Below are 57,671 nucleotides of genomic sequence, written 5' to 3' on the forward strand. Positions count from 1 at the left end.
CGGTGATGTTCTGAAGGCCGAGCGCCTGGCTGCCGATCCGGGTCACGGCGGACAACGCCTCTTCCGGGGTCATGCGGAAGAGGGTGCAGGCCATGTTCATGATACCGGTGAGACTGACGCTTGGAGAGGTTCCGGGATTACAATCCGTAGCAAGTCCCATTGGAACATTGTGTTTTCGGAACAGGTCCACGGGTGGTGTGCGCGTCTCCCGGATGAAGTAGAAAGCTCCGGGGAGCAGCATGGCGACCGTGCTGGCTTTGGCGAGTTCCATGACATCGTCTTCCACGACATATTCCAGATGGTCGGTCGAAAGAGCGCCGTAGCGGGCAGCCAGGCTTGTTCCCCCACTGTTCGAGAGTTGTTCGGAATGGAGACGGACGGGAATTCTCAGATCATGTGCCGCCATGAAGAGGCGTTCGATCTGATCGGTGGTGAAAGCAATATTTTCACAAAAACCGTCAATGCTGTCGATCAGCTTTTCTTCTACTGCCTGAGGGAGAATGTCCGTGATGAGATGGGAGATATAATCGTCCTGCCGGTCCCTGAATTCCGGTGGCAGGGCATGTGCGCCGAGGAAGGTTGCGTGAACGCGTATAGGCAGGGCGTTCCCGATGGCACGGGCAACACGGAGCTGTTTGAGTTCGTCTTCCAAAGTAAGGCCGTAGCCAGACTTCATTTCGACGGTCGTTGTGCCTTCGGTAATCATGCGGCGTACGCGGCGGGCCGTTACGTCGAAGAGTTCGTTTTCAGATATGCTGCGGGTTGCGTTGACCGTCGAGAGAATACCGCCGCCCTTGCGCGCGATTTCTGCGTATGAGACGCCATTGAGACGTTCCGCAAATTCCAGACTGCGATCGCCAGCGTAAATGACATGGGTGTGGGCATCCACAAGGCCGGGCGTCATCCAGAGGCCATCTCCCGAACGGATATCACGTGCCAGAACCTGCGGAGATTCAGGAAGGTCGCGGGCGGCCCCGACCCAGCAGATCTGTCCGTTTTCAATACCGATGGCCGCGTTGTGGATGCAGCCATAACCGTCCTTTTCCGACATTAGTGCCGGATCGGCGGTTGCGACATGAATGTCTGTCCAGAGCGTATCCCACATTCGCTTTCTTCCTTGCGGCATCAAATCCGCTGTGGTGGTATATACAAGTCTTATAATTCCATTATCATCATGCAACCAATGGAAAAAGCAAAGACTTTCCGTGTGCCGAGGGAAGGAATGTTGAGGTTATGGAACTGTTTGCTGAGCAGGCGCTTCTGCCGGACGGCTGGCGCAGAAATGTAAGGATTTCTGTTTCTTCTGCCGGACGGTTTGACGCAATCGTCCCGGACGCCGATGTGCCTGACCGGGCTGTACGCAAAGCGATTGTTGTTCCGTCACAGCTGAGTCTCCACTCTCATGCGTTTCAACGCGGCATGGCAGGGTTGGCTGAAAGCCGTCAGAATCCGGCAGATACGTTCTGGACCTGGCGCCGGCTGATGTATCAGCTTGCCCATCGCATTTCGCCCGAGCAGATGCAGGATATTGCAAGCTACCTGTATATGGAAATGCTGACGGCTGGATATACGCAGGTCGCGGAGTTTCACTATCTGCATCATGCGCAGGGTGGCGCGTCCTATGGGCAGGTGGCGGAAATGTCTCTGCGGTTAGGGGAGGCGGCGCATGCGGTCGGGATTGGCCTGACGCTTTTACCGACGCTTTATGAGCGCGGCGGTTTTGATGGTCGTCCTTTGCAGGAGGCGCAGCAGCGTTTCGCGACGACGCCTGAACTCATTGAGAAGATCATCAGCGAGACCCGGTCGGCTTGGTCGGAAACGCCGCTACTCTCTGTAGGGCTGGGACTGCATTCGCTGCGTGCGGTTGATCTGAAGACGGTTGCAGATCTTCTGTCTACGCAGACAGGGCCGGTGCATATCCATGTGGCCGAGCAGCAGAAGGAAGTGGAGGAGTGCATTGCCTCCGTCGGCGCGCGGCCTGTGGAATATCTTTTGTCTCAGGCGGATGTGGGTGAGCGGTGGTGTCTGGTTCATGCGACCCATTTGTCCTCTTCCGAAGTTGTGGATATGGCGCGTTCCGGAGCTGTGGCGGGGCTCTGTCCGATTACGGAAGCCAATCTGGGAGACGGTCTGTTCCCGCTGGCATCTTATATGAATGCGGGAGGCCGTTTCGGAATCGGGAGCGACAGCAATGTGCTGATCAGCCCCTGGGAAGAGTTACGGACTCTGGAATACGGTCAGAGACTTTTTACGCAGACGCGATGCGCGGCTCTCCCGGCCGAGGCGCTGGGATCTACGGGGGGATGGCTATATCGGCAGGCGCTGGATGGCGGACGTCGTGCCTGTGGGTTGGAGTCCTGGGGGCTGGTTGTCGGAGCGCGGGCTGATCTCTGCGTGCTGGACGAGGACCTGTTGCCGCTGCCGTATCTTCAGGACGATGCCGTTCTTGATGCTGCTGTTTTTGGATCATGCCAGCCTCCCGTGAAAGATGTGCTGTGTGGTGGCCAGTGGTGCGTGCGCGATGGACGACACCTGAACCATGACGCCGTAACGGCGGCGTTCCGACGTACCGTGCGGGTTCTCCTCGATCTCTGATTCTATAAGGAAATCCTGACCATGACGGATATTTTTTCCTTTGTTCGCGGCACTATGCCAGTGCTCGTGACCCTCCCTCATTCCGGCTCTCATCTGGCCCCTGGCATGGAGCGGCGTATGACAGAGCGCGGGCGTCAGTTGCCTGATACCGACTGGTATATGGAGCATCTTTATGCAGGCGCGCTGTCGAAGGGCCTGGGCGTGTTGAGGGCCAATCATTCCCGTTATGTGGTGGATCTGAACCGGGGCGCGGATGATGCGGCACTTTATCCGGGACGCCCAAGCACGGGGCTTGTGCCAGCGCTGACATTTGACGGGCAGCCCATTTATAGGGCTGGGCAGGCACCTGACGAAAGTGAGATCGCCGAGCGCCGGGAAACGTACTGGCGCCCCTACCATGATGCTGTTGCGCAAGAGCTTGAAAGATTGCGCCAGAAATGGGGATGGGCGGTTCTGTGGGACGGGCATTCTATCAAATCCACGATTCCCCGGTTGTTTGAGGGTGCGCTTCCGGATCTAAATCTGGGGACCAATAGCGGGCAGTCCTGTGGCGGGGAACTCCAGACGCTTCTGGAAAAACGGTTGGCTGCGAATGTGGGGTACAGCCACGTCGTCAATGGCCGTTTCAAGGGCGGATACACGACGCGACATTATGGGCAGCCCGAGCATGGAATCCATGCGATCCAGCTCGAAATTGCGCAGTCCACCTATTTGCGGAGCGAAGAGGCGCCGTGGCCGATTGATCTGGAGAAAGCGGTGCGCCTGTCCCGGATGATCGACAGTCTGCTTGAAACTGCGTTGTGCTGGAGGCCGGAGACGGCACATTCGGGAAAATAAATCCCGATGTCATTTCATAAATGGATTGACAATTCCGCAGAGCAATTTGAGTATTGGTATATACAAGTTCATACAGGATGAAGCCCATGAGTGATCCCGGCAACCGCCTTTCGAATGATCGTGTCATCCACGCCCCGATTGGCCCTGAGCGTTCGGCAAAAAGCTGGCAAACAGAGGCGGCGCTCAGAATGCTGATGAACAATCTGGATCCCGAGGTCGCGGAAAAGCCATCCGAACTCGTTGTTTATGGTGGCATCGGTCGGGCTGCCCGAAACTGGGACTGCTACGACAGGATTGTCGAGGCGCTGCGCGATCTGGAAGATGACCAGACGCTTCTGGTGCAGTCCGGTAAGCCGGTTGGTGTGTTCCGGACGCATGCGGATGCCCCGCGTGTGCTGATCGCGAACTCCAATCTCGTGCCGCACTGGGCCACCTGGGAGAAGTTCAACGAACTCGATCGGGCCGGGCTCATGATGTATGGGCAGATGACGGCGGGATCGTGGATCTATATCGGCTCGCAGGGCATCGTTCAGGGAACATACGAGACTTTCGTGGAAATGGGACGCCAGTATTATGGCGGCAGCCTGAAAGGGCGTTGGATCCTGACGGGCGGTCTGGGCGGCATGAGTGGCGCGCAGCCTCTGGCAGCTGTCATGGCCGGTGCGTCCATGCTGGCGGTTGAATGTGAACCGTCCCGTATCCGCAAGCGTCTGGAGACGGGATATCTGGATCGTCAGGTCGACACGCTCGATGAGGCTCTGGCCATCATTCAGGATGCCTGCGCGAAAGGTGAGGCGGTTTCCGTGGGGCTTCTCGGAAATGCCGCGGAAGTCTTCCCCGAACTGGTGCGGCGCGGCATTCGTCCGGATGGCGTGACGGATCAGACCTCCGCCCATGATCCGCTGAATGGTTATCTGCCGGCGGGGTGGTCTCTGGAGCAGGCTGAAAAGATGCGGATTACCAATCCGGCGGCAGTCGAGAAGGCAGCGCGTGAATCCATGCGGCTTCAGGTTGAGGCCATGGTGGCATTCCACCGTCAGGGTATTCCGACCTTCGATTACGGCAACAACATTCGTCAGATGGCTTTTGATGAGGGTCTGGAAGACGCTTTCGCCTTCCCGGGTTTCGTGCCGGCCTATATCCGCCCGCTGTTCTGTCGGGGTATCGGTCCGTTCCGCTGGGCTGCGCTTTCGGGAGATCCGGAAGACATCTTCAAGACGGACCAGAAGGTCAAAGAGCTGCTGCCAGACGACAAGCATCTTCATAACTGGCTCGATATGGCCCGGGAAAAGATCCACTTTCAGGGACTGCCCTCGCGTATCTGCTGGGTTGGTCTGGGGGACCGTCACCGCCTAGGGCTGGCGTTCAACGAAATGGTTGCCAGTGGCGAACTCAAGGGCCCGATCGTGATCGGCCGTGATCATCTGGACAGTGGCTCGGTGGCAAGTCCGAACCGTGAGACCGAGAGTATGCGGGACGGATCGGATGCCGTATCCGACTGGCCGCTGCTGAATGCGCTTCTGAATACGGCATCAGGCGCGACCTGGGTGTCGCTGCACCATGGTGGTGGCGTCGGCATGGGCTTTTCCCAGCATTCCGGCATGGTGATCGTAGCGGACGGTACGCCCGATGCGGCGCGGCGTCTGGAACGGGTGTTGTGGAACGACCCGGCTACGGGGGTCATGCGACATGCGGATGCCGGTTACGATATTGCAACAGATTGCGCCCGCGAGAAGGGCCTCGACCTTCCCATGATCACGCGCGGAGCCTGAGACCATCATGACGACCAGCATTTTCACACTTACCCCCGGCAAGATCGCACTCAACAATCTGCGGGACTTCTATTTCGGGCAGATGGATGTTCGTCTTGACGATGCGACCTTCGAGGTTCTGCAACGTGCAGCGGAATCCGTGGAGCGTATCGTCGGGCGTGGCGAGCCAGTTTATGGGGTGAATACGGGTTTTGGAAAACTCGCGAAAACCCGCATTCCCGATGACCGCCTGCGGGATTTACAGCGCAATCTGGTGCTGAGCCATGCTGCGGGGATCGGCCAGCCGATGCCGGAACGTGTGGTCCGGCTCATTCTGCTGCTCAAGGCCAATGGACTGGCGCGCGGCTATTCGGGTGTGCGTCCGCAGATCGTGCAGCTTCTGCTGGACATGCTGAACCGGGGGGTTGTGCCTGTCATTCCGGAAAAAGGATCGGTCGGGGCTTCGGGCGATCTGGCTCCGCTGGCGCATATGTCGGCCGTGGTGATCGGCGAAGGTGAGGCATTTTATGAGGGGCAGCGCCTGAAGGGGGACGAGGCTCTGAAAGCTGCCGGACTTGAACCTCTGGTTCTGGGAGCCAAGGAAGGTCTGGCTCTTCTGAATGGCACGCAGGCCTCTACGGCGCTGGCAATTGCAGCGCTTCTGGATGCCGAGCGTCTGTTTCACGCGGCGCTCATTACAGGCGGCCTGACGCTTGATGCAGCGCGCGGCACGGATGCGCCGTTCGATCCGCGTTTGCATGAACTGCGCGGACAGAGGGGACAGATCGAGTGCGCCGCGGTTTATCGTTCGCTGATGCAAGGCTCTGCCATCCGCGCGTCGCATCTTGAAGATGACGAGCGCGTTCAGGACCCATACTGCCTGCGGTGTCAGCCTCAGGTCATGGGAGCGTGTCTGGACAATCTGCGTCAGGCGGCGCGGGTTCTGGTGATTGAGGCGAATGCGGTTTCGGACAATCCGATCCATTTCCCGGATACGGACGAAATGATTTCGGGTGGTAATTTCCATGCCGAGCCTGTGGCCATAGTTGCGGATCTCATGGCGATTGCCGTGTCCGAAGTGGGCGCGATTGCAGAGCGGCGTCTGGCGCTGCTGGTCGATGCGCAGATGAGTGGCCTTCCGCCATTTCTGGTGCAGGACAGCGGGTTGAATTCGGGCTTCATGATCGCACAGGTCACGGCTGCGGCTCTGGCATCCGAAAACAAGACGCTGGCGCATCCGGCGAGCGTGGACAGTCTGCCGACGTCGGCCAATCAGGAGGATCACGTCTCGATGGCGACGTTTGCCGCGCGTCGTGTCGGCGATATCGTGGATAATGTCCGGACGATCATTGCGGTTGAATATCTGGCGGCCGTACAGGGGCTTGATTTCCTGGCCCCTCTTGAAACATCTTCGCCACTGCTTGCCGTCGCGAAGACATTGCGGAAAACTGTGCCTTTCTTTGCGCAGGACCGCCTGTTTACGCCGGATATGGAAGCGGCCCGTACGCTTATTATCGACGGCGCTCTGAAAGACTGTGTCGGGTCGGGGGTCCCCCTGCCTGTTTTTGAAGACTGATCAGATCGGGAGAATAACGGGGATGAACCATCATGGCATCGCGGCGCTGCATCGTCGGGCTGATAAGGTTCTTCCCCGTATTTTTCGTGATTATGTAAATGGCGGTTCTCACTCGGAGCGTACCGTCCGCGCCAATCGTCTGGCCTTTGACCGCTGGGCGGTTGTTCCGAAATGTCTGGTTGATGTTTCAGCCTGCGATCTGTCCGCGCCTTTTCTGGGAAGCACGCACCGGCTTCCCTTCATGTTCGCACCGCTGGGGTTTGGCGGCCTCATGTGTCCGGACGGCGAACTCCGGGCTGCGCGGGTCGCGGCTTCGGCGGGTTTGCCGATGGCGGTGTCTACATTCGCCATCCAGTCGCTGGAGACGTTATCGCGTGTGCCGGGGGTAACGCTCGCGGCACAGATTTATGTCTTTCGCGACCGGGGGATTACCCGCGACATGCTGCGTCGGGCGGAGGACTGCGGCATCCGGACCATCATCCTGACGGTTGATACGCCGATCACGCCGCTCCGGCTGCGCGACGTCCGCAATGGTTTTCGCAATCTGACGCGTCCGTCCCTGCGGCATATCCTGTCCATGGCCACGCATCCGCGCTGGACAGCGGGGATGCTGAGGAACGGGATGCCGAAAATCGGCAATCTGGCGCCCTACGGCATGGGGAACACGCTGATGGAACAGGCAAGAAATGCGGCCTCCCAGATTGATCCAACCCTGACCTGGAAGGATCTGGAGTGGCTGCGGTCTGTCTGGCCGGGGCATCTTGCTGTCAAGGGAATCATGGATGCGGGCGATGCGCTGGCCTGTCAGAAAGCGGGCGCGCAGACGGTCATCATCTCCAATCATGGGGGGCGGCAGATGGACCCGGCCCCGTCATCGCTTTCCGTCCTGCCGGATGTTGCCGAAGCCCTGAAGGGCGAGACGGAGATCATTCTGGACGGAGGTGTTCGCTGGGGTGGGGATGTTGTCACCGCTTTGGCGCTGGGTGCTCAGGCCGTAGGGATCGGGCGCCCCTGGGCCTGGGCGCTGGCCGCGGGGGGCGAGAGAGGGGTTCGCAGTCTGGTGAACGGGCTGGGCGACGAGATCCGCGATGTCCTGCGTCTGGGCGGGATGGTTGATGTTGCGTCGCTTCGGTCTCGGGGCAGGGCGATGCTTCGGCCTGTCAGCTGATACCGTAGGCGATCTGACCCGGTTTCAGGATGGCCAGTTCAAACGGAGTTTCGCTAAGAAAAATGTCGCCAGGAGCGAGTGTGTCGTGCTGCTGGTGCGTCAGGACGTTCCATTCTCCCGTGACGGGGATAAAACCCCGCAGGCTCCCCGCCGGGGGATTTTCTGGTGTGATCGTGATCAGGTTCGGACCGTTTCTGTCTGCAGGGCGCATGAGGTTCAGAGCCTCGACTGGACCGTCAAGAGGCGTACCCGTCAGCGGCAGGGCTCCGTCAAACTGGATGCGGTCACCGAGTTGGCCTAAAACAAGAGGCGGGGTGTCGGACGCGGGAAGCAGACGAACGCCATTTCCTGCCAGAAGTCCCATTTGTCTGAACAGACCCGGGAAGCTGGAGAATGGCGCAGCCCGGCTTATGGTGGCGACGCTCAGTCGCCATTCAGGCCGTTCAATCAGCAGTCGGGTCGTGCCGGCGCCGTTCTTCCAGAGGGTGCCGGGGAGGCTGTTCAGACGGATGGGGCGCAAGGTCATGGGGCGTCTGCGGGAACGAGTTTTCCGGGGTTGAGAATATTCTTCGGGTCCAGAGCGGTTTTAATGGCGCGCATGACGGAGAGGGCTGCGGGGTCGTGCTCTTCTGTCATGAAGAGCTGCTTTGCGAGACCGATTCCGTGTTCGCCACTTGCGGAACCGCCGAGTGAGAGGGCGCGGCGGATGATTTTATGGTCCAGTTCGAGGGCACGTCTTTCGGCATCCGCGTCATTGGGCGGGATCAGAATAACGGTGTGGAAATTGCCGTCACCGACATGGCCGACAATGGGGGCCAGCAGGCCGGAAGCGTCGATATCGGCTCTGGCGCCTGTCATGAGTTCCGTCAGGGCGGCAATGGGGACAATGGCGTCGGTTGTGATGCCTTTGTAACCGGGGCGATACGCCATACAGGCCCAGAAAGCATCATGGCGTGCTTTCCAGAGACTGTTACGTTCTTCAGTAGCGGTGGCCCAGCGGAAAGACTGTCCGCCCTGACCCTCCACAAGATCTCGCAGCACGGCTTCCTGTTCCGCAACACTGGCGGGTGAACCTGTCAGTTCGAAGAACATGGTGGGGAGAGCCTCATAGCCCTCAAGATGGGAATACTGAATGCAGGCATCCATCTGGACGTCGTCGAGCAGTTCCATCCGTCCGACAGTCAGACCGCACTGGATGACAAGAACGGCCGTTTCCACGGCGCTGGCCAGTGTTGGAAACTGGCAGACCGCAGCGCCTACGGCTTCGGGGATGGGATGGAGTTGCGCCTGCACTTCCGTAATCACGGCCAGCGTGCCTTCCGACCCGATGAGCAGGCCGGTCAGATCATAGCCCGTGGCAGCCTTGCGGACGGCACCGCCTGTATGAAGGATGCGCCCATCGGCCAGAACGGCCGTCAGGCCCAGGACATTCGCCCGCATGGTGCCATAACGCATGGCACCGGTTCCGGAGGCCCGGGTGGCGCACATTCCACCAAAGGTTGCCTCTCCGCCGGGATCGACCGGGAAGAAGAGGCCCTGTGTCCGTAAATGGAGGTTCAGATCCTGCCGTGTCACGCCAGCCTGAACGCGACATGTTAGGTTTTCGGTCGAGACATCGAGGATGTCCGTCATCATGGAAAGATCGAGACTGATGCACTCCGGAACAGGCGTGAGTTGTCCTTCAAGAGAGGTTCCACCGCCGAAGGGAATGACAGGAACATTTTCCTCATGACAGATTTTCAGGGCGTCCGATACGTCCTGCGTGGTGCGGGCGAACAGAACATAAGCCGGCAGGAGGGTTTGATCCGGGTGACGCCACCCTTCTCCATGGGCGTGATGCTCCCGGACCGTCGCGTTGGCCGTCAGGCGATCTCCGAAAAGAGGGGTGAGACGCCGCGCGGCGCGTTCAGCGGCGGAAGAACCGATCATGGCGCTTTCCTTTTCAGGCTGCAGAGGAATGTAAGGGTTTGCGGACATGGTCGAAGGCCTGCAGGAAGGCATGACTGTCTTCAGAGCGCGCAATGCTAACCCGGATCCAGTTCTCGTAGCCTGTTTCCTTCCAAGGTTTGAGGATAATCCCGTGTTCGAGAAGACGTCCTGCCAGATCTGAAGCAGATTCGCGTGCGTCGAAGAACAGGAAGTTAGCGAAAGACTGTGCGACGAAATAGCCGCGCTTTTCCAGAGCCGATTTCAGGGCACGACCTTCGGTGAGGGTTGCATCCACCGTCCTGAGCATGTGGCCCTGATCGAGCAGGCTCAACCGGGCCATTTCCAGCGCTGCGCTATTGCTGTTGAACGGATCGCGGACCCGCGTCATGACGGCCGTAAGTCCGGGATCAGACGTGAGCGCGTAACCAACGCGCAGCCCGGCCAGACCGTAAGCCTTCGAGAAGGTTCTCAGAACCATCCATGGGCGGGACTGTTTTTCGAGAATGGACAGACTGTCGGCATAATCCTGGCTGGAGCGCGCATATTCCCAGTACGCTTCATCAATGACAATCAGCGTGTCCGCCGGGCAGGCATCGATCAGTGCCTGCATGGCGTCGCCTGTCATCATGCAGCCGACGGGATTGGAAGGGTTTGAGAACATCAGGACTTTGAGGGGAGCAGATGTCACGGCCTGATGCAGGGCAGGAAGATCGAAACGGGCCTCTGGCGTCATTGGAATCGCCTCTGCCCGGGCTCCCATCATCTGCGGCCAGATCAGATGCAGCCCGAAGGAGGGCAGAACCGTGACGAGGCGATCTGCGGGGGACAGGAAAGCTTCGCAGATCATACGGATAATCTGTTCGGATCCGTTTCCGATAACAATCCGGTTTGTGTCGATTCCGGTCTGTCGTGACAGCTCTTCCCGCAGTCCCTCCGCGGAAGCATCCGGATAGCGGAACAGGCTGGATGCAATTTCGGCCCAGTGGCCCAGAGCGGCAGGTGACGGCCCATAAGGGTTTTCGTTGCTCCCCAACTTGGTAATCTGGGAAACCCCGTATTTAGCCCTGACGGCCTCTTCCGACAGGCCGGCATTATAGACTGGGAGGTGACGGACTTCAGTCCGGGCCAAGGAGAGGGAAGATGTCCGGCAGTCAGAAGCGGCAGTCATGCGATAGCTCCACGGAAAGAAAGGGGGTATTGTCTATCTTGTAAAGACAACCATAGATTCTTTGGGATATCCAGAGCTGGAAAGGATCATAAGGCTGTTTTTCTGATCTTTTGTATAGCTTTTTCAGAGGGGTGAGGAAGTGCTGCTTCTGAAGAGGCATATGAGGATTAAAATATTGATTTAATGAGATTTAACTGGATTTTTCAGAGGGTGGTCTGAGTCGTCTGAATGGTGTCGGCTACAGTATGGGGAGTAAAAAATCGGTTCGATACCAGAATAGACATAGACAACCCTTTTTTGGAATGACATGGTCTAATCTGAAAAGGCGACATGCCTCTCAGTTCTCTTTGTGGCCTGTCAGCGGCTGATCGTGTCTCCTCAACGACTGCTTTGGGAAAGTACGGGAAGATGATGTCTAAAAATAACATTCCATTACCGGACCATGAAACCTGTTGTTTTCCCGTTTCAGGGGTGAGGCTCCAGTCGGACAAGGCACGAAAAGGAGCGTCTTCATTTCTTGTCTGGGTGCTCGCGACGACTGCATTTTCCTGTTGTTCAGCTCAGGCCGCCGTTTCCAAGACGCAGGCCCATACTGCGACCCATCATAATGCAGGCAAGACACCGCAGACGGTTCCCGCTCGCCCGAAGACGGCACGGGCCCGGCGCGTCACCGCGCGCGAGGCACTGGAAAGCGAGAATATGCAGGTGACGGCTCGGCATGTTCCTCGTGGTGCCGTTACAACGGTATCAGCGGCAGCATTGGCAGATGCTGTGCCCGGCACCAACCCACTCAAGATTCTGGCCCGTCAGCCGGGTATAATGTTCCAGTCTGATGATCCGCAGGGTGTGGATACCTGGTCTACCCAGTTTTATATGCACGGTTTTCTGCAAAATCAGATCGGCATGACGCTGGATGGCATCCCGCTGGGCGATCAGGAGTTCCATACGTTTAATGGTCTCAATGCCGTCAATGCTATTTCGGCTGAGAATGTTGGACGTCTGGATGTTTCCATGGGGGCCGGGGCTGAATCTGTCGCCAGCACAAGTAATCTGGGTGGTTCCGTCGAATATATTTCCTCCGATCCCAAGCGCAAAGCGGGTGGCCTTGCATCACAGACATTTGGTTCAAATAACGGTTTTCATACGTTCCTGAGAATGGATAGCGGCGATCTGAACAAGAGCGGAACGCGATTTTACGTCTCTTACATGCGGAACGCGCAGGACAAATGGAAAGGGGGCGGCGACCAGTTTGGACAGCAGGTTAATGCAAAATTCGTTCAACCTATTGGTGAACGGAGCAGTATTTCGTCTTTCTTCGATTACAACCTGACGCAGAGTTACCTGTATCAGGATATGTCCTTCGATATGTTGAAGAACGGCGGATACAGGATCGATAATTTCTACGGAACCCCTAATGCTTACAGGAAAGCGTATTTGTCCGCGCTTTCGGCAAATGGTCTACCGGGAGGGGCATTGCCGCCGGGTTATTCAAAGATGTCCGATCCGTGGGATGCCTCCTATTACGATGGCGCACTGGTCGAGCGTGATTATCTTGGAGGCCTGAAGGCCAATCTGGCTCTGACAGACCGTCTAAGGTGGGAAAGTGTCGTATATGGGCATGGTCAGTATTTGCGTGGAACATGGGCGAACCCGTATGTTTCTTCCCCGAATGGCGCGCCGCTGATTGATCAGGCGACCGTAACCCACTCTCAGCGTTTTGGTTTTACCTCTGCGCTTCATTATGAAATCGCACATAATGATATCAGCGGCGGCGTCTGGTACGAAAACTTTCATACCGATGTCGGGCGTTTCGCTTACGAGGAGCCATTGCTTTCGGATGTGGAATCCGGAAAGGCCAAACCTGTTAATTCGGTGGGAGAACTTCCCGATCCATACGCCACGCTATGGGGGCAGAACTTTAATTCGAACAGCTTTACGGCTTTTGTGCAGGACACTTACCATGTCCTTCCCAATCTTTCCCTGCATTTTGGTTTCAAGTCACTTCTGCAGACCGTGAGAGGCGGGCAATACGCCAATGACGAGAGTTATACGGGCGTTGGACAGATTGCCGGTGGCAGCATCACGACCGCCCGGGCGTTTCTGCCGCATTTCAGCGGGGACTGGCATTTCCTGAAACATCACGAGCTGTTTTTCGATATTGCCGAAAACGTAAAATCCTATCCTGTCCAGGCGTTCAAGGAAGGAGCCTCGCCCTTTTCCGTCTCGCAGTCTGCCTATAACCAGCTGTTGCAGCATGGGGGGCTGAAGCCTGAAACCGACTGGAATTTTGCCGTCGGGTATCGCTTCACGCACAAATATGCACTGGCGTCGGTATATGCCTATAGAACGAATTTTCACAATCGTTTGCAGCAGGTGACGTCGGGTTCGATCGTCAATCCCGTTTCCACGGTTGCAAACGTCGGCGGCGTGACCATGAACGGTTTGGATGCCGGGCTCACAGTGATGCCCGTCAAAGGACTCTCACTGTATAACAGTATCAGTTACAATCATGCGACCTATGACAATAACGTTACGGAAACCGGAACGACCTATCACATCAAAGGCCAGCAGATCGTTGCCTATCCGCGCTTCATGTATAAAGCCAGCCTAGCTTACGAGTGGCAGAATTTTTCCGCACATCTCGATACCCAGTTCCTCGGTACGCGCAATTATAGCTATACAGGGGATATGAAAATTCCTTCTTACTGGATCGAAACGCTGGGTGCCCGGTATCGCTTCGGCAATCTTGGAAAATATTCCAAAAGCCTGAATTTTGTGCAGAACCTGACGTTCGAGTTCAACGTCTATAACCTGACGAATACGAAATATATTTCTACGATGGGAGAGACAGGAATTCCGATGTCTGGTGATTATCAGTCGTTTCTCGTTGGCGCGCCGCGCCAGTATTATGGCACGCTCAAGGCTGAATTCTGATGATAACACAGGGTCGCAGGGCGGAGTTCAACCCGTCCGTCGAAGTCCATACGATCTACCGGATTCCGACGGAACACCGGCATGGACGTGTCCGCGACCTGTTTACGGTCTGGTTCAGTACGAACATGACGCTCCTGACCATCGTGACAGGGGCGTTAGGGCCAAAGATTTTTGATCTGTCCCTGATCTGGGCGATTGTGGCGGTTATAGCGGGTAATCTGGTCGGCGCGGTTTTCATGGCGCTTCATGCCGCGCAGGGGCCAGTGCTCGGTGTGCCGCAGATGGTGCAGAGCCGGGGACAGTTTGGTGTCTGGGGGGCAGTACCCATTATCGTTCTGGTCGTGCTGATGTATATCGGCTTTGCGGCCTCGAACTGTGTCGTCGGCGGCGAAGCGCTGGACGACGCACTCCCTTTGCTCGGGCGCATTCCTGCAGTTCTTCTGCTGGCGTTTATCAGTCTTGTCCCGTGTATTTTGGGATATAGTGCCATCCATGCCTGTTCGAAGGTCGTGACGTGGCTGTCCGGAATTGCGGTCATGTACTGTCTGATCGTGGGGTTCTGGCATATGCCGGTCACACTTCTGACGGAAATGCACGGCTCGATCGCTGGTTTCTTCGGCATGTTTTCGATCTCGGCGCTCTGGCAGATCGCCTATGCGCCTTATGTTTCAGACTCTTCACGGTATCTGCCTGAGGATAGCCTGTCCGTCAGGAACACATTCTGGGCGAGTTACGGGGGCACCGTCCTGGGGACGATTTTGCCGATGGTTCTCGGGGCCTTTCTGGTTCTGCAGTGGCCCGGGGAGAGCGTTGTGCAGTCCTTGGGGCATCTGGCGGGAACGTGGGGGGCTCCGGTTCTGGTCGTGCTGTCCGTATCGATCGCTCTGGCCAATGCGATGAGTGTCTATTGCGGGGCGCTGTCGAGTATCACGATCATTCAGACTTTTCTGCCCGAATGGCGCGCCGCATTAAAAAGCCGGGTGATACTGACATGCGCGCTGCTTGGATTGTCTCTTTTCTTCGCACTGGGAATGGCGGACAGCTTCATGAAGTCCTATGCTGCTTTTCTGGATATACTCATGGCCGTCATGGTGCCGTGGACTGCGATCAATCTGTATGATTACTATATTTTGCGTCATGGCGATTATGATGTTGAGTCGTTCTTTCAGAAAGACGGCGGCATCTATGGTTATGTGAACTGGGCCGCTGTTGGAAGTTATGTTCTGGGTGTTCTGGTTGAAATCCCTTTTCTCAAGAATGAATTCTTTACTGGGTTTTTGGTTCCTTATGTTCACAAGGTGGATGTTTCCTGGCTGGTCAGTCTGATTGTGACCACTCTGTTTTATGCATTCGTGTCTCGAAGGAGCAGCGTCGGTGATGTCTCCCGTACGTCTTCCTGCTGATATGTCACGAGGCGGCTGGCACCGATGGGGTCAGTTCGGTCTGCTTGTTGCCGGGGTCACTGCATGCGGACAGGGCGCGTCTGCGCAGTCCGTTCAGCGTTATTCTGATCCGAAAGATGATTTTCCGATTTCGACGGCTGTTCAGGTCCCGGCCGGATCAGCAACGGTTTATGTTTCAGGATTGGGTCCTGCGGCGGACAGGATATCCGGCACCACAACCGCTGAGCAGATGCAAAGTGCATTGGATCAGATCTCGGCGGCCCTGAAACATTACGGGATGACGCTTCAGGATATCGTGCAGATGCATGTCTATCTGGTCGCTGATCCACGGCTGGGACATATGGATTTCGACGGCATGATGCAGGCCTATCGGGCCCGGTTCCGAAGCGCTTTTCCTGCACGGACCGTCATTGAAGTTCCGCATCTGAGTAATCCTCACTGGCTTGTCGAAGTGGACGTAATTGCATCCAGAAGCGATGCAAAAGATAAAAAATTTCCCACGAAATGATGTGTCTGGCGCGATTTTAAAATGTCGCCGGATTGTGGTTTCGACTTTGAATTTTCAGGCAATCAACAGGAGTAGAGCATGAACGTAATCAAACGGACGCAGCTTTCCCGGAAGCGGATTGGCAAGGCCGTGCTGAAAAGCGGCTTTCTGCTGCTGGCTGGCGATCTGACGCTCGAGCAGGCGCTGGGTGCGCCTGAAAATCATACCATCATCCATCAGGCCGCAGCCGATCAGGCTCTGGATCTGGCTGAAAAATCCATTGCTTTGCGCTCAGTGGCAGGGCCGAGCAATCAGACGTCGGAAGTGGCCGCATTGTTCCGTAATGCGCTGATCAAGGGCGGCTTTGCGCCATCGGACATTACCATCACCCCTTACAAGGATACGGCCTATCTGATCGCACGCTGGCCCGGTCAGGACCCGTCCCTCAAGCCGCTGGTGATTTCGGGACATATGGATGTCGTCGAAGCCAAGGCCTCGGACTGGACGCATGATCCGTTCAAGCCACAGATTGAAAACGGCTATCTTCTGGGTCGTGGCTCAACGGACATGAAGCTGGATGACACGCTGGCCATTGCCGCGCTTCTGGAGCTCAAACGCGAAGGTTACAAGCCGCGACGGGATATCATCCTTGAGTTTTCCGGGGATGAGGAAACGACGATGGCGACGGGCGCCATCATTGCGGACAAGCTCTCCAATGCCGAGCTGGTTCTGAACATGGATGGCGCAAACGGGACACTCAGTGAGAAAACGGGCAAGCCGGATTATTTCACCTGGGAAGGAGCGGAAAAGAATTATGCAGATTTCCGCCTGACCGTGACCAATCCAGGGGGTCATTCTTCTGAACCGCGACCAGTCAATGCGATTGACGAACTTGCGGCAGACCTTCTGCGCATTCAGCAACATCGTTTCAAGCCAGAGGTCAATGAGCTGAGCCGCAGCTATTTTCAGAATGCCGCCCGCTGGCAGAAGCCTGAAATGGCTGCGGCTATGAAAGCTTTTGCAAAGAATCCTGCGGACGAAAAGGCTATTCTTACCCTTTCTTCGGATCCCTCTTATATCGGCCGGATCGGAACGACCTGCGTTGTGACCATGATTGATGGGGGTCATGCGCTCAATGCGTTGCCACAGAAAGTGACGGCGAATATCAACTGCCGGATTTTCCCAGGCCATCCGCGCGCTGCCATTATGGAAGAGCTGCGCAAGGCCGCGCAGGACCCGTCCATGAAGATTGAGGATGCAACGGAGGGATCGGTCCAGACTGCTGCCTCTCCCATGCGTTCGGATGTGGTCAAAGCCATCGAGCACGGGATGCAGGTTGCCTACCCGGGAGTAGCCGTCTTCCCGGCGCTGTCGTCTGGAGCGAGTGACAGCATGTGGTTCCGTTCTCACGGTGTGCCAAGTTATGGGATCAGCCCGATTTTCATCAAGAACTCGGATTCCTTCATGCATGGTCTGAATGAACGTACACCGGTGGCCAGCATTGCGCCCGCTCTGGAAGATCTTCTGGTCATAATTCCGGACCTGTCTCACTGAGAGGGGCCGGATCGTGTGAGAGGTTGAGTATTTGTTCGATCTCGTGATCCGTAACGGTCTGCTGGTTGATCCTGAAACAGGTCTGGAGCAGATCGGGGATGTAGCGGTGCGGGACGGCGTTATTCACCGTGTTGGTGCTGTTTCCGGCATGGCTAAGCGTGAAATCGATGCGACAGGGCTCGTGATGGCCCCTGGCTTCATTGATCTTCACGCCCACGGGCAATGTATTGCGTCCGATCGCATGCAGGCGTTTGACGGAGTGACGACCTCTCTGGAGCTGGAGGTCGGTATTCTGCCGGTTTCTGACTGGTATGCTCGCCAGCAGGAGCGTGGTCGGGTTCTGAATTATGGCGCGTCGGTCGCGTGGGCCTTCGCGCGGATCAGCGCAATGATCGGTCGGCCAGTAGAGCCGTCTCTTTCGTTCATGGGGAAATGTTATGACGACCCCCGATGGAGCGAGAATACGGCGAGCGTTGCGGAACTGAGGACTATTCTGTCGCTCGTCGAACAGGGGCTGGAGCAAGGCGGTCTGGGCATCGGGATCCCGCATGCCTATGTGCCCGGAGGTGGTGCAAAAGAGCTTGTGGAGCTGTGTTCGCTCGCAAAGCGGCATGAGGCTCCGACCTATACCCATATTGCCTATTCTTCGAACATTGACCCGCGCAGTTCCATCGAGGCCTATACCCGTCTGATCGGATATGCGGGCGCGACAGGTGCGCATATGCATATCTGTCACTTTAACAGCACGAGTCTGCTGGATATCCGCCGAGCGGCCGAGCTTGTTTCCACTGCACAGAAGCAGGGACTGAACATTACGGTTGAGGCCTATCCTTATGGAACAGGCTCTACCGTCATAGGATCGCCCCTGTTTGGAGAGGTCGCGTTCAGGGAGCGAACCGGCAGTGCATATACATCAATCCAGAAAGTTGATGACGGCCATCGGTTTAAAAATCGGCAGGAAATTCTGGACGTACAGCGGGAGCGGCCCGATACGCTTGTGCTCTGGCATTTTCTTGACGTGGAGAGTGACCCGGCGGCGCAGGACCTGCTGGATGTATCCGTTCTCTACCCGGGAGGCGTGATCGCATCCGATGCCATGCCCTGGACGCTGCCGGATGGCTCCGTTTATGAGGGCAAAAGCTGGCCTCTTCCGGAGGAGGCCGTATCTCATCCCCGTTCGTCAGGGACTTTTTCCCGCTTTTTGCGAGAATATCTGCGGGAGCGCCACAAGGTTTCACTCTGTGAGGCCATGCGTCGCTGTTCGCTAGGGCCAGCAAGGATTCTGGAGACGGTTTGCCCGCAAATGGTGCGGAAGGGGCGTCTACAGGAGGGATGTGATGCCGATATTGTCGTGTTCGACCTCAGGACGATAACGGATCGTGCAGATTTCGCAGCCATGAATCGCCCTTCGGAAGGCGTACATCATCTGCTGGTCAATGGTCAGAGCGTGATTTCGGAGGGCGAACTCAACCGGGACGCTTTTCCGGGGCAGCCGGTTCGTAATCATGTCGGGGTACTATGAGGCAGGGCTCTGGTCTGGAACAGGCTGCCGCAGTCCCGGTATATGTGGTCGGCGGTTTTCTGGGTGCGGGGAAAACCACTCTGCTCAATCGGCTGCTCAAAACGCAGAAACGTCGTCGTCTGGCCATTCTGGTCAATGATTTTGGGGCGATTAATATTGACGGATTACTGGTGGAGCGGCGGGATAGCGATGTTCTGACGCTGAAGAACGGCTGCATCTGCTGCTCTTTGCAGTCGGATCTGTTCTCCACGCTGAAGATGCTTCTGTCTCGCAGTCCCGTGCCTGAGGCGATTTTTATCGAATGCAGTGGGGTTTCGAAGCTTCAGGAAATGCGCAGGGCGCTGGCAGATCCTATTTTGTGGCAGTATGCGGCTCTGGAAGGCGTGATCTGTGTCGTCAATGCACTTGATGTGATTGCGCAAAGCGGGATCACAAGAGATCTTTTGTGGAAAGAGCAGATCCTTTCTTCGGACATGACCGTCCTGTCCCATACGGACAACCTTGGAAAGGATGCTATTCAGGAAGCAGAAGCAAAACTTCAGGCGCTTCATGGCGGGGCACCCGTTCTGTCTTGTGCGGACAGTCTCCTGACTCATGAGGCTCTTTTTCGTCTTCTCGAAGGGAAAACGGAAAAATCTTTTTTCCGGGCTGAGGATGACGTGAATGACGACTTCATCAGTCTTGCATGGCGGCGGAACTCTCCGGTGGACCTAACAGGCTTCCGCACTGTAATTGACCGCCATGCTGCGGTTTTGCTTCGGGCGAAAGGGATCCTGTATCTCGCTACAGCTCCGCAGCGTGCGTTGCTTTTGCAGATGACGGGAGCGCGAATTACTATTGGATTAGCGCCCGAGAAAGCTCTGTCTGATCCAGATACCCGGCTTGTCTTTATCGGTCGGCAAGGAATGTTGGACACACAAGCGCTGAAAGACGATCTTGATGCCATTTCTGCCTGAGTACAGGCGTTGGGCCAAACGCTGCATCGTCAATCTTGAAGAACAGGAGAAAAGAAATCTTCGTTTCTCCTGTGATATATTTCAGGAAATGTCAGGATATTCGTTGCAGAGAAAGTAACGCCGTTCGTCGTCTTCATCTATTTCTGGAAAACGCGCCGAGGGCTCAAGAAAGAAGTTGTCTTCATGGTCGTCACAGAGAGACGAAACCTCACCGCTGACCGTGAGACCACTTCCATCTTCGCCCCAGAACTGATGGATTGTGCGGGGAGGAATACAGACGCTCTGTCCCGGCTCGAGCCGGACGAGGTCACCCGGATTGAGCTGACGGACAATACCGTCAACATGGATGGGGAAACTTTCCTGCGCAGGCTTGTTGTCTGCGCCTGCTTTTGTGAGCTGCACTAAAATAACGCCGCCTGCACGATTGATGATGTCTTCCATTTTCGTGCGATGAAAATGTGCGGGCGAGCGTTGTCCTTCTGGGTCGAGGATCAGTTTTTCAGCATAACTCTTCGTGTAACCCGGACGGCGAAGCGAACCATTTCTGAGAGTGAACAGGGTACGGCCGATCCGGGTAAAGTCACCCTGTCCAAAATCCGTTACATCCCATCCCAGCATGCAGTCACGGATCTCATTCGCTTCATGGCCCTTTGTGGCCCAGTCCTTTGCAGACCAGTAGGCAAAGTCAGGGAGGCTGATGCTATGTTTGCGAAAGGTATCGATTGCCAGATCGATGCTCGAATTAATCTGTGAGCGTTTGAGCAGCATTGTCTTTTCCTTACAAAGAGGATGAAATAATCAGATTCAGGTAGCGGAAACACCCGGATGCGCTCCGGAGAGCTCGGGAGACCGTTGATTTTTCTGGGTAGGATGGCTTTTGAAAAAAGCCATCAGAATGGCTGCCGCCAGAATGAACGCCGACATGAAAGCGAAGCTGAGGCTGACGCTATGGGTTCGCGCCTGAATGTATCCAATGATCCAGGAACCGAGAAAGCCGCCCAACGCACCCGCGCTATTGATGACAGCCATCGCAATCCCGGCGGCTTCACGGGGGAGAATATCCGGAGCGATGGCAAAAAACGGCCCAAGTGGCGCCTGCATCGTGGCGCATCCAAGAACCATGCAGAGATAGGCAAGGGTGAAACTGTATTCGGCCAGCCAATAGCTGCCGAAGAAGCACAGCGCCGAAACAACCAGAAGCGGCCAGACAATATTTTTGCGGATCTGATAGTGGTCTGAAATATACGAGACGACGATCATCAGAACTACGGAGGCTGCATAGGGTCCGGCTGCCAGCAGACCGGTATTTCCCATGCTTGAGCCGCCACTATGGATAATATCGGGCAACCACATGATGAAACCATAAGCAGTCACGCTCCATAAAAGAAGTTGAGCGCTCAAGTTAAGCACACGTCCGTCTGTGAGGACCGACCATATGCTTGCGTGACGCTCCGGAATTTCGTGCTGTTCAATGGCGAGTTGTTGCGCAAGAGCTTCGCGCTCTTCGACTGTTAGCCATTTTGCCTGCGCTGGATGGTCAGACATCGTCAGGATCCAGACAAATGCCCAGAGAACGGAAGGAATTCCTTCAATGATGAAGACGTTCCTCCACCCATATTGCGAAATGAGATATCCGGTGATCGCGGACATCCACAGGACGGTCACCGGGTTGCCAAGAATAAGATAAGTGTTCGCACGAGAGCGTTCACTGCGGGTGAACCATTCCGTGAGCAGAATCAGCATTGCGGGAATGATCAGGCTTTCCATACTACCCAGAAGAAAGCGATCCAGAGCCAACAACCAGAAATTATTGATCAATCCGGTCAGAGACGCCAGAACGCCCCAACCCAGAATACAGAAAAAGATCATTCTTGTTGGGCTATGCCGACGCGCATAAGCCGCAGCGGGAACCTGAAATGAAAAATATCCCAGAAAGAAAAGCGATGCGAGCCAGGCCGCACGATTGGGCGAAATCTGCAAAGCCTCGTTAAGGCCTGCTGCCGCCCCGAAACCGTAATTTGTGCGATCAAGGTAAGCAAGGCTGTAGGTTACGAACACGATCGGCATGATGCGCAACCAGCGACCGGACGGACGTGTTCTGGAAAGATCAATGGGCATGAGAGACCTCGTCACACGTTTTCCTGCTCCAGCAAGCGGGTGATCACGAAGTTCTTTCCGGTTCCGAGGCAAACTTCCAATTCTATTTCACGATGAAACTGATCACAGGGCATGATCAGGAACCCATATCATGGAACTCAAACATCTCCGTTCATTCTCGACGCTTGGCGAAACGCTGCATTTTGGCCGTGCAGCGGCAAGGCTGAACATTGTCCAGCCCGCTTTGAGTGGTCATATCAAACATCTGGAAGAAGAAATCGGTGTCCAGCTTGTAGATCGGTCACGGAATCACGTTTTTATGACTCTCGCCGGGCAGAATTTTTTGACAGAGGCCCGGCGTATTCTCTCGATCCTTGATGAAGCACAGAAATCAACCAAACATATTTCTGCCGGGACTGTTGGAAGTATCCGTCTTGGCTTTGTCTCCTCCATTATTCCCATGTTTGGTGGAACGCTTTTCCGACATTTTGCGGAGCGGTACCCCTTTATCCAGTTTGATCTGATGGAAATGAATTCGGTCCGTCAGGTTGAGGCGATTGCAGAGCATCGACTGGATATCGGATTTGTACGTCTGCCTCTTCAGCATCTGGAGGTTGATATTTGCCCCATTGGGAAAGAGCAGTTTTTTGCTGTTTTGCCCTCTCACCATCCCTTGGCAAAGCGTGCCTCGTTGATTGCGTCCGACCTGAGTTCGGAAACGCTTCTGATGTTGGAGCGCGAAAATGCACCGGGTTTTCATGACGCTTTGCTCAGCAGTTTTTATCAGAACGGTCTGGTCCCGCTTGAAATCAAATATTTTCATGAGTTCACAACAGCCATTCATCTGGCATCTCTGGCAGGGCTCGGCGTTGCGATTGTTCCTGCCAATGCCACTTACACCGCGCCGTCTGAAATTGTTCGAATTCCATTGGATTTGGGAGAGACGTTTTCGGAAATCGGGATGGCCAGTCATGGGAAGAAAACCCCTCTGGCGCGCAATGTCTGCCTTCTTATTGAGCGTTTCGTGTCTGAGGCCTCGCCGTGCGGACAAGGTGGCAAGATATCACTTGGGACGTAGTGTCGTTACACAATCATCTAATATCACATAAAAATGTTTCGAATCGTCCGATATGTGGTTTCAATCCCATATTATGGGATGTATATGCGAAAGTATGACCAGATCCGATAGCAACAGCAGCAGAGTGGATATGTCTCCTGACGGAGCGTCAGAGTGGCCTGAAGGTACTCAGGCCTTGGGCCGGGGCCTGTCCCTGCTACGCGCTGTCGGTGAAGGATGCGATACGCTGAATGCGCTGGTTGATCGCCTAGGGTGTACGCGCAGCACGACACATCGGCTGGCGTCAGCGCTCGTTCAGATGCACTGGCTTTCTCAGGATCATTCGGGCGCTTATCAGCTTGGACCTAAAGTGGCTGAACTGGGCGCACTGGCCCGGCAGGAACATCCAGTTCTGGTTCTGGCGCGTCCCGTTCTTCAATCTCTCGGAGCTGCAACACAGGATACGGTCCATCTCGGGATCAGGATGGGAGACCGTGTTCTGTATCTCGATAAGGTTGACGGGCAGAGAGGGTTGGAAATGCGCTCCCGCGTCGGGCAGAGCATGCCTTTGGCGCTCACAGGAGTTGGTCGCGCCCTTATCATGGATGATGATGAGGCATCGTGGAGGCATTTGTACGATGTTTCCGGCGCTGATCCGCTTCAGTTCAAAAGCTGGCTGGATCGGATGCGGCACTACCGTGCGAACCGCTGCGTCTTTGACCTTGAGGATAATGAACTGGGTATCAACTGTGTTGCTGTCCCTGTTCGTGATGTCACGAGAGATATTGTTGCGGCCATCAGTGTGGCCAGTGCAACGCCCTATCTGCCCCTGAAACGGATGGAGGAACTGGTTCCGGTGGTGCAAAAAGCTGCCGAGACGGTGTCCCGCCATCTTGGCTGGAAGGGTGGCGTCATATGAGCGCGTCTTCTGCCGGACTTCCGGCCCTCCTTGCACTGGATTGGGGGACGTCTTCTCTCCGGGCCTGGCTGATGACGGAGAGCGGCCAGATTCTGAAGGAGTATCACAGCAAACACGGAATTCTGAATCTGCCGGAAGGCGGATTTTCCGCGGTTCTTGAAGATCTTCTGGCCTTATGGAGCCTTCCTGTTCTGCCCCCGGCAATTGCCTGCGGGATGGTTGGAAGTGCGAATGGATGGGCGGAAGCGCCCTATCTTTCCTGTCCTGTTTCTCCGGATGCACTGGCGACGTCCCTGAAGATGGTCCAGACAGGGCAAGGGGTGCTTTCGATCATTCCGGGTGTTCGGGATGATGCAGCGGTCCCCGACGTCATGCGCGGTGAGGAAACGCAGATTCTGGGTGTTCTCGCCCTTCGTCCTGGTTTGGCTGAGGACGTGACGATCGTTCTTCCCGGAACCCATTCGAAATGGGCACAGATCCATCAGGGACGGATCGTCGGGTTTCGAACATTCATGACGGGCGAACTCTATGCTGTGTTGAAGGCACACAGCATCCTCGGAAGGTTTAGCGCTCCAGAAAGACCGTCTGATGCTGAGTCCATCATGGCTTTCGAAGATGGTGTCCGGACCGGGGCGTCTGAAGACAGTGTTTCATCCCTGCTGTTTTCTGCACGGAGCCGCGTTCTGGCCGGGCGGCTCTCGCCTGCTGCCGTGCCCGATTATCTGTCGGGTCTGCTGATTGGGAACGAGGTCTATTCCGGCCCCCGTCTCAATAGGGCGTCGCACAGAACCGTACTGGTCGGTGATGATGCTCTCTGCGCGCGGTATCTCAGGGCTTTTCGTCTGCTGAGTCAGCCTGAACCCGAGGTTTTCGGGAATACCGCGCCAGCGGGGCTGATAAAAATTGCTCATCTGGCAGGACTGGTTCCGGATGGAGCCAGATCCCAGCCATTTTCAGGAGTAGGTGCATGAATATGTTCACTCATGCTTTGAAGCGCTGCCCCCTGATTGCCATCCTTCGCGGGCTCCGTCCGGAAGAGGCGCTTGGGGCAGGGCAGGCTCTGGTGGATGCGGGCTTTACCATTATTGAAGTCCCGCTCAACTCGCCTGATCCTTTTCGCAGTATTGCCCTGCTTCAGGAGACATTTGGCGATCGGGCTTTGATTGGCGCCGGGACCGTCACATCTCCGGAAGCGGTGCGGGATGTGGCGCGTCATAATGGCAGGCTGATTGTCATGCCACATGCAGACGTCGCCGTTATTCGGGAAGCCAAAGCTCATGGTCTGATCTGCACGCCGGGAGTTTGTACGCCTACGGAGGGATTTGCGGCTCTGGCTGCAGGGGCTGATGCGCTGAAAATGTTTCCTGCCGAACAGCTCGGCCCTCATGTTCTGGCCGCATGGAAAAGCGTATTCCCCGCAGGTACGGCCTTTATTCCTGTCGGTGGCATCCGGCCTGAGACGATGCAGGAATATTTCAGCGTCGGTGCGGCCGGATTTGGGCTGGGATCGGCTCTGTATCGCAAGGGCGACAGCGCGGACACAATCGCGGCCAAGGCCCGAGCATTTATTGATGCGCTTCCTGCATCGTCCAGCCACTGAATCCGTCATTTCCAAATTCACGACAGGACATCATCATGAAGATTACGGCACTCAAGACCTATATGGTTCCGCCGCGCTGGCTGTTTCTGAAAATTGAGACGGATGAAGGTATTTTTGGCTGGGGCGAGCCTGTTGTCGAAGGTCGGGCCGCGACTGTGGCGGCCATGGTCGAGGAACTGTCCGATTACCTGATCGGCAAAGACCCGTTCCTGATCGAAGACCACTGGAATGTCATGTATCGTGCGGGCTTCTATCGGGGTGGTGCGATCCATATGAGCGCCATCGCCGGAATTGATCAGGCGCTCTGGGATCTGAAAGGGCGGGCGTTCAATGTGCCGGTCTGGCAGCTTCTGGGCGGAAAGTGTCGTGACCGCATTCGTGTCTACTCATGGATTGGCGGAGACCGTCCGGCTGATACCGCACGCGCTGCCAAAGAAGTCGTGGATCGCGGTTTTACGGCTGTGAAAATGAATGGCACGGAAGAGCTCCAGTTCATCGACAGCCATAGGAAAGTGGATGAAGCGATTGCCCGGGTCGCGGCCATCCGCGAGGCAGTGGGGCCGTATGTCGGGATCGGTGTGGATTTCCACGGGCGTGTGCATAAGCCGATGGCCAAGGTTCTGGCGCGGGAACTTCAGCCCTTCGACCTGATGTTCATTGAAGAGCCTGTTCTGAGCGAGAATTTCGAGGCTCTGCCGGAAATTGCCGCCCAGACCTCCATTCCCATTGCGCTGGGTGAGCGTCTGTTTTCGCGTTGGGATTTCAAGCGCATTCTGGAACAGGGCTGCGTCGATATCATCCAGCCTGATCCCTCCCATTCCGGGGGCATTACGGAAACGCGGAAAATCGCTGCCATGGCAGAGGCTTATGACGTCGCTGTCGCTTTGCATTGTCCGCTCGGGCCGATCGCTCTGGCAGCCAATCTTCAGCTGGATGCCATCAGCTATAACGCGTTCATTCAGGAACAGAGCCTCGGTATTCATTACAACAAGAGCAATGACCTGCTGGATTACATCGTCGATCCTTCGGTGTTCTCTTATGTGGATGGACATGTCGCCATTCCTGATGGCCCCGGTCTGGGGATTGAAATCAACGAGGAGTATGTGAAGGCCAAAGCTGCTGAAGGACATCGCTGGAGAAATCCTGTCTGGCGCCATGCGGACGGCTCTGTGGCAGAGTGGTAAAATCATGATGCAGGATGCGGCTGTCATGACATTCACAGACAATCTGGCGATCTATCCCAGCCTGCGCGACCGTGCCGTCCTGATTACGGGCGGTGCGACCGGGATCGGAGCGGCCATGGTCAGGGCGTTTGCCCGGCAGGGTGCAAAGGTCGCTTTTTTCGATATTGATGACACCGCTGGTGAAGCACTGGCTGCGGAACTGGCAGGTGCGCCGTTTCCTCCCGTTTTTGTGCCATGCGATGTTACGAATGTTGAGCGGTCAAGATCAGCTTTTGCGGAAGCGCAGGAGTATGTTGGAACGGTCGATGTTCTGATTGCCAATGCTGCGAACGACCGTCGACACACGCTGGAAGAAGCGGACGAAGTCCTGTGGCAGCGCCTGACGGATATCAACATCAAGTCGCAGTTCTTTGCGGCCCAGACAGTTGCTCCTGTCATGGTGCAGAAGAGCCGGGGGTCAATCATCTGCTTCGGCTCAACGGGCTGGATGCAGAAGAACGCAGGATATCCCATCTATGCGACCTGCAAGGCCGCTGTGCATGGACTGGTCAACGCGCTGGCGCGTGAACTGGGGCCGTCGCGTATCCGCGTCAATGCTCTGGTGCCGGGATGGGTCATGACGGACAAGCAGAAGGCGCTCTGGCTGGATGCCGAAGGGGAAGCGGCGATTGACCGCAACCAGTGCATTTCTGACCGGATACAGCCAGAGGATGTTGCCAGTCTGGCGCTGTTTCTGGGCGCCGATGACAGCCGGATGTGCACGGGGCAGAAATTTGTTGTGGATGGCGGCTGGACCTGAGCCTGTTCGCATCTGCTTTTTTCGTTTTTTTGAACACACAGAATGTGCGGCCGACAGGCCGGCATGTTTCGAAAGAGGACCAATATCGTGTCTCATGAGCACATTCTGTCCCAACCCGTTTCGGCGTCCGACCAGAACGTGAGTGCGTTCCAGCTTCTGCGTCCATACTGGCGGGTCACGCTGGCGGCGTTTCTGGGCTGGTTTCTTGATGCCTTCGATCAGGTGGCGCTTTTGCTCTGCCTGCCGGATATCGGAAAGGATCTGGGTGTCAGCCTGACGGCCATGGGAATTATCATTACAGCCCAGAGTGTCGGGCGTGTGGTGGGTAATACCGGCTGGGGCTGGCTGTCGGACCGGTATGGTCGCAAGCTGACCTTTATGATCGGTGTGATCTGGTTTGCGGTCTTTTCCGGCGCGACGGCCATGACATGGACGTATCTGGCCATGCTGGTGGTTCAGTTCATGTTCGGGATCGGTTTTGGCGGCGAATGGACCGCTTCTGCAGCCCTCCTCATGGAAAGTGTGCCGCCGCGTGCGCGTTCTCTGGCGTCGTCGCTGATGATGTCGGGATATGAATGCGGCTTTTTCGCTGCTGCAGCGGCGCAGGCCATCATTCTCCCGATCTGGGGATGGAGGGCGCTGTTTCTGATCGGGGTCATACCCGCACTTCTGGCGATTTTCATTCGTCGGGGCGTGCCGGAAAGCCCGGTCTGGCTCAAGCTCCAGTCCATGCCGAAGCAACAGGTCCAGCGGCGGAAGTTTGGTTTCCGTCTTGATGGAGCAGCGCTTCAGGCTCTGATTTTCATGGCTTTTGTTCAGTTCCAGAATGCTGCGATGTACAGCTTTTATCCGACATTCCTGCGCTCAGACCGTCATATGTCTCCGGCTGATGTTTTTCCGTTCATCGCGGCGTATTGCATCGGCTCCCTGCTGGGGAAACCGCTGTGCGGAGTTCTGGCATCCCGCTTGGGAGACCGAATGGTGTTCATGCTGTATTTCGCTCTGACGGCACTTGGGATCTGGCCGTTTATTTCGGCACATAACATGACGGTCATGCTGGCTGGAGCGTTTGGCGTCGGCATGTTTGGAAACAGCATTTTCGCTCTTGTCCCGCATTATCTGTCACAGCGTTTCCCCTCCGAGACGCGGTCGCTCGGGATGGGCACAAGCTACGCAGTCGCGGCTTTGGGGCAGGGTGTGGCAGGCTTTCTGGTGCCAATGCTGGGTGTGATCTACGGGTTGCCTGCCGCCATTATCGGAAGTGTTCTGGTTGGTACGGTTCTGGTGGCGAGTATTGTGGCCTATCGGCCTGCGGTTCTTCCTGGCGCAAAGATGGAAGGCGAAGAGGAGCATGTGGTCGGATGAATACGTCACTGTTTCCGGGAGTGGTTCCCGCTCAGAAAGACTATCTCGCGCGCGTGGACTATGCGCCTGTTCTGTACGATCCGACGTTCGATTGCTTTTTGCCGAACTCTGATACGGAACGTCTTGCAACAGGAATGGCATGGGGGGAGGGGCCTGTCTGGTTTGGAGACGGGCGCTTCCTGCTGTGGAGCGATATTCCCAACAACCGTATCCTGCGATGGACGGAAGAGACCGGGCAGGTTTCGGTGTTTCGTGGCCCCTCTGGCTTTGCCAATGGCAATACCCGCGACCTTGTGGGGCGACTGATCACCTGCGAGCATGAGACCCGACGCGTCACGCGGACAGAGCATGACGGCACGATGACCGTTATCGCTGACAGATTCAGCAGGTGCCAGCTTAATTCTCCGAATGATGTGGTGGTCGCCGCAGATGGTGCTATCTGGTTCACCGACCCGGATTATGGCCTCAGATCTTCCTATGAAGGGGGAGGGCGGGGTGAACAGGAACTTCCGACATCCCTTTACCGGGTCGGGCCAAGGGGCGGAATTCAGCTCATTGAGGATGGATTTCTTAATCCCAACGGGCTGGCATTTTCTCCCGATGGCAGCATTCTCTATGTGATCGATACCGGGGCTTCTCCAAATCTGATCTGGGCGTGTCAGTTGAATGAGAGCAGGGATCGGGTGACTGATCGTCATATTCTGATCGATGCTGCGCAGGGGATGGGTGATGGCCTACGCTGCGATGACGCTGGAAATCTCTGGTGTGGGTGGGGCGGATCTGAGGGAAATGGCGTCAAGGTCTTTGGAAAGAACGGCGAAGCCCGGGCTTTTCTTCCGCTGCCCGAGCGGTGTGCCAATCTGTGTTTTGGCGGCCAGCGCCGTAACCGCCTTTTTATGGCTGCGTCGCACAGTCTTTATGCTGTGTATGTGAATATCGGGTCATTTATGAAATGCTCAATGCGGCACTGAGCAAGCCACTGATTGAGCCTTTTATCGGGAGCTTTTGGAGCATCCCAGACCTCATATTTCTGTTACCTATAACATGAAAAATTCCAATCTACAGAGAGGCATATTCCCTGATTTTCATAGAAAATTTTCAATAAAATATAGTTATATCAATATTTTATAAAAAGTTTTGGTGATGGGGGATCTAACCTCCGCAATTATCCCAATCAAAAAAGTATCACTTTTTAGGAAAAAATACCCTATACGTTGTTATATATAACATATAATCCCTGCTCTTAATCACATTTGATGTTGGAATGTGTGGCAGGAGACGGTTGGGTATGGCTCAGGCACTGGTGCTCGAAAAGAAAGGTGAACTCTCCCTGCGCGAGATTCACCTTCCATCGGAACTTGGCGCAAATGACGTCCGGATTGCCATTCATACGGTCGGTATCTGCGGCAGCGATGTGCATTACTATACACATGGCGCCATCGGCCCCTTCGTTGTTCGTGAACCCATGGTGCTGGGACATGAGGCTTCTGGGACGATAACGGAAGTCGGAAGCCATGTCAGATCGCTGAAAGTTGGTGACCGGGTATGCATGGAGCCCGGCATTCCAGACCCACAGTCCCGCGCAACGCTGATGGGCCAGTACAACGTAGATCCCGCCGTCCGCTTCTGGGCGACGCCGCCCGTTCACGGCTGTCTTACGCATTCCGTCGTGCATCCAGCCGCCTTCACCTTCAAACTGCCGGACAATGTGAGCTTCGCTGAAGGTGCGATGATCGAACCGCTTGCAGTTGGCGTACAGGCTTCGGTCAAGGCTGCCATCAAGCCTGGTGATATCTGTCTTGTGACCGGGTGTGGCCCTATCGGGATCATGACCGCATTGGCCGCACTTGCCTCCGGGGCGGGGCAGGTTTTCGTCACGGATCTGGCACCCGCCAAGCTTGCTATTGCCGGACAGTATGACGGTATCAGGCCCATCAACGTTCGTGACGAAAAGCCGCGTGATGTTGTGGATGCCATCTGTGGATCTGACTGGGGCGTGGATGTTGTTTTCGAAGCGAGCGGGTTTGCCGGCGCTTATGACGATGCTCTGGCATGTGTGCGGCCTGGCGGAAGCATTGTCTTCGTCGGTATGCCTCTGCAGAAGGTTCCGTTCGACATCGTAGCGGCGCAGGCCAAGGAAATCCGTATGGAAACGGTGTTCCGCTACGCAAATGTTTATGAGCGTGCCATTCGACTCATCAGTACGGGAAAGATCAATCTCAAACCGCTTGTGTCGGAAACATTTCCTTTCGATCAGGGGATTGCCGCGTTTGAGCGGGCTGCCGAGGCTCGACCAAGCGACGTCAAACTCCAGATTGCTCTCTGAGAAGCGGTGCCATCATGTCCGTAACACAGAAAATATCCAGACAGAGGCCGTTTGCTCCGATTTCCAGCCGTGTATCAGCGCTTGGAACGATCAGTTCCCTGACAATAAAACCGCCTGTCAGTGAAGGAAATACGCGTCCTGTTTACGAGATGATCCATGCGGACCCTAACACCAGTTTTCGCTGGCATCAGCATGACTATCCCGGCCCGCTGGCCCGTTGGAACCATCATCCGGAATACGAACTGCACCTGATCACACAGAGCGAAGGCCGTGCGATCATCGGAGACCATATCGGGAGTTTTGGACCACGCCAGCTTGTTCTGGTCGGGCCGGATCTGCCGCATGGGTGGTTCAGTCCTTTAAAGCCGGGTGAAGTGCTCACAGGACGCGATGTCGTCCTTCAGTTTAGCGCTAAATGGATTGACTGTCTGATGACGCTTTGCCCGGAACTGGGTGGACTGAGAAATCTGCTTCAGGCATCCGCTCTTGGCGTCGAGTTCACTGGCCCAGAAGCACTTGGTCTGGGAGAGAAGCTTGAGGCGATTGGCACTTTCCAAGGCGCTGGGAGGTTGGCTGCCTGTCTGGATCTTCTCGTCACATTGACGTCTACACCTTTCAGAACACTGTCGCTCAAAGGTGAGAGCAAGGGGCTCGATAGTCCGGAAATGCAACGTATGAGCGGCGTCATCACATCCCTTATGGCCATGGACCCGTCCGAAATTCGCCATGACCATCTGGCACAGAATCTGGGACTTTGTGCCTCAACATTCTCGCGCCAGTTCCGGGCCGCAACAGGAGATACGTTTATGTCTTTCCTGCATCGGTTGCGGGTGTGTCATGCGTGCCATCTGCTGGCCAGTTCCAGGCTTTCGATCACCGAAATCGGTGCGGCTTCCGGCTTTAACAACCTTTCCAATTTCAACCGTATTTTCTTGCGTCTGCGGGGCTGCACTCCACGCGAGTACCGGCGTCAGGCCCGCGAAATGACGGCCTTTTCGCCGACAGGCGCCGCAGATTTTTTGAATTGATCGACAGGGGAGAACAGACCATGCCAACACTTTCACAACGATTTTCCCTCGATGGGCGCAAAGCACTTGTCACCGGTGCGTCCCGCGGGCTTGGCGTCACGATCTGCGAGGTTCTGAGTGCTGCCGGGGCCGACATTATCGCCGTTGCACGCTCTGAAGCTGATATGGCTCAAACACGCCGGATCGTGGAAGGGCATGGTCGTCGCTGTCTTACGGTTGTTGCGGATCTTGGGGATCCGATTGCCCCTGATACCGTAGCCCAGACGGTGAGGGCTGCATGGGGTGGTGTGGATATTGTCGTCAACAATGCTGGCGTCAGTTTTCCCCGCCCTTTGGTGGACCAGACCGTCGAGGAGTGGGACACCGTGCAGGCCATCAATCTGCGTGCACCCTGGCTGCTCGCCCGTGCGTTTGCGCCAGGCATGATCGAACGCAAAAGCGGGAAGATCATCAACATCAGTTCCCAGGCCAGTTCTGTCGCGCTGATCGACCATGGTGCTTACGTCGCCTCAAAAGCCGGCTTGAATGGTCTCACCAAGGTCATGACGGCGGAGTGGGCCGCTCACAACATCCAGGCCAATGCCATCTGCCCCACAGTCGTCTGGACGCCTATGGGTGAACGCGTTTGGAGCGTCGGCAACAAGCTGGAAAAGTTGCTGGAAAAAATTCCCGCTGGTCGTGTCGCAACACCGGAAGATGTCGCGGATACAGTTCTGTACCTCGCTTCCGATGCATCGAACATGGTCAATGGACAGGAAATATTTGTCGATGGCGGATACACGGCCCTTTAGGTCGGCACATCCTCAAATAGAGACAGATAACTTTACGGCTTTGACAAGGCCCTGTGCAGGAAATGGCCAGCATCGGGCATGTAGATCAACAGGTGTAACATGAAGATCAAGACGCTTCCGCTGACCATTCTGTCTCTCGCTCTTGGCGGGACGGCCCTGTCACACCCGGCTGCCGCAGCCGGAACGCCGTTGAAAATTGGCGTTTCTTTTCAGGAAATGAACAACCCGTACTTCGTCACCATGAAAGACGCCTTGCAGGAAGCCGCTGCAACGATCGGGGCCAATGTCATCATCAGTGATGCGCATCATGATGTTTCCAAGCAGGTGAGTGACATTGAGGACATGATCCAACAGGGCGCACAGATCATCATCATTAACCCGACCGATACCGTGGGTGTTACGTCCGTCGTAAAGACCGTTCATGACAAGAATATCCCGATTGTCTCGGTGGATGCTCAGGTTGGCGGTCCACTGGACGCATTTGTCGGTTCCAAGAATTACGATGCTGGCTTCAAGGCCTGCGAGTATCTCGCCATGACCATCAAGACCGGCAATATCGGCATTATTGATGGCATTCCGGTCGTGCCAATTCTGGAGCGTGTCAAAGGCTGCAGGGACGCCATTGCCAAGCATTCTGACATCAAGATTGTCAGCGTCCAGAACGGCAAGCAGGAGCGTGATCAGGCCCTGACGGTGGCGGAGAACATGCTTCAGGCCAACCCGGATCTGAAGGGAATTTTCAGCGTCAATGACAATGGGTCCCTCGGCGTGCTGTCAGCCATCGAATCCAATGGATCGGACGTGAAGCTGGTTAGCGTTGATGGCAATCCGGAAGCCATGAAGGCCATCAGCAAGCCCGGTTCCCATTTCATTGCCACGGCGGCGCAGTTCCCCCGGCAGGAAATCCGTCTGGCACTCGCGCTCGCGCTCGCAAAGAAATGGGGTGCGGAAGTGCCGAAGGTTCTGCCAGTCGATGTCGAACTGATCGACGCGACGAAAGCCAAAACGTTCAGCTGGTAAATTCCAGGGGCGCGCTGGATTTCGGAGAGAACATCATGACACAGACCAGTCAGATAGCGTCAGAGCCTCTTCTGGCCCTTGAAGGGATCTCCAAGAGCTTTCCGGGAGTCCGGGCATTGCGGAATGTCAGCCTCAGTCTTGAGCAGGGAGAAATCCATGCTCTTCTGGGGGAGAACGGCGCTGGAAAGTCCACGATCATCAAGATCATGGGCGGGATTCAGTCTCAGGATGAAGGGCAAATCTTTCTCAATGGAAAAGAATGCCATTTCTCCAGCTACAAGGATGCCATCAACGCAGGCATCGGGATTGTTTTTCAGGAATTCAGCCTGATTCCTGAACTTGATGCCGTGGATAATATTTTCCTCGGACGCGAAATGCGGAACGCTCTCGGATTTTCCCGCAAAAACGAAATGACGCGCATCGCGCAGGGAATTTTCGAACGGCTCGGGGTCAAAACACGGTTTGACGTTCCTGTTGCGCGTCTCAGCGTGGCTGAACAGCAGTTCGTAGAAATCGCGAAGGCTTTGTCACTGGATGTACAGGTTCTCATCTTCGACGAACCAACCGCGACCCTGACGCCGACGGAAGCCGAACTGCTCTTCAACGTCATGCGGCAGCTTCGGGATCAGGGTATCGGCATTTTCTTCGTGTCGCATCATCTCGAGGAGATTTTTGAAATCTGCGACCGCATTACGGTGCTGCGCGATGGTGCGCGTGTGGGTGTTTTGAAAACGTCCGAGTGCACGATGGATCATCTGGTTGAGCGGATGGTCGGTCGGAAAATTGAAAATACGTTTCCGCCCAAGCCCGCACTGCATATTGCCGAGCGAATTCTGGAAGCTGAAAATATCCGCTTCGTCAGTAACGGACACCCCAACAGTTTCTATCTGCGGAAAGGTGAAATCCTCGGTTTTGCCGGGCTCGTCGGCTCGGGCCGAACGGAGACGGCTCTGGCGTTGATCGGCGCATTGCCATGTCCCGGAAAAACGGTGCGGATTGAGGGCAGGGAAGTGTCCATGAGAAATCCAGCACAGGCTCTGCGTCACGGTATCGGAATTCTGCCCGAAAGCCGAAAAACCGAGGGGCTGATCCTCGGCTTCAGCATCGGGGACAACATCTCTATCAATAACCTGGCGCAATATACCCGCCCAATCGGCACGATCGACACTGCGCGGGAGAAGCGCAAGACACAGGAACTGATGTCTGCCGTCCGTATCAAAGCGCCTTCGGACGAGACGACTGTGGTGAGCCTTAGTGGTGGCAACCAGCAGAAGGTTGTGATTGCGCGCTGGCTGAACCGCCGGAGCAGAATCCTGATCTTCGATGAACCCACGCGTGGCATCGATGTCGGGGCCAAGGCGGAAATCTATACACTCATGCGGAACCTCACGGCAGAGGGATACGCCATCATCATGATCTCATCCGAGCTTCCGGAGATCGTCGGCATGTGTGACCGCGTGGCCGTTTTCAGCCATGGCGTCATCACGACGGTTCTGGAGGGGGATGCCATCAGTTCGGAAGAGGTAATGCGTCATGCAACAGCAAGCGTTAAAAAGTTCGCAGTCGATGCACTCTCTGCTTGAGCGCTACAGAGCATCAAAATTCGCACGGTCAACGGCGTTTCTCCCGGCGGTTGGGCTGTTCGTGGTCGTGGCCTGCATGATCGCGCTCAACAGCCGCTTCCTGTCCTTCGGCAATCTCGAAAACGTTGCCAGACAGGTCTCGATCAACGCCATCATTTCTGTGGGTATGACTTTTGCCATTCTTACGGGCGGCATTGACCTCTCCGTAGGAGCGGTCATGGCGCTGGCGGGAACCATCACGGCTGGCCTGTTGGTTTCTGGCCTGAACGCCGGGCTGGCCATTCTCGCCGGGCTGGGTGTGGGGGCGCTTTTCGGGGCAGGAAACGGAGTCTGCATCGCCCGTCTCGGAATGCCGCCGATCATCGTCACTCTGGCATCAATGAGCATCGCCCGTGGTTTGGGGCTGATCTACACCAACGGCTATCCCATCTCGGGCCTTCCAGACTGGTTTGCATTTATCGGGCGCGGGAAGGTTTTGGGAATCCAGACGCCCATTCTCATCATGCTCGTGGTTTATGCGCTGGCCTATCTGTTGCTCCAGCGCATGCCGATCGGTCGCTATATTTATGCCATAGGCGGCAATGAAGAGGCTGTGCGCCTCTCAGGCATTGATTCCCGTAAATATAAAATCATCGTTTATCTGATCGGAGGCTTCACCGCTGCTCTGGCTGGTGTTGTTCTCTCCTCCCGTCTCATGAGCGGTCAGCCGAACGCAGGCGTCGGCTTTGAACTCGATGCCATCGCAGCCGTGGTGCTGGGTGGCACCTCAATTTCCGGCGGCCGCGGTTCCATCATCGGAACCCTGATTGGCGCCATGTTGCTGGGTGTTCTGAACAACGGGCTGAACCTGCTTGAAGTCTCCCCTTACGTTCAGAACGTCATCAAAGGCGCCATCATCCTCCTCGCAATTTTCATCAGTCGTCAGCGCGGCACAGCGTCCGCACGTTGAGACAGCATCACAGGATAGGGCATATGACACAGTCTCTTCAGGGCAAAATTGCCGCCATCACCGGCGCAGCTTCGGGCATTGGTCTCGAATGTGCCCGCTATCTCATCGAAGCGGGGGCAGTGGTCTATCTTTTGGACCGTGACGCCACAGCACTCGAAGATAAAACGGCAGAACTCGGCAGCCAGGCTCGTGCAATTATCGTCGATCTTTTTGACTACAAAACTGTAGATGCTGCGATTGCACAGATCGTTCAGGAGCAGGGCAGGATTGATATTTTCCACGCCAATGCTGGCGCTTATGTGGGCGGCAATGTCTGGGAAGGCGATCCTGACAGCTGGGACCCCATGCTCCACCTGAACATTAATGCAGCCTTCCGCTCGGTCCGCGCCGTTCTGCCGCAGATGATGAAGCAGGAAAGTGGCGATATCGTCATGACCAGTTCGATTGCGGGCATAATCCCTATTATGGCTGAACCCATCTACACCGCCTCGAAACATGCTGTGCAGGCCTTTGTCCACACAGTGCGCCGTCAGGTTGCGAAGTATGGGATTCGTGTAGGAGCCATCCAACCTGGCCCGGTTGTCACGCCTTTGCTGAAAGACTGGGATCAGGCACGGCTTGAAGCCAACATCAAGGCTGGGGCCTTAATGGAAGCCAAGGAAGTTGCCGAAGCGCTGATTTTTATTCTGACCCGTTCAAAGGGTGTCATGGTGCGGGATCTGGTCGTCCTGCCACATAACTTTGATGCCTGAAATAGAGGAGGGGTGAGTGAAGAAACCGTTGATCAGAGCTGTTTGTACGACAGCTCTGATCAACGGTTCTCTATCGCCAGTCAGATGAAGGGGCAGGTCGGCCAGCGTGTGCATCTAAAGTCAGGACGGGATGAAGGACATTACGTCCACGCAGGAATGATGGCCCCGTGATAGGCTTCAAGCAGCTTGGCGCGGACATCGGGTTTTTGAAAAGCGCTCACCAGTGGCTGAACCCAGCTCGCATGGGCGTCGGGCTCGTTTACGGCGATAAAATTGATGTAGGGATTGTTGTCCATACTCTCACGCGCCAGACGCTCCGATTTGAGGTCGATCCCGGCTTTGTAGGCCCATTCCGTAATCACGACGCCAGCATCCAGATCTGGCAGAGACCGCGCCAGAACGGGGTCATCCAGTTCCTTGATCGTGAGGTTTTTCGGATTTTCGGAGATATCGAGTGCGGTTGGCATTTCGCCTGCGTCAGGTGAAATCTTCAGTAACCCAAGAGATTGCAGAAGTTTAAGCGCACGTCCCTCATTCGTAGGGTCGGCGGGAACGCCGATCGTTGCCCCATCGGGGATTGTGGAAAGTGTTTTCCATCTTTTCGAATAAAAGCCGATCGGTGCGAAATAGGTGTTTCCAACAGGCACGATATGAGATCCCAGCGCAGTATTCTGGGCCTGAAGGTAAGGGCCGTGTTGAAATGCGTTGGCGTCCAGATCTCCTGCCGCAAGGGCCGCGTTGATCGGATTGCCTTCAGAAAAGGTGACGACTTCGATGGTCAGGCCCGTCGCGCGGGCATTTTCCTGAACAATACGCCAGATATCCTCGTCCTCTCCCGACAGGATGCCGACCCGTACAGGCTTCGACTGCGCTTTTGCGGATGCTCCAATGAGAGATGTGGCAGCGAGGAGCGTGAGCAGTCTGCGACGCCCCAGAAAAATGCCGGGTGCGGGCTGTGGCTGGCTGACAGGGCGATTACGCATGGTGCAGGACTTTCGAGGGAACGGCAGAGAAAAGATCACTGTGATGTCGGGCAGCGACATCGGGATGAGAGCGCAGCCGCCCTTTGAGTGTGTTCTGTCCGATCTGGGAAAAGAGGGGGTTGTCGGGATCCTGCGTGATCCCGACGCTGGAGTTCGCCAAGGCGTCCGGCAGCGGGAGGACTGGCATCGTGGCGTCGAGTTGTGCGCCGAGGAAAAAGGCTGCGGACAACCTGTCCCGCCCTGAGTTCGGGCTGACGACACGATGGATCGCAGCCTTGAAATATCCGCTTGTGGCGACTTCCAGCAATTCGCCGATGTTGACGATGAACGTCTCCGGTTGTGGGGGAGCCTGAAGCCACTCACCGTTTGCCAGTTCCACTTCCAGCCCGCCTTCATTGTCCTGAAGGATGAGCGAGAGGAGGTCGCTGTCTTTATGAGCGCCCACGCCCTGCCTTTCTCCGCCGCCATGCTGGCCGGGATAATGGATGAGTTTCAAAAGCTGGTAAGGCGTTTTGCTGACGACGGGATGAAAGGCATTTGCCGCCTGCCCCAGAGAGAGCGCAAGCGCTTCGAGGAGGCGTCTGAGGACATCCAGAACCTGCTTCTGCCATGACAGAACAGTCGCTTTGATCTGTGGGAGTGTTGCTGGCCACTGGTTGGGGCCCTGCAAACGCATATAAGCCGGTTTGCCCTTCAGATCTTCCACAATGGCTCGTTCGGGACCGATATCGAGTTGCTCGCGCCAGTCCGCCTTGCCGCGTGTGATTTCTCTACCGGCGTGATTATACCCTCTGAAATGTGGAGAATTCACCATGGAGATTTGTTCTTTCTGCTCCATCGGCAGAGAGAAAAATTCCTGTGCCTGCGCCATGAGAGCAGCATTCAGATCCGCCGGAATCCCATGCCCTTTCAGGTAGAAGAAACCGTATTCGTGGGCAGCGTTGCGCAGAGATTCAAGGAAAAACTCGTCTGGCGTCTGATGGTCCTGCCATAGGGACAGGTCGATGGTCGGAAGAGAAAGAGTGCTCTGCGTCATACACGTAACCACTTTCGGCTCTGAATTTTTGCCTCTGGGACCTGTTTTGCGACAGGTTTCAGGGGCATGCGTCCTCATATAGTCCTCCATAAAACGCGATATATATTAAATCCACATCAATATGTTGTTTGACTCAAAAAACACTATGAAATAATCAATAAAAGACAAATTTCCTTGAAAGAACGTTTATGCGTAGTGGTTATGTCCTGGCGCCACTTCTTGTTGGCCTTTCGTTTTCCGGGACCTTTTCGGGGGCCGTTGCGGCCGAAAACACATCGGCTCAGGATAGTTCCGGCGTGAAAAAACAGTCCAGAAAAGAGACTGTTGTCAAAAAAACAGCGCCTGTCGTCAGGACAGAACAGGCTGTGGCTGACGAACCGGAGCAGGTCATCGTGACAGGCACCCGAGACCCCTCTCAGACGGCGGCCCGCAGCATCAGCCCTATTACAATCATCGGGGGAAACCAGCTTCGGGCAACGGGTATGACGGATATCCGGGAGGCGCTGGTCCAGCTTTCTCCTTCCATCAGCCGTGAGGTCAACGGTTCGGATCAGGGATCGGTTATTGATGCACTGAGCTTGCGGGGATTGAATGCCGATCAGACTCTGGTGCTGGTGAATGGCAAAAGACGGCATACGACAGCCGCCATCGCGGTAGATGCGTCATCGCAGCAGGGAACGACCCCTGTCGATCTGGATATGATCCCGATTTCTGCTGTCGATCATATCGAGATCCTGCAGGACGGTGCGGCCGCGCAGTATGGATCGGATGCCATCGCAGGCGTGATCAACGTCATTCTGAAATCCAACAATCACGGCATCCATCTTCAGGCTGTCAATGGCGGCTATGCTGCGGGAGATGGCTTTACGACTGGCGAAAACCTGAATGCAGGCTTCAAGCTGGGCAATCGGGGTTTCCTGAACCTCAGTGCGGAATTCAAGCATCAGGACCGCACACAGAGAACCGGGATTGACCCCCGGACGGGCAAAAACAACGATCTGGCAACGGGCCAGCCTCAGGTAACGCGTGAGTCTATCGAAACGAATTTCGGATATCATTTAACGGATGCCATAGAGCTTTATGGTTTTGGAACATTCACGCACCGCGATGCCGAGCGCTGGGCTTTTCTGCGTGCTCCGAACACCACCGCGGCTGACGGGCTTTTGGGCATGTATCCGAACGGGTTTGAACCCGTCGAAACAATGCCAGAAAATGATTATGGCTTCACGCTCGGTTTTCGAGGAAAACGACTTTACGGTTTTGACTGGGATCTGAGTTCCACGATCGGTGGAGATCACGATACGCTGGGAGATTATAATTCCGCGAACGCGGACGCTTATAAAGAGACAGGATATTCCCCGTCGCGTTTCTATCTTGGTAGTTATTCCAACCAGCAATGGACGAACAATCTCGATATTCGGCGCGGCGTAGATCTTCCGTTTCTGTACAGCCCCTTGAATATCGCGTTTGGTGGTGAATATCGCCGTGATACCTATTCCATCGGCTCAGGAGAGCCGTTGTCGTATTATCTGAGCGGTGCGCAGGGATATCAGGGCGAAACGCCTCAGGATGCTGTTAACGCAGCCAGACACGTCGCAGCCGCCTATGTTGATTTCTCGACGCAGATCGTCAAACGCTGGCGGGTGGATCTCGCCGGACGGTTTGAGCACTATGACGATGTTGGAAATGCGCGTACGGGAAAGATCTCCACGCGATATGATATCAACCGCTTCATTGGATTTCGCGGTACCGCCAGTACCGGCTTTCGCGCTCCGACCCTAGCGGAACAGAATTTTGCGGCTTTCATCTCCAGCCCGAACTATGCAACCGGACAGATTGCGGCCAATTCACCCGCTGCTCGCGCTTTGGGTTCGCCTGGCCTCAGACCGGAAACATCCACCAACTTCAGTGCGGGTATGATCCTGAACCCGCTGCCCCGTCTTCATATCAATGTTGACGGCTATACAATTTATATCAAGCATCGGATCGTTGACGGAGGCTATGCTTCAGGTGCCCGGGCTGTAGAAGCCTATGCCGCAGCAGGTGTGGATACGTCCGGATTTTCTGGCGATGAGTCTGCAGTCAGTACAAACTACTTTACGAATGGTGCCAGTACCCGGACAACCGGACTTGATATTACGGCACGCTATTCTTCGGACTTCGGGCGTTATGGAAAAGTGGACTGGGATGCAGCCGTCAATTTCAATCATACCAATGTCAAAAACATTGCGCGGACCGGGGAAGGCGCTCCGGTTCTGAACGCCCAGCAGATCAGTTTGATGTCAACGGAAAACCCGTCCAACAAGCTGATTTTTGGAGGGATCTGGCGTCAGGGAAAATGGACGGTCGCCGTTCACGAAATCCGTTATGGGCATACGACGTCTGACCTGACATTCGTTTCGGGAAGCAATGCTTTTTCGACAACGAATTTTTATCATCAGATCAACCGTCCGCGCTTTGTGACCAATCTTGAAGTCGGTTATCAGGTTCTTCCTCAACTTCATCTGGCGCTGGGCGGCAACAATGTCGGAAACGCCCATCCCAGCCGTGTGCCGTCCTATACGGCAGATTATAACAACAATCTTTACGATACACTCAGTCAACAGTTGTCTGAAGAGGGTGGTTTTTACTATCTTCGAGCTGATCTTTCTCTTTGAATATGATGGTAATGCAGAATACGAGTATAGCTGAAGCGAATGAAATGTTGAAAGTTGAGGGTCTGTCCAAGGCCTTCAACGGCCATTATGCGCTGGAAAATATCAGTTTTTCTGTTCATCGCGGTGAAATTGTAGGGCTCATTGGGCGTTCGGGGGCAGGGAAAACGACCTTGCTTCGCTGCCTGAATGGCGCAGAAACCCTGGATTCAGGGCACGTTCTCGTTGAAGGGAAAAACCTCAGCGTTCTTAAAGAACGGGAACTGCTTGCTCTTCGGCAGCGGATCGGTCTTGTTTTTCAGGGGTTCAATCTTCTTCAGTCCCGGACTGTGGCGGGCAATATTTCTCTTGGTCTGGAGATTTTGGGAGTTCCCAAAAAAGAGCGGCAGCATCGTATTCAGGAACTGATCCATCTGGTCGGCCTTGAAGGGCATGAGACAAAGCACCCTTCGCAGCTTTCTGGCGGGCAAAAGCAAAGGGTTGGGATCGCAAGAGCGCTGGCGGGTCATCCAGCTATTTTGTTGTGTGACGAAGCAACGTCGGCGCTGGACCCTGAAGCGACGACGTCAATTCTCGCCCTTCTTGAAACCATTAATAAAGAGCTTGGTGTTACGATTATTCTCATTACGCATGAAATGGATGTTATCCGCCGTTTGGCTCAGCGAGTGCTTGTTCTCGATCAGGGGCGTATTATTGAAGATATTTCAAATGAATTACTGAACAGAGGAGAGGCGAAACACGCCCTCACGCGGTCCTTCATCAATCGTGTGAATGCAGAGGACATGGAGGCCGTCGTATATGCATCATCAGGTTTTTGATCTGTTTTTCAAAGCCACGCTGGCGACACTCGAAATGGTTTTTGCGTCTGCTGCAATTGCCGTTCTCTTTGGACTGCCTCTTGCTGTTCTGCTCACCATCACGAGGCCGGGAGGACTATGGCCCGTTCGCCTCATCGGTCGGCTCCTTGGAGTTGTGGTTGATCTGACACGAGCAGTGCCGTTCATTATTCTTCTTGTTGTCCTGATCCCTTTTACGCGCTTTGTCATGGGAACGGCTCTTGGGACTGCTGCGGCCATCGTCCCACTGTCCATTACCGCGATCCCATATTTCGCGCGGATTGCGGAAGTTTCATTGAGAGAGGTGTCTCCGGAACTGATTGACGCGGTTCGCGCGATGGGTGCGACACGGGCGAAAGTCGTGCGCTCGGTTCTCATTCCCGAAGCTCTCCCAGGACTGGTCTCTGGTCTGACCGTCACGCTGGTCACACTCATCAGCGCCTCTGCCATGGCGGGCGTCGTGGGCGCGGGCGGACTGGGTGATCTCGCAATTCGCTATGGATATCAACGATTTAATACAGTCATGATGTTATGGGTGGTGAGTATTCTTGTTGTGCTGACAATTCTTGTTCAGATTGTTGGGAATGCGATTTCCGCCCGGCTGAGGAAGAATTTCATATAGAATGATCGACAGGTTCTGAAATGCCCCCGTAATCTTCGCCCGGATGATGGATAATCTAGGCTCAGGACTCATTCTTTGAGGTAGAAGATGACGCTTGCTGCGATGTGGATTGCGGACATGAATGTATGAGCGCAGCGGTCATATCGGGTCGCAACACGTCGCCAGTCTTTCAGCTTTGCGAACATGTTTTCGATCAGATGGCGCTTTTGATATAGATGCCAATTGTAAGGTGGCTTTGATTTCCGGTTCTTCTTCGGCGGAATACAGGCTGTGATGTTCCGGTCTGCAAGCGATAACCTGATCTGCTTGCTATCGTAGCCTCTGTCACCGATGACTTCTTCTGTCTCATCGGGGAGGTCTGCCAGAAGCACGTCTGCGCCTCTGAAGTCACTGACCTGTCCAGCAGTCAGATGAAGGCGGACAGGTCGGCCCTGATCATCGCAGACGGCATGAAGTTTTGAGTTCAGGCCGCCTTTTGTCCGTCCGATATGGCGGGGAAAAGCCCCTTTTTGAACAGGGACGCCGATGTCCGGTGTGCCTTGAGATGTGTTGCATCGATCATCAGACGCTTCGAACGGCCAGCCTGTTCTGTCAGGGCGACAAAGATCCTGTCAAAAACACCCAGGCGGCTCCACCGGATAAAGCGGTTGTATAAAGTCTTGTGTGGACCATACGCTTTCGGAGCATCCTTCCACTGAAGGCCGTTGCGGAGGACATAAACGATCCCGCTCAGAACACGCCGGTCATCCACGCGTGGCACTCCGTGCGCCAGAGGAAAAAACGGCTCAATCCGCTCCATCTGGCGCTCAGACAACAAAAATACCTCACTCACAGGCCTACACTCCATCGGTAAGCCTGTGAATCACAACCTCTCGCTCAGTTCAATAAATTAATAGGTCCTGAGCCTAGGCTTCTAATAAAAAAAATAAACCTAATCCTGTTCAAAAATCAATGCAAACTAGCACAAAATTGGTTTGGAAATTTTAGAATAAGTGTTTCATTGTAATTTATATATTCTATGCTTCGTAGAGACGAAGTGTATAATTTTTCAACAATTTATATAAGAGATACATAAAGACAAAGATATAATTAATACTTCAAAAAAAATATAATTATATATGAATTTAGAAAATTATAGATCCCATTGACAAATAGATGTTTCCATTGGCAGTAATTGTTTATGAAACGCGTTCAGGATTATTTTTTCTACGCATTATCCAGATATCGGTCGGTATCAACTTTACCATGATAATAACTCACTTACGCAACAACAATTTTCATGACGTCGTCGAACTACGTTCGCTTTTATGCGAAGGGGGATTTATCTATTATAATACTGATCTCAAATAATTTTTATCTCTTAAGATTTATAAGAAAAATATGCAGAAATTAATCGAAAAACATTTTATAGAATATCAATTAATATTATTATACCGATAGTATTTAACTGTTTTTACTTCTAAATATACCCTGAGCAATGATTCATTCTGCCATATTGTTCTATTAATCATCCATTTTCGAATCACGCATCAATGAATGTTTCTTCGGTCTTATCAATTTATTTGTATCATTTGGATGGAACTTTTAGGGTCGATTCAACGTTGGGTTGAAAAAGGAATATATTCATGACCATCGGAATGTCTGAGCATCATAATTCCCATTCAATAATTGGGGAGGCGTTAGCTACTCCCGAACTGCGTTCAGATCTCTGGATATCCGTGCTTTATCAAGCTAGAAAATGGGAGAGAACACAGGAAGCACTTATAAAAGATAATCTAGCCAATGCATTGAAAAAGCTTGGAGAAATAGATTTATATTTCGCCTACCCCGGATCTATTTTATTAAATCGTCTCAGTTATTATTTAAGAGAAAACGACCATAAAGGATTTTTACGTCTTTCCCAGTGTATCGCCACAAATATTATTTCGAAAAAATTTCACCGGGATGTCTCGGTTGGGGATATCGAAAATTATGAAGATGATCCTTTTAATAGACTACCTCAGGCAATATCACGCATAAAAACGAAACCATATTTTGAAGTTCTGAGCGTTGTACCGCATGCTCGTTCACGTTGGCAGCATATTAAAGAGGAGGCGCGAGGCGTTAGGCGCTCTGAAGACGAATTCGTTTACGAAACAGTAGTTGCTGGCAGTGCCGTAGATGCATTAAAATGTATTATATTAAATTCTGATATTGAATCAGTGGTTTTATATGATGGATTCGAAAACGGTTACGATGAAAAAGATTCCTTCCTAAAAGTCTTCGAAGGGGTAATTGATTTTCAATCTTTAGATAATATCGATTATCTTTCTATTGGATTAGCACAAGCTATACATAAAATAAGACCTGAGCTTGATATTTTTCTATTAAGTGACCAAAATATAGAGAGTTTTTCCGGAAAAAAAGAAAGTCTTATTTTTAGCCGCATATTCTATCAAATGGAAGAACCTTTGGAAATTCATTTATCGATTATAGAATCGATAAATAATCGTTATAAGACTCCATTTTTTGATAACTTAAAAAAATATGCCGAAAGACCAATAGCAACCTTCCACGCCCTACCTATTGCGCGAGGAAAATCCATATTTACTTCCAATTGGATCAGTGATATGGGTGATTTCTATGGTCCAAATCTATTTCTTGCCGAAAGCTCTGCTACAACTGGCGGTTTAGATAGTCTGTTAGAACCTACAGGCAATATCAAAGATGCTCAGGACATGGCGGCAAAGGCCTTCGGAGCCGATCATGCATTTTTTGTAACGAATGGTACTTCAACAAGCAATAAAATGGTTCTTCAAGCTCTTTTGGTGCCTGGGGATATCGTCATACTAGACCGAAATTGTCACAAATCACACCATTATGGGTGTGTTTTAGCTGGTGCCCAACCCTACTACGTGGAGGCATTCCCTCTTGTAGAGTATTCTATGTACGGGGGCGTACCTATTAAAACAATAAAACAAAGCCTATTAAAACTGAAATCCCAGGGTGAAATAGATCGTGTTAAAATGGTCGATTTGACCAATTGTACATTTGATGGCCATGTCTATGACGTGCGACGCGTTATGGAAGAATGTTTGGCCATTAAGCCAGATTTGATTTTTCTATGGGATGAAGCTTGGTTTGGTTTCGCTCATTGGTCACCGCTGCTTCGTCAACGTACGGCCATGGGCGCGGCAGATGCCCTCAGCCAAGCATTAAGTCAGCCTGAGGCATTGATAGCCTGGGAAGAGCAACAAAAAACCCTTGGAGAAAATCCAAGTGATGAAGCTCTACTTGAAAATCGTCTGATACCTGATCCACGGCTTGTAAAGATTCGTGTATATCAAACTAATTCCATTCATAAATCTATGTCAGCCTTGCGCCAAGGATCGATTGTTTTGGTGAAGGATATTAAATTTGAACATGTTGAGTCACAGTTTCATGAGGCTATTTTTACTCACGCATCAACTAGTCCAAATCTACAGATTATAGCTTCTCTGGATGTTGCTAGACGCCAGATGCAGCTAGAAGGATATGGTCTCGTTGCCAACGCAATGAGAGTTTCTCTCGAAATCCGAAAGCAAATAAACAATCATCCCCTAATATCAAAGTATTTTAGGGTTTTAAATAATTCTGAAATGATCCCTGAAAAATTCAGGGAATCCGGAATTTCGGATTATAATGACCCCAGTGTGAGCTGGATTGAAGCTATAGATGCAATCAAAAATGATGAGTTTATTATTGATCCTAGCCGTATGACGTTATCATGTGGACATGCGGGATTTGATGGTACTACATTCAAAAATATACTTGCTGATAAATTTAATATACAGCTTAATAAAACTTCAAGAAATAGCGTGCTTTTGCAATCAAATATAAATAATAATAGAAGTGATATTGCTCTTCTTTTAGGAGTTCTGAATGAAATTTCAATGGATTTGGATAATAAATCGCAGAAATTTGGCAAAGAGTACCAAATCAATTTTCAAAAATCTGTGGATGAATTAATATTCGATTTACCGCATTTGCCAAATTTTAGTAAATTTGACGATTGTTATCGTAGCAACCCACAATCTGACACGCTCCATGGTGATATTCGTCGCGCATTTTATGACGCTTATAATGAGTTGAAATGTGAGTATATCGATCTGAATAGTACTGAAATTGAAACAAGACTGGAATCAGGCCCTGTTTTGGTTTCTGCTAATTTCGTTATTCCGTATCCTCCTGGCTTCCCGATCATGGTACCCGGGCAAGTCATTACCAAAGAAATTATCGAATTTATGAGAAAACTAGACGTGAAGGAAATTCATGGATTTAATAAAAACTTAGGTTTGAAGCTGCTGAAAACGGGATCTATTTAGTCTTCTATATTAAGAGAGCGGATTTGTGATTAAGGATATATTTTAATGATTTTTCATTGGATTGCGGAAACGCTACGCGCATCACCAGAGTTAGCAATATTTCTAGCTTTGGCGATTGGTTTTTGGATTGGTTCCCGAAAAATCGGTGGCTTTAGCCTTGGAGCTGTAACAGGAACGCTGCTTGTAGGAGTTCTGATTGGACAATTAGGGATTATTATCTCGCCTCAAGTGAAATCAGTATTTTTCATTATGTTTCTTTTCGCTGTGGGCTTTGGTGTGGGTCCACAATTTGTTAGAGGAATTGCGAATAACGGTCTTCCGCAGGCATTATTCGCAGTTGTTATAGCCTCGCTATGTCTCGCTTGTGTTTATATCGCAGCAATTTTTTCTGGGTACGGACCTGGTATGGCAGAAGGTTTGCTCGCAGGCTCCCAAACAATTTCGGCATCAATAGGTCTCGCGACGGATGCGATTAATCGTAGCTCGCTCTCTCCTGAGCAGGTTCAAGAACAGTTAAATGCTATCCCTGTTGCATATGCTGTAACATACTTATTTGGAACTGTTGGTACAGGCTGGATACTGGCATTTTTAGGGCCCAAGCTCCTTAGAATCAATCTAGAAGAGGAATGCCAGAGATATGAACGTGAAATGAATATTAAACCTGTGAATGGTAATTCTGAAACAGGATGGCACGAGTATATTATTCGTGCATATCGTTTGAAAACATTAGGAAAATTTGCTGGTAAAAGTGTTTTTGATGCAGAAAAATCAACACAAGATAGAATGTTTTTGGAAAATATTCGACGTAATGGGAAAATAATTCCTTTTGATGAAAGTACTATATTGTCGGTAGGCGATTGCGTTGCGGTATCTGGAGCGCATGATGCTTTGGTATATTGGTCCAATCATGCTGAAGAGATTTCAGATCGCGAATTAATAAATATTCCCATAGAAACAGTAAATGTTGTAATTACAAGTAAAAAAATCAATGGGCAACGTTTGGGGAATTTGGCCGAGTCCAATTCATCGCACGGTATTTACATAAATAATATTCATCGAGGCTCTATGAACGTAGAGATTCCTTTGCTTTCAGAAACTGCTATATTTCGAGGGGATATTATAAATATTACCGGAAGCCGTAGAAATGTCGACAAATTAATTAGTGAGTTTGGATATGCGGATCGACCAACAGACGTAACCAGCATGGTTATGGTTGGAGGCGGGATATTTATTGGCGGGCTGATTGGATCTGTTGTGCTCCCGATAGCTGGTATTCCTATTACGGTTTCTGCTTCTGGAGGAGCCCTGATTGCAGGTCTTGTCTTAGGTTGGCTTCGTAGCGTCACGCCTAAAATTGGTAATATACCAAATGCTACTGTATGGTTTATGAATACTGTAAGCCTTAATATTTTTATTGCTGTAGTTGGGATTTCAGCTGGTCCTACCTTTATTAAAGGCCTGCAAGATGCAGGGTTAAGTGTGTTTTTGTGGGGAATTTTTTCTAGTGCGTTACCAATGATTCTTGCTCCATTAATAGGAAAATATATTTTCCGATTTGATCCAGCTATAAACCTCGGTTGTTGTGGAGGTGCTAGAACAAGTACTGCATCTGTGGCAATGGTTGCTGACGTTGCGAAGAGCAATGTCCCTATGTTAGGGTATACTGTTCCTTATGCTGTAAGCAATACGTTATTGACCATGTGGGGATTAGTTATTGTTCTTCTTCTTTCATAGTGCCACTTTCGCGTGAATATTTTTAATATTATTTATTCAATTGAGAATTTACTAAATGCGTTTGCACTCCCTACAATCATACATGTCTAAGGGCCACGCCTCACTAATCAGAGCTAAAAAATGAGGTAACAGCAAGTGCAATGGCTGAGAAGAAGGCTATCCAGCACCTGTCGTAGCAGGGCGCAAGTCTTTGATGCGTCCGAACATGCTCCCTATGCGGTTGCGCGATCTTTGGCAGCGCTTTGCGTATTTGGCAGCTTTGTTCCGGAATTTTGGCTGGGGATACAGGGTTTTCTGCCCTTATTTGTTCAAGTATCCCCGAACAAGTTGGCGTCATAACCCGGGCCAGCGCGTAGACATTGGGTTTACGGCGACTCATTGAGCAGAACAAAAGCCCAAAAAACAGCCGTTTGCACCAGTATGTTGTGAAGTATGGCGTTCATGCTGCCTTTCGTGTGCCCAATCAGGTGTTTCCCTCCCCCTTCTTTTTTACCTGCAGACTGAAAGCCGTACTGCATCGCTTATGTCACCAATCACGACCTAGCGGCGTACCCACAAACACCGTCAGCGGCATTTTCGGGTAATCGATCGCTTCAACTTTCTCGACCGTCCCTATCACGCAGTCCAACGCCACATGATATCCTGAATGCTTTGGCCAACCAGCCCAGCCGTGAAAAATTCCGTACGATGCCCGCCATGATCAACGATGCATACAGCACAAAGAAAAAGGAGCTATAAAACAGTATTTTACACGTTTTTTACATAATCTAATTTTCCATTACACGTTATACAATCGCAACGTAGCTTTTCTCCAGCCGTCCCAATTCCCGCCCCTTCAGACCCGTGTGAGGGCAAGGATTGATCTCAATGTGTATCGTCCACCAGAACAAACTCGCGTTGCGCCACATGGCCCTGCTTTCGACAGTGCTGGCCGTTATTCCTTCATGCGGATGGACGGCAGAAAAACCACAACATGTCCGCAAAGGAAAAACGCCCCCACTTCACACGGTTTCTGCATCCCAGACACCTGCCGTACGCCACACCCTGAGCCGCCCTGCGGAAGCGGAGCTTATGCAGGTCCAAGGGCGACATGTCTCTCACGGTGCACAGACCGTTATTTCACAGCACGTTTTTACAAACGCCGTGACCGGAACATCCGTTATGAAGGCGTTGCAGAATGTACCGGGCGTGCTGTTCCAATCTGACGATGCGCAAGGCGTCGATACGGGCGGCGTCAAACTCTACATCCACGGGTTCTCGCAAAACCAGATCGGATTTTCACTGGACGGTATTCCGCTCGGTGAATCCGTCTATCGCAACTATAACGGTCTGAACGCCGTGGCCGCGCTGTCATCCGAGAATGTTGGTCATATGGAGATGTCACAGGGCGCGGGGGCCGTAGACATGCCCAGCACCAACGTGCTCGGCGGCGCGATCATGATTTCGTCGTCTGATCCCAAGGACAAGTTCGGCGGCACGCTGGCCGCGACCGGCGGAAGCAACGCCACCACCCACGCTTTCATCCGCATCGACAGCGGCAAGCTGAACCCCACCGGGACCAAATTCTATGTGTCCTACATGCGGAACGACACCAAACTGTGGAAAGGCTACGGCACCCAGTTCTTCCAGCAGGCCAATCTGAAGCTGGTGCAGCCGATCCATAATGAAAGCAGCGTCTCACTCCTGTTCGACTGGGCGGATGTCAAGCAGTTCAACTACCAGTCCGAAACGCTGGAGACAGTCCAGAAGCTGGGCTATCGCGTCTCCAACTATTACCCGAACTATCGTTTGGCCTATGAAGCCGCACAGGGAATTTATTCGCACGGTGAAGACAAAACCAGCGACCCGAAGGATGTCTCTTATTATGCGGGAACAACGACGTCACGCGATCTGCTGGGAGGGCTGAATTTCCATCTGAAACTGGCGGATCGCCTGCGTTGGGATTCTGTCGTGTACGGCCACAATCAGAAGGCCGATACCCAGTGGTCCGATCCGTGGATGGCCTCCGCAAACGGCGCGCCTCTCTCCGAAATCGTCAAACAGCCTGATATCCAGCGCTTTGGTCTGACGTCGAGCATGACGTATGATATCGGCAAACACGAAATTCATGGCGGCATCTGGTACGAAAACAACAAATATATCTCGAACATGTTCGCCTATAACGACCCGCTTCTTGCTGAAGGACAGACCCTGACGCCCAATCCTTTCCGCAAATGGTCTGATCCTTTCGCAAAGCTCTGGGGCCAGACCTACAATACCAACACCATGCAGACCTATATCGAGGACACCTGGCGCCCGGTTCAAAACCTCTCGCTCCATGCAGGATTCAAATCCATGCTGAGCACCACCCATGTCGGACAGACAGGAAATTACGAACCCTATACCGGCACCAATGCTCTTGCCGGCGGCGTGGGTCTGACGACATTCGGGGCGTTTCTGCCGCATTTCAGCGGAGACTGGCATTTCCTGACGCATCATGAGTTGTATTTCGATATCGCCAAGAACATGCGCGCCTATCCGCAAAGCGGCTATCACCTGTCGGCATCGCCGTTTGCCGTCTCGCAGGAGGCCTTCGATCTGTCACGCAGCTCCATCAAACCCGAGACAAGCTGGGCCTATTCGGTCGGCTACCGCTTCACACAGCGGCGTGTAGACTTCTCGGTCAGCGCCTATCGCGTGAAGTTCTCCAACCGTCTGGGCGCACTTGTCCAAGGCAGCCAGACCAACCCTCAGACCACGGTTCTAAACCTCGGCGGGGTGACCATGAACGGCGTGGATGCCGGTCTGACCCTGCGCCCACTGCGTGGTCTCTCGATTTTTAACTCGATCAGCTACAACCACTCGACCTACGACAACAATATCAGCCAGCAGGGCACGACCTATGCCACCAAGGGCAAGCATGTCGTGAACTATCCGGATCTGATGTACAAAGCGACGGCGGAGTACACTTACAGGAAGGCCAGTTTCAACATTGATGCCCTCTACACCAGCAGCCGTCCGTTCAGCTACACGAACGACACGTCGCTCCCGTCCTATTGGCTGGTCAATTTCGGAGCACGCTACAATTTCGGCCGCATCGGACGCCTGGAAAATCTGATGGCATCGTTTAACGTCACCAACCTGACGGGGTCGCGCTACCTGATCATGACGGGTGATGACGGCGGTAATCCGCTTTCGGGCGATTACCAGTCGCTGGTTGTGGGCGCACCGCGCCAGTTCTTCGGTGGCGTAAAGGCAGACTTCTGACAAAACCTTGTCCGGATCGGACATTCCCCCAAAACTGCCTTTCCGGGATAAAAGAAAGACAGCCACGACACCAACCGGATAGCGGCATGAACGGCACAATCAACAACCAGCGCCCTGCCCTGTGGGAGCGGATGAGCTTCGGCTTCGGCGATCTGGCTGGTAATGCCCTGTTCGGTATTACCGGAACCTATCTCATCTATTACTACACCAATGTTTGCGGTATTTCTGCGTCTGCTGTCGCTCTGCTGATGCTTCTGGCGCGTGTGATCGACAGCGTGGTGGACCCGGTCATCGGTTATCTGATCGACCGTCGCATCCTGTTCGGAGGGCGCGTCCGGCCCTATCTGAAATGGTTTTCCCTACCGCTCGGCTTCCTGACGTTCTGCTGCTTCCTGCCACTCCCGCTGGGATCGGGCGGGCGTCTGGCCTGGGCTTACGCCACCTATCTCGCAATGGGCGTCCTCTTTTCGCTCGTCATCGTGCCTTACGGTCTTCTGCCGAATGTCATGACGCGCAACCGGGAAGACCGCCTTTCCCTGTCCACCTTTCGAATGATGGGCGCAACGCTTGCGACCTTTCTGGTCGGGTCGTCCATTCTGCCCATGGTGCATGTCTTCGGTGGCGGTAACGAGAAACTTGGATACCCGCTGGCGATGGCCGTCGCAGGCGCTGTGGGCAGCGGACTGGCGCTCATTCCCTTCTTTGCCTGTCAGGAACGTTATGATCTCGAAGCAAATGACAACCCCGTCCGGGTTCTGCTCGGGTCCCTGTTTCGCAACCGGGCCTGGGTGATCGTTACGATCGTGCTGAGCCTGTTCTACATCAATCTGACAGCGTTCTACGGCCTGTCGCTCTACTACGCGACGGAAGTCCTGCATCGCCCGCAGTATTTCGGGGGGCTACTCATCTCGATGATGGGCGCCAGCAAGGTCGTGGGCGTATCGTGTTCGCCTTGGCTTGCACGCTGCGTAGGACAGAAGCTGACGATTGTTCTGCCCTATATCCTGTCCGCCGTGGGTCTGGCGCTGTTTGCATATGGCCCGAACAATGCCGTCTATCTGGTCGCCATCTTCGGTGTAATCTGCTTTTTCCAAGGTATGACCCTGCCAGTGTTTTACGCCATGGTCGCGGATTCCATTGACTACGGTACGGCTGTGACAGGCGTTCGTGCGTCCGGCATGGCCTATTCGATCAACAGCTTTGCGGGAAAGGTCGCCTGGGCCATCGGCGGCTCACTATCCGCCGCAATCCTGGCCTGGGGCGGTTATGTTCCCCATGCGGTCACCCAGACACAGACCGCCCTTGCCTTCATTACATTTGGCTTTTTGGGCGTTCCCGCCTGCGTCGCCCTGCTCTCGGTCCTGATCATCCTGCTTTACCCATCGGAAGCCGAGATGACACGCACTCTCCAGCCGGAAGCCCCGGTTGAGCCACAGAGCCTCTGACATGGCGAACGCATTCCGAACCGAAGCGATCGCAATCGTTGCGCAGATGACGCTTACGGAGAAGCTTGATCTCGTCTGCGGAGACGGTCTGTGGCGCACGACCGGCGTGCCCCGGCTGGGTCTCCCTTCCCTACTGATGGTCGATGGCTCCAACGGTCTTCGCATAGTGCCAAACCAGATCTCCACAGACACACAAAATGCTGATCTCGGAGCTTTCCTTGATGCCGTAGAGACTACGGATGATCCAGAAAACCGGGATGACAACGTCCTTCTCGGCAAGAGCATCCCGGCGACATGCTTTCCCGCACTCTCAGTTCTGGCCAATAGCTGGGACATCACATTAGCTCATGAGGTCGGAACCGCACTGGCACTCGAATGCCGGGCTGCCGGCGCACAGATCCTGCTCGGGCCGGGGATCAACCTGCGCCGTTCGCCGCTGGCGGGGCGGGGTTTTGAATATTTCAGCGAAGACCCAATCCTGACGGGAGAAATGGCTGCAGGAGTCATTCGGGGGCTGCAGGACAATGGCGTGGGAGCGTCGCTCAAGCATTTTGCATGCAACAACTCCGAAACCGAGCGCATCAGCATGGATTCCGTCGTCGAGCCCCGCGCGCTGCATGAACTGTATCTGCTGGGGTTCGAGCGGGCGATCGCCCAGAGTAACCCGTGGACAGTCATGACGTCCTACAACCGGCTCAACGGGGTGCAGACATCACAGAACCCGTGGCTCCTGCGCGATATCCTGCGTGGTCGGTGGCACTATGACGGCGTGATCATGTCCGACTGGCACGGGATTCAGGATCTCCCCGCCGCAGTAAAATCCGGAAACGATCTGGACATGCCGTTCAATGCCGCCCGCAGACGGCGTCTTGAAAACGCCGTCTCAGGCGGGAACGTGCCGGTCGCGGTGCTGGACGAGGCCTGCATCCATATTGCGGCCCTGACGCTCCGGAGCGCAGACGCCCAGCGCAGACTGCCGGTTTCGAGCCCGGATTTCGCGGCCCACCACGATCTGGCGCGCAAAGCTGCCTCGCGCGCCTGCGTCCTGCTCAGAAACCAGAACGATCTCCTCCCCCTCACGCCGAAACCGGGCAACCGCCTTCTGATCATCGGCACAGGTGCGGTCTCCCCCGAAATTCAGGGCGCGGGCAGCGCCGCCGTCCGACCCATCCGATGTGACATTCCGTTGGAATGCCTGCAAGCGACTGCCCCTGAAGGCGTATCCATTCATTGGGAACCCGGCTGGAGCGTGAATGGCACGCATGACCCACACCGTCAGGATGCAGCCCTTGCCGCCGCACGCAGCGCTGAAACCGTCATCGTCTTCGCCTCCACCCCGCCCAGCGTTAGTGGCGAAAATGCCGACCGGCCCGATCTGGATCTCTGTCAGGCGCATAACACCCTGATCGCTGAACTAGCGAAGCTCCATAACAGGATTGTGGTGGTTCTCACGCATCCGGATGCTGTCGTTCTGCCATGGGCCGACAACGTGCAGGCCATCCTCTCAGCGGGCTATGCGGGGGCAGGATTTGGACAGGCCGTAGCCGATATCCTGTTCGGACCTGCCAACCCTTCCGGCAAAACATCCGTCACATGGCCGGTACGATCAGAAGACTGCCCAGCCTTTCTGGGCTACCCCGGCGAACAGGGGAAACACCTGTATCGGGAAGGCATTTTCGTCGGATACCGGTTTTTCGATATCCGACGAATAGAGCCTCTTTTCCCGTTCGGCCACGGATTGTCCTACACATCCTTCACCTACGCCGCCCTGAAACTAACGAATAACGCAGAAGGCATCGCAATTCAGTTTACGCTGTCCAACACCGGCACCCGGACAGGCCGGGAAATCTGCCAGCTTTATCTCGGACGGAACCCAGCCGCAGCCAACCGGGCCTTGCCCCATCATCCTCTCCGGGCCCTGAAAGGATTTACGACCGTTTCTCTGGAACCGGGAGAAAGCCGCGTCGTGACCATGACGCTGGACCGCCGCGATCTCGCCTATTTCGATACCGTACGCGAAGACTGGACTGTCCCCGCCGGAGCGGTCAGCATAGACATCGGATCATCCTCCCGCGATATCCGCCTGTCAGCCCCACTACACGTCATAGGCGACGCAACACCAGCACGATGGCTGGACCTGCATACCCCACCCGGCCAAGCGCTGGAGGTCCCCGGCGTGCAGGAAGAACTGATTGCATGGCTTGCTGATGTGACCGGCCAAAGCATCATCGAAACCCAAAACCGGCTTGCCCCCTGTAGTCGCTCCTTTCTCGGAATTTACGACACATTATGCTGGTCATTCGGCCTTGAACTGGACGAAACACGACTGGCACACATCCTTGACGACACCAACAGACGCAGTGGCGCAAGAAAACCCGGACATCGCCCCGACAATTGCAGCAAACAGGATCCGTCATGATTGTTGAGAGCACAGTGCCCCCGGTCCGCGCATGGAACACCTGGTCCGACCGCCCGGCGGCCATGACGTTCCTGCCGCTCGGCGTTCATGTCACGCCCCTGCTCTATTCCACCAGCCAGCGCAGCGCGACCCTGCTCCCACCGGGAAAGGATCTTCTGTTTGGTCGTCATGATATGGCCGGAGGGCTGGTGGAGTTCGAAACCCGGCATGGTGGGACGGAAATCGCATTCAGCTACGAGAAAGATGATCCCTATTGCCTGCTGGGGACATGGGAGGGGAAAGTTCTGGCGGAATGGGGCCTGCGTTACTGGGTAAACCTCTGCCTCTCTGCCGAATGCGGCGCCACCGTGACCTATAACGGCGAGGCTGCTGTTATCCAGTTAGGTTATCGGTACGTTGCCCTGATGAGCGACACGGCCCCCATTCAGGTCACAGCTCATGAAACGCTGAAAGCCGCAGCACAAGATTTCAACGATCACGGCTATTTCCAGACATCCAGCAGGGGAACATCTGCCCCCGTCATCACATTGCGCTTCAATCTGGAAATGATGCGCAAAGGGCGCTTCGCCGCAGCCGTAGCGGACAGCGAGGAACTGGCAATCGCGAAAGCCCGGGCCACGCTTGAATGCGCTCCCGAGAAAGAGTCTGCGCTTCCCACCCAGACCGGTCGGCACGCCGGAGCCTTGGATGCCGTTCGGGATGTCATGGGCTGGAACACCTTGTATGACGGCATCAATCGTCGCCCCTATACCACCTTCAGCCGGATCTGGAATCTGGGGACATTCGCGGTCTGGTACAACGATCAGACTTATTCCGCGCTGATGGCTGCCCTCCTTGATGGGCAGACTGCGCGCGAAAACATGGCGGTGGCCACGGCAAACGCAACACCGCAGGGTAATTTCGCCTGTCTCGCCACATCGAACGACACATGGGTGGATCGTACTCAGGCTCCGAATGGCGCATTCATGACGTGGATGATTTATCTGCGCCATCGCGAAAAATC

43 protein-coding genes and 1 pseudogene (2 of these 44 cut by a window edge) are annotated in these 57,671 nt (G+C 54.1%); 35 read left to right on the forward strand and 9 right to left on the reverse strand.

The window, feature by feature from the left end:
- On the reverse strand, positions 1-1,105 hold the 5' portion of the coding sequence (hutI, locus tag JK176_RS03690; protein WP_211586456.1) for an imidazolonepropionase. The gene continues 134 nt to the left of window position 1, outside the view; 1,105 of the gene's 1,239 nt are visible here — the first part of the coding sequence; it begins with the start codon at positions 1,103-1,105; the stop codon falls past the left edge of the window.
- Between the two features lie 128 nt (positions 1,106-1,233).
- Between hutI and JK176_RS03695 the strand changes: the two genes are divergently transcribed.
- The 5 genes from JK176_RS03695 to JK176_RS03715 all read left to right on the forward strand — a co-directional run bounded on the left by JK176_RS03695 (position 1,234) and on the right by JK176_RS03715 (position 7,927).
- A complete protein-coding gene (locus JK176_RS03695) occupies positions 1,234-2,595 on the forward strand; it encodes a formimidoylglutamate deiminase (protein ID WP_211586457.1) in 1,362 nt (453 codons plus the stop codon).
- Positions 2,596-2,616: 21 nt separating this feature from the next.
- On the forward strand, positions 2,617-3,432 hold the full coding sequence (gene hutG, locus JK176_RS03700) for an N-formylglutamate deformylase (RefSeq protein ID WP_211586458.1): 816 nt from the start codon (positions 2,617-2,619) through the stop codon (positions 3,430-3,432).
- 86 nt (positions 3,433-3,518) lie between these two features.
- Complete coding sequence (hutU, locus tag JK176_RS03705) at positions 3,519-5,204, forward strand: urocanate hydratase (RefSeq protein ID WP_211586459.1); 1,686 nt, start codon at positions 3,519-3,521, stop codon at positions 5,202-5,204.
- 7 nt (positions 5,205-5,211) lie between these two features.
- The gene (hutH, locus tag JK176_RS03710; protein WP_194263205.1) at positions 5,212-6,759 is read left to right on the forward strand and encodes a histidine ammonia-lyase; all 1,548 of its coding nucleotides are present in this window, start codon (positions 5,212-5,214) and stop codon (positions 6,757-6,759) included.
- 22 nt (positions 6,760-6,781) lie between these two features.
- Positions 6,782-7,927: an alpha-hydroxy acid oxidase gene (locus JK176_RS03715; RefSeq protein ID WP_211586460.1), complete on the forward strand. Its 1,146-nt coding sequence runs from the start codon at positions 6,782-6,784 to the stop codon at positions 7,925-7,927.
- Here JK176_RS03715 and JK176_RS03720 read toward each other — a convergent pair.
- Genes JK176_RS03720 through JK176_RS03730 form a run of 3 tightly spaced genes read right to left on the reverse strand, consistent with a single transcriptional unit; the run spans position 7,920 to position 11,024 of the window.
- Positions 7,920-8,453, reverse strand: coding sequence for a HutD family protein (locus JK176_RS03720; protein WP_211586461.1), 534 nt, complete (start codon positions 8,451-8,453; stop codon positions 7,920-7,922). The genes JK176_RS03715 and JK176_RS03720 overlap by 8 nt on opposite strands.
- Positions 8,450-9,856, reverse strand: a complete 1,407-nt coding sequence (locus JK176_RS03725) for an FAD-binding oxidoreductase (protein WP_211586463.1) — start codon at positions 9,854-9,856, stop codon at positions 8,450-8,452. Before JK176_RS03725 ends, JK176_RS03720 begins: the two co-directional genes overlap by 4 nt.
- A gap of 13 nt (positions 9,857-9,869) precedes the next feature.
- Positions 9,870-11,024, reverse strand: a complete 1,155-nt coding sequence (locus JK176_RS03730) for a histidinol-phosphate transaminase (RefSeq protein ID WP_211586464.1) — start codon at positions 11,022-11,024, stop codon at positions 9,870-9,872.
- Positions 11,025-11,432: 408 nt separating this feature from the next.
- Between JK176_RS03730 and JK176_RS03735 the strand changes: the two genes are divergently transcribed.
- From JK176_RS03735 to JK176_RS03760, 6 genes are all read left to right on the forward strand, one after another.
- Positions 11,433-13,958 carry a TonB-dependent receptor domain-containing protein gene (locus JK176_RS03735; protein ID WP_211586465.1) on the forward strand — a complete coding sequence of 842 codons (2,526 nt, stop codon included), beginning with the start codon at positions 11,433-11,435 and terminating at the stop codon, positions 13,956-13,958.
- Positions 13,958-15,361: a cytosine permease gene (locus tag JK176_RS03740; RefSeq protein WP_211586466.1), complete on the forward strand. Its 1,404-nt coding sequence runs from the start codon at positions 13,958-13,960 to the stop codon at positions 15,359-15,361. Before JK176_RS03735 ends, JK176_RS03740 begins: the two co-directional genes overlap by 1 nt.
- Positions 15,336-15,869, forward strand: coding sequence for a Rid family hydrolase (locus JK176_RS03745; protein ID WP_194263233.1), 534 nt, complete (start codon positions 15,336-15,338; stop codon positions 15,867-15,869). Before JK176_RS03740 ends, JK176_RS03745 begins: the two co-directional genes overlap by 26 nt.
- Before the next feature lie 78 nt (positions 15,870-15,947).
- A complete protein-coding gene (locus JK176_RS03750) occupies positions 15,948-17,402 on the forward strand; it encodes a M20/M25/M40 family metallo-hydrolase (protein WP_211586467.1) in 1,455 nt (484 codons plus the stop codon).
- 31 nt (positions 17,403-17,433) lie between these two features.
- The gene (locus JK176_RS03755; RefSeq protein WP_211586468.1) at positions 17,434-18,924 is read left to right on the forward strand and encodes an amidohydrolase family protein; all 1,491 of its coding nucleotides are present in this window, start codon (positions 17,434-17,436) and stop codon (positions 18,922-18,924) included.
- Positions 18,921-19,880 carry a GTP-binding protein gene (locus JK176_RS03760; protein WP_211586470.1) on the forward strand — a complete coding sequence of 320 codons (960 nt, stop codon included), beginning with the start codon at positions 18,921-18,923 and terminating at the stop codon, positions 19,878-19,880. The genes JK176_RS03755 and JK176_RS03760 overlap by 4 nt, the downstream gene beginning before the upstream one ends.
- A gap of 81 nt (positions 19,881-19,961) precedes the next feature.
- On the opposite strand, the gene JK176_RS03765 is transcribed toward JK176_RS03760, so the two are convergent.
- Both JK176_RS03765 and JK176_RS03770 read right to left on the reverse strand, forming a co-directional pair.
- On the reverse strand, positions 19,962-20,648 hold the full coding sequence (locus tag JK176_RS03765) for a D-lyxose/D-mannose family sugar isomerase (protein ID WP_211586472.1): 687 nt from the start codon (positions 20,646-20,648) through the stop codon (positions 19,962-19,964).
- Between the two features lie 36 nt (positions 20,649-20,684).
- The gene (locus tag JK176_RS03770) at positions 20,685-22,013 is read right to left on the reverse strand and encodes an MFS transporter (RefSeq protein WP_211586474.1); all 1,329 of its coding nucleotides are present in this window, start codon (positions 22,011-22,013) and stop codon (positions 20,685-20,687) included.
- 115 nt (positions 22,014-22,128) lie between these two features.
- Between JK176_RS03770 and JK176_RS03775 the strand changes: the two genes are divergently transcribed.
- From JK176_RS03775 to JK176_RS03845, 15 genes are all read left to right on the forward strand, one after another.
- A complete protein-coding gene (locus tag JK176_RS03775) occupies positions 22,129-23,055 on the forward strand; it encodes a LysR family transcriptional regulator (protein WP_211586476.1) in 927 nt (308 codons plus the stop codon).
- A 94-nt stretch (positions 23,056-23,149) separates the two neighbouring features.
- On the forward strand, positions 23,150-23,953 hold the full coding sequence (locus tag JK176_RS03780) for an IclR family transcriptional regulator (protein WP_249194173.1): 804 nt from the start codon (positions 23,150-23,152) through the stop codon (positions 23,951-23,953).
- Complete coding sequence (locus JK176_RS03785) at positions 23,950-24,924, forward strand: 2-dehydro-3-deoxygalactonokinase (protein ID WP_211586478.1); 975 nt, start codon at positions 23,950-23,952, stop codon at positions 24,922-24,924. The genes JK176_RS03780 and JK176_RS03785 overlap by 4 nt, the downstream gene beginning before the upstream one ends.
- Complete coding sequence (locus tag JK176_RS03790) at positions 24,921-25,553, forward strand: 2-dehydro-3-deoxy-6-phosphogalactonate aldolase (RefSeq protein ID WP_211586480.1); 633 nt, start codon at positions 24,921-24,923, stop codon at positions 25,551-25,553. Before JK176_RS03785 ends, JK176_RS03790 begins: the two co-directional genes overlap by 4 nt.
- Positions 25,554-25,588: 35 nt before the next feature.
- Positions 25,589-26,737 (forward strand): galactonate dehydratase, encoded by a 1,149-nt coding sequence (gene dgoD / locus JK176_RS03795; protein ID WP_194268934.1) that lies wholly within the window; start codon positions 25,589-25,591, stop codon positions 26,735-26,737.
- Between the two features lie 25 nt (positions 26,738-26,762).
- Positions 26,763-27,536, forward strand: coding sequence for an SDR family NAD(P)-dependent oxidoreductase (locus JK176_RS03800; protein ID WP_211586481.1), 774 nt, complete (start codon positions 26,763-26,765; stop codon positions 27,534-27,536).
- Positions 27,537-27,623: 87 nt separating this feature from the next.
- Positions 27,624-28,901, forward strand: a complete 1,278-nt coding sequence (locus JK176_RS03805) for an MFS transporter (RefSeq protein WP_328750726.1) — start codon at positions 27,624-27,626, stop codon at positions 28,899-28,901.
- Positions 28,898-29,872 (forward strand): SMP-30/gluconolactonase/LRE family protein, encoded by a 975-nt coding sequence (locus tag JK176_RS03810; protein WP_211586482.1) that lies wholly within the window; start codon positions 28,898-28,900, stop codon positions 29,870-29,872. The genes JK176_RS03805 and JK176_RS03810 overlap by 4 nt, the downstream gene beginning before the upstream one ends.
- A 317-nt stretch (positions 29,873-30,189) precedes the next feature.
- Positions 30,190-31,227 (forward strand): NAD(P)-dependent alcohol dehydrogenase, encoded by a 1,038-nt coding sequence (locus tag JK176_RS03815; protein ID WP_211586483.1) that lies wholly within the window; start codon positions 30,190-30,192, stop codon positions 31,225-31,227.
- 149 nt (positions 31,228-31,376) lie between these two features.
- On the forward strand, positions 31,377-32,255 hold the full coding sequence (locus JK176_RS03820) for an AraC family transcriptional regulator (protein WP_249194175.1): 879 nt from the start codon (positions 31,377-31,379) through the stop codon (positions 32,253-32,255).
- Between the two features lie 20 nt (positions 32,256-32,275).
- The gene (locus tag JK176_RS03825) at positions 32,276-33,046 is read left to right on the forward strand and encodes an SDR family NAD(P)-dependent oxidoreductase (protein WP_211586485.1); all 771 of its coding nucleotides are present in this window, start codon (positions 32,276-32,278) and stop codon (positions 33,044-33,046) included.
- Between the two features lie 99 nt (positions 33,047-33,145).
- Entirely contained in the window at positions 33,146-34,066 is a 921-nt protein-coding gene (locus JK176_RS03830) for a substrate-binding domain-containing protein (protein WP_211586486.1), read from the forward strand.
- A gap of 35 nt (positions 34,067-34,101) precedes the next feature.
- Positions 34,102-35,649, forward strand: coding sequence for a sugar ABC transporter ATP-binding protein (locus JK176_RS03835; RefSeq protein ID WP_211586488.1), 1,548 nt, complete (start codon positions 34,102-34,104; stop codon positions 35,647-35,649).
- Entirely contained in the window at positions 35,633-36,598 is a 966-nt protein-coding gene (locus tag JK176_RS03840) for an ABC transporter permease (protein WP_211576455.1), read from the forward strand. The genes JK176_RS03835 and JK176_RS03840 overlap by 17 nt, the downstream gene beginning before the upstream one ends.
- Before the next feature lie 23 nt (positions 36,599-36,621).
- Positions 36,622-37,350, forward strand: a complete 729-nt coding sequence (locus JK176_RS03845) for an SDR family oxidoreductase (RefSeq protein ID WP_211576454.1) — start codon at positions 36,622-36,624, stop codon at positions 37,348-37,350.
- Between the two features lie 140 nt (positions 37,351-37,490).
- Here the strand turns inward: JK176_RS03845 and JK176_RS03850 are convergent, their stop codons facing one another.
- Positions 37,491-38,333: a MetQ/NlpA family ABC transporter substrate-binding protein gene (locus JK176_RS03850; RefSeq protein ID WP_211586489.1), complete on the reverse strand. Its 843-nt coding sequence runs from the start codon at positions 38,331-38,333 to the stop codon at positions 37,491-37,493.
- Positions 38,326-39,369 carry an isopenicillin N synthase family oxygenase gene (locus JK176_RS03855; RefSeq protein ID WP_211586490.1) on the reverse strand — a complete coding sequence of 348 codons (1,044 nt, stop codon included), beginning with the start codon at positions 39,367-39,369 and terminating at the stop codon, positions 38,326-38,328. The genes JK176_RS03850 and JK176_RS03855 overlap by 8 nt, the downstream gene beginning before the upstream one ends.
- 365 nt (positions 39,370-39,734) lie before the next feature.
- Between JK176_RS03855 and JK176_RS03860 the strand changes: the two genes are divergently transcribed.
- The 3 genes and pseudogenes from JK176_RS03860 to JK176_RS03870 all read left to right on the forward strand — a co-directional run bounded on the left by JK176_RS03860 (position 39,735) and on the right by JK176_RS03870 (position 43,481).
- A complete protein-coding gene (locus tag JK176_RS03860) occupies positions 39,735-42,026 on the forward strand; it encodes a TonB-dependent receptor domain-containing protein (protein ID WP_349291898.1) in 2,292 nt (763 codons plus the stop codon).
- 44 nt (positions 42,027-42,070) lie between these two features.
- Positions 42,071-42,718: pseudogene (locus JK176_RS03865) on the forward strand (methionine ABC transporter ATP-binding protein); the annotation flags it as partial.
- Between the two features lie 103 nt (positions 42,719-42,821).
- Positions 42,822-43,481, forward strand: coding sequence for a methionine ABC transporter permease (locus JK176_RS03870; protein ID WP_211586492.1), 660 nt, complete (start codon positions 42,822-42,824; stop codon positions 43,479-43,481).
- 68 nt (positions 43,482-43,549) lie between these two features.
- Here the strand turns inward: JK176_RS03870 and JK176_RS03875 are convergent.
- Positions 43,550-44,313 (reverse strand): IS5 family transposase gene (locus tag JK176_RS03875; protein WP_211586493.1). Its coding sequence is split into 2 segments (ribosomal slippage): positions 43,550-43,980 and positions 43,980-44,313, totalling 765 coding nucleotides; the frame shifts between segments, so codons are not numbered across the junction.
- Between the two features lie 793 nt (positions 44,314-45,106).
- On the opposite strand from JK176_RS03875, the gene JK176_RS03880 reads away from it, so the two are divergent.
- The 6 genes from JK176_RS03880 to JK176_RS03905 all read left to right on the forward strand — a co-directional run.
- Positions 45,107-47,824 carry a beta-eliminating lyase-related protein gene (locus JK176_RS03880; protein WP_211586494.1) on the forward strand — a complete coding sequence of 906 codons (2,718 nt, stop codon included), beginning with the start codon at positions 45,107-45,109 and terminating at the stop codon, positions 47,822-47,824.
- A 45-nt stretch (positions 47,825-47,869) separates the two neighbouring features.
- Positions 47,870-49,558 (forward strand): aspartate-alanine antiporter, encoded by a 1,689-nt coding sequence (gene aspT, locus JK176_RS03885; RefSeq protein ID WP_249194178.1) that lies wholly within the window; start codon positions 47,870-47,872, stop codon positions 49,556-49,558.
- Positions 49,559-50,425: 867 nt separating this feature from the next.
- Positions 50,426-52,804: a TonB-dependent receptor gene (locus JK176_RS03890; RefSeq protein ID WP_211586495.1), complete on the forward strand. Its 2,379-nt coding sequence runs from the start codon at positions 50,426-50,428 to the stop codon at positions 52,802-52,804.
- An 86-nt stretch (positions 52,805-52,890) separates the two neighbouring features.
- A complete protein-coding gene (locus JK176_RS03895) occupies positions 52,891-54,249 on the forward strand; it encodes an MFS transporter (RefSeq protein WP_211586496.1) in 1,359 nt (452 codons plus the stop codon).
- Position 54,250: 1 nt separating this feature from the next.
- A complete protein-coding gene (locus tag JK176_RS03900) occupies positions 54,251-56,668 on the forward strand; it encodes a beta-glucosidase (RefSeq protein ID WP_211586497.1) in 2,418 nt (805 codons plus the stop codon).
- Positions 56,665-57,671 carry the start of an MGH1-like glycoside hydrolase domain-containing protein gene (locus JK176_RS03905; RefSeq protein ID WP_211586498.1) on the forward strand. Its footprint extends 1,219 nt past the window's final position, so only the first 1,007 of its 2,226 coding nucleotides appear in the window; the start codon lies at positions 56,665-56,667; its stop codon lies beyond the right edge, outside the window. Before JK176_RS03900 ends, JK176_RS03905 begins: the two co-directional genes overlap by 4 nt.

Source organism: Gluconobacter sp. Dm-73 (assembly GCF_018256215.1).
In the GTDB taxonomy this organism is placed as follows: Bacteria; Pseudomonadota; Alphaproteobacteria; order Acetobacterales; family Acetobacteraceae; genus Gluconobacter; species Gluconobacter cadivus.

Bases quoted from the DNA above. Each gene is read 5' to 3' on its own strand.
- JK176_RS03695 (WP_211586457.1), top strand. From the start codon at position 1,234: ATGGAACTGTTTGCTGAGCAGGCGCTTCTGCCGGACGGCTGGCGCAGA.
- hutG (WP_211586458.1), top strand. From the start codon at position 2,617: ATGACGGATATTTTTTCCTTTGTTCGCGGCACTATGCCAGTGCTCGTG.
- hutU (WP_211586459.1), top strand. From the start codon at position 3,519: ATGAGTGATCCCGGCAACCGCCTTTCGAATGATCGTGTCATCCACGCC.
- hutH (WP_194263205.1), top strand. From the start codon at position 5,212: ATGACGACCAGCATTTTCACACTTACCCCCGGCAAGATCGCACTCAAC.
- JK176_RS03715 (WP_211586460.1), top strand. From the start codon at position 6,782: ATGAACCATCATGGCATCGCGGCGCTGCATCGTCGGGCTGATAAGGTT.
- JK176_RS03720 (WP_211586461.1), bottom strand. From the start codon at position 8,453: ATGACCTTGCGCCCCATCCGTCTGAACAGCCTCCCCGGCACCCTCTGG.
- JK176_RS03725 (WP_211586463.1), bottom strand. From the start codon at position 9,856: ATGATCGGTTCTTCCGCCGCTGAACGCGCCGCGCGGCGTCTCACCCCT.
- JK176_RS03730 (WP_211586464.1), bottom strand. From the start codon at position 11,024: ATGACTGCCGCTTCTGACTGCCGGACATCTTCCCTCTCCTTGGCCCGG.
- JK176_RS03735 (WP_211586465.1), top strand. From the start codon at position 11,433: ATGATGTCTAAAAATAACATTCCATTACCGGACCATGAAACCTGTTGT.
- JK176_RS03740 (WP_211586466.1), top strand. From the start codon at position 13,958: ATGATAACACAGGGTCGCAGGGCGGAGTTCAACCCGTCCGTCGAAGTC.
- JK176_RS03745 (WP_194263233.1), top strand. From the start codon at position 15,336: ATGTCTCCCGTACGTCTTCCTGCTGATATGTCACGAGGCGGCTGGCAC.
- JK176_RS03750 (WP_211586467.1), top strand. From the start codon at position 15,948: ATGAACGTAATCAAACGGACGCAGCTTTCCCGGAAGCGGATTGGCAAG.
- JK176_RS03760 (WP_211586470.1), top strand. From the start codon at position 18,921: ATGAGGCAGGGCTCTGGTCTGGAACAGGCTGCCGCAGTCCCGGTATAT.
- JK176_RS03765 (WP_211586472.1), bottom strand. From the start codon at position 20,648: ATGCTGCTCAAACGCTCACAGATTAATTCGAGCATCGATCTGGCAATC.
- JK176_RS03775 (WP_211586476.1), top strand. From the start codon at position 22,129: ATGGAACTCAAACATCTCCGTTCATTCTCGACGCTTGGCGAAACGCTG.
- JK176_RS03780 (WP_249194173.1), top strand. From the start codon at position 23,150: ATGACCAGATCCGATAGCAACAGCAGCAGAGTGGATATGTCTCCTGAC.
- JK176_RS03785 (WP_211586478.1), top strand. From the start codon at position 23,950: ATGAGCGCGTCTTCTGCCGGACTTCCGGCCCTCCTTGCACTGGATTGG.
- JK176_RS03790 (WP_211586480.1), top strand. From the start codon at position 24,921: ATGAATATGTTCACTCATGCTTTGAAGCGCTGCCCCCTGATTGCCATC.
- dgoD (WP_194268934.1), top strand. From the start codon at position 25,589: ATGAAGATTACGGCACTCAAGACCTATATGGTTCCGCCGCGCTGGCTG.
- JK176_RS03800 (WP_211586481.1), top strand. From the start codon at position 26,763: ATGACATTCACAGACAATCTGGCGATCTATCCCAGCCTGCGCGACCGT.
- JK176_RS03810 (WP_211586482.1), top strand. From the start codon at position 28,898: ATGAATACGTCACTGTTTCCGGGAGTGGTTCCCGCTCAGAAAGACTAT.
- JK176_RS03815 (WP_211586483.1), top strand. From the start codon at position 30,190: ATGGCTCAGGCACTGGTGCTCGAAAAGAAAGGTGAACTCTCCCTGCGC.
- JK176_RS03820 (WP_249194175.1), top strand. From the start codon at position 31,377: ATGATCCATGCGGACCCTAACACCAGTTTTCGCTGGCATCAGCATGAC.
- JK176_RS03825 (WP_211586485.1), top strand. From the start codon at position 32,276: ATGCCAACACTTTCACAACGATTTTCCCTCGATGGGCGCAAAGCACTT.
- JK176_RS03830 (WP_211586486.1), top strand. From the start codon at position 33,146: ATGAAGATCAAGACGCTTCCGCTGACCATTCTGTCTCTCGCTCTTGGC.
- JK176_RS03835 (WP_211586488.1), top strand. From the start codon at position 34,102: ATGACACAGACCAGTCAGATAGCGTCAGAGCCTCTTCTGGCCCTTGAA.
- JK176_RS03840 (WP_211576455.1), top strand. From the start codon at position 35,633: ATGCACTCTCTGCTTGAGCGCTACAGAGCATCAAAATTCGCACGGTCA.
- JK176_RS03845 (WP_211576454.1), top strand. From the start codon at position 36,622: ATGACACAGTCTCTTCAGGGCAAAATTGCCGCCATCACCGGCGCAGCT.
- JK176_RS03850 (WP_211586489.1), bottom strand. From the start codon at position 38,333: ATGCGTAATCGCCCTGTCAGCCAGCCACAGCCCGCACCCGGCATTTTT.
- JK176_RS03855 (WP_211586490.1), bottom strand. From the start codon at position 39,369: ATGACGCAGAGCACTCTTTCTCTTCCGACCATCGACCTGTCCCTATGG.
- JK176_RS03870 (WP_211586492.1), top strand. From the start codon at position 42,822: ATGCATCATCAGGTTTTTGATCTGTTTTTCAAAGCCACGCTGGCGACA.
- JK176_RS03880 (WP_211586494.1), top strand. From the start codon at position 45,107: ATGACCATCGGAATGTCTGAGCATCATAATTCCCATTCAATAATTGGG.
- aspT (WP_249194178.1), top strand. From the start codon at position 47,870: ATGATTTTTCATTGGATTGCGGAAACGCTACGCGCATCACCAGAGTTA.
- JK176_RS03890 (WP_211586495.1), top strand. From the start codon at position 50,426: ATGTGTATCGTCCACCAGAACAAACTCGCGTTGCGCCACATGGCCCTG.
- JK176_RS03895 (WP_211586496.1), top strand. From the start codon at position 52,891: ATGAACGGCACAATCAACAACCAGCGCCCTGCCCTGTGGGAGCGGATG.
- JK176_RS03900 (WP_211586497.1), top strand. From the start codon at position 54,251: ATGGCGAACGCATTCCGAACCGAAGCGATCGCAATCGTTGCGCAGATG.